The organism is Corallococcus sp. bb12-1 (assembly GCF_026626765.1).
Lineage (GTDB): Bacteria > Myxococcota > Myxococcia > Myxococcales > Myxococcaceae > Corallococcus > Corallococcus terminator.
The window spans coordinates 57,672-114,385 of sequence record NZ_JAPNJZ010000001.1 but is presented as its reverse complement, the minus strand read 5'-3'; the positions used below and the strand labels follow the sequence as shown (position 1 = coordinate 114,385).

General features: G+C 68.2%; 49 protein-coding genes, 1 tRNA gene and 1 pseudogene (2 of these 51 cut by a window edge). 26 read left to right on the top strand and 25 right to left on the bottom strand.

All coding sequences use genetic code 11. The features are described from left to right. From OV208_RS00470 to OV208_RS00460, 3 genes are all read left to right on the top strand, one after another. Positions 1-848, top strand: partial view of an amidohydrolase family protein gene (locus OV208_RS00470; protein WP_267572782.1) — the 3' portion only. The gene continues 430 nt to the left of window position 1, outside the view; only the last 848 of its 1,278 coding nucleotides appear in the window; the start codon falls outside the window, past its left edge; it ends in the stop codon at positions 846-848. A 57-nt stretch (positions 849-905) separates the two neighbouring features. Continuing rightward, positions 906-1,466 (top strand): peroxiredoxin, encoded by a 561-nt coding sequence (locus OV208_RS00465; protein ID WP_267571803.1) that lies wholly within the window; start codon positions 906-908, stop codon positions 1,464-1,466. Positions 1,467-1,694: 228 nt separating this feature from the next. After that, positions 1,695-2,786 carry a CgeB family protein gene (locus tag OV208_RS00460; protein WP_267571802.1) on the top strand — a complete coding sequence of 364 codons (1,092 nt, stop codon included), beginning with the start codon at positions 1,695-1,697 and terminating at the stop codon, positions 2,784-2,786. Positions 2,787-2,835: 49 nt separating this feature from the next. On the opposite strand, the gene OV208_RS00455 is transcribed toward OV208_RS00460, so the two are convergent. Both OV208_RS00455 and OV208_RS00450 read right to left on the bottom strand, forming a co-directional pair. Continuing rightward, on the bottom strand, positions 2,836-6,393 hold the full coding sequence (locus OV208_RS00455) for a hypothetical protein (protein ID WP_267571801.1): 3,558 nt from the start codon (positions 6,391-6,393) through the stop codon (positions 2,836-2,838). A gap of 70 nt (positions 6,394-6,463) precedes the next feature. Beyond that, positions 6,464-8,569 (bottom strand): chloride channel protein, encoded by a 2,106-nt coding sequence (locus tag OV208_RS00450; RefSeq protein ID WP_267571800.1) that lies wholly within the window; start codon positions 8,567-8,569, stop codon positions 6,464-6,466. A 175-nt stretch (positions 8,570-8,744) separates the two neighbouring features. On the opposite strand from OV208_RS00450, the gene OV208_RS00445 reads away from it, so the two are divergent. Further along, entirely contained in the window at positions 8,745-9,185 is a 441-nt protein-coding gene (locus OV208_RS00445; protein WP_120542695.1) for a peroxiredoxin, read from the top strand. Between the two features lie 30 nt (positions 9,186-9,215). Here OV208_RS00445 and OV208_RS00440 read toward each other — a convergent pair whose 3' ends face one another. The 3 genes from OV208_RS00440 to OV208_RS00430 are packed head-to-tail and all read right to left on the bottom strand — an operon-like array spanning position 9,216 to position 12,103. Beyond that, complete coding sequence (locus OV208_RS00440; protein WP_267571799.1) at positions 9,216-10,010, bottom strand: DUF1109 domain-containing protein; 795 nt, start codon at positions 10,008-10,010, stop codon at positions 9,216-9,218. Then, the gene (locus OV208_RS00435) at positions 10,007-10,636 is read right to left on the bottom strand and encodes an RNA polymerase sigma factor (protein ID WP_267571798.1); all 630 of its coding nucleotides are present in this window, start codon (positions 10,634-10,636) and stop codon (positions 10,007-10,009) included. The genes OV208_RS00440 and OV208_RS00435 overlap by 4 nt, the downstream gene beginning before the upstream one ends. 39 nt (positions 10,637-10,675) lie before the next feature. Further along, positions 10,676-12,103 (bottom strand): site-2 protease family protein, encoded by a 1,428-nt coding sequence (locus OV208_RS00430; protein ID WP_267571797.1) that lies wholly within the window; start codon positions 12,101-12,103, stop codon positions 10,676-10,678. Positions 12,104-12,213: 110 nt separating this feature from the next. Here OV208_RS00430 and dusB point away from each other — a divergent pair, with 110 nt between their 5' ends. Next, positions 12,214-13,227 (top strand): tRNA dihydrouridine synthase DusB, encoded by a 1,014-nt coding sequence (dusB, locus tag OV208_RS00425; protein WP_120542698.1) that lies wholly within the window; start codon positions 12,214-12,216, stop codon positions 13,225-13,227. Here the strand turns inward: dusB and OV208_RS00420 are convergent. Then, positions 13,206-14,546 (bottom strand): glycoside hydrolase family 1 protein, encoded by a 1,341-nt coding sequence (locus OV208_RS00420; RefSeq protein ID WP_267571796.1) that lies wholly within the window; start codon positions 14,544-14,546, stop codon positions 13,206-13,208. The two genes, dusB and OV208_RS00420, sit on opposite strands and share 22 nt — an antisense overlap. A 346-nt stretch (positions 14,547-14,892) precedes the next feature. On the opposite strand from OV208_RS00420, the gene OV208_RS00415 reads away from it, so the two are divergent. The 4 genes from OV208_RS00415 to pyk all read left to right on the top strand — a co-directional run bounded on the left by OV208_RS00415 (position 14,893) and on the right by pyk (position 19,237). Then, positions 14,893-15,117 carry a hypothetical protein gene (locus tag OV208_RS00415; protein WP_267571795.1) on the top strand — a complete coding sequence of 75 codons (225 nt, stop codon included), beginning with the start codon at positions 14,893-14,895 and terminating at the stop codon, positions 15,115-15,117. Positions 15,118-15,232: 115 nt separating this feature from the next. Next, positions 15,233-16,693 (top strand): NFACT RNA binding domain-containing protein, encoded by a 1,461-nt coding sequence (locus tag OV208_RS00410; RefSeq protein WP_267571794.1) that lies wholly within the window; start codon positions 15,233-15,235, stop codon positions 16,691-16,693. Positions 16,694-16,888: 195 nt separating this feature from the next. Next, positions 16,889-17,707 carry a hypothetical protein gene (locus OV208_RS00405; RefSeq protein WP_267572781.1) on the top strand — a complete coding sequence of 273 codons (819 nt, stop codon included), beginning with the start codon at positions 16,889-16,891 and terminating at the stop codon, positions 17,705-17,707. Positions 17,708-17,806: 99 nt separating this feature from the next. Beyond that, positions 17,807-19,237 (top strand): pyruvate kinase, encoded by a 1,431-nt coding sequence (pyk, locus tag OV208_RS00400; protein WP_267571793.1) that lies wholly within the window; start codon positions 17,807-17,809, stop codon positions 19,235-19,237. Positions 19,238-19,246: 9 nt separating this feature from the next. Here the strand turns inward: pyk and OV208_RS00395 are convergent, their stop codons facing one another. After that, positions 19,247-20,761: an HD family phosphohydrolase gene (locus OV208_RS00395; RefSeq protein WP_267571792.1), complete on the bottom strand. Its 1,515-nt coding sequence runs from the start codon at positions 20,759-20,761 to the stop codon at positions 19,247-19,249. 174 nt (positions 20,762-20,935) lie between these two features. On the opposite strand from OV208_RS00395, the gene rpe reads away from it, so the two are divergent. Next, positions 20,936-21,589 (top strand): ribulose-phosphate 3-epimerase, encoded by a 654-nt coding sequence (rpe, locus tag OV208_RS00390; RefSeq protein ID WP_267571791.1) that lies wholly within the window; start codon positions 20,936-20,938, stop codon positions 21,587-21,589. A 13-nt stretch (positions 21,590-21,602) separates the two neighbouring features. On the opposite strand, the gene OV208_RS00385 is transcribed toward rpe, so the two are convergent. Beyond that, a complete protein-coding gene (locus tag OV208_RS00385) occupies positions 21,603-21,989 on the bottom strand; it encodes a response regulator (RefSeq protein WP_267571790.1) in 387 nt (128 codons plus the stop codon). 253 nt (positions 21,990-22,242) lie between these two features. On the opposite strand from OV208_RS00385, the gene OV208_RS00380 reads away from it, so the two are divergent. Beyond that, positions 22,243-22,319, top strand: a tRNA-Pro gene (locus tag OV208_RS00380). On the opposite strand, the gene OV208_RS00375 is transcribed toward OV208_RS00380, so the two are convergent. The 6 genes from OV208_RS00375 to OV208_RS00350 all read right to left on the bottom strand — a co-directional run bounded on the left by OV208_RS00375 (position 22,298) and on the right by OV208_RS00350 (position 30,603). Next, on the bottom strand, positions 22,298-22,705 hold the full coding sequence (locus OV208_RS00375; RefSeq protein WP_267571789.1) for a tyrosine-type recombinase/integrase: 408 nt from the start codon (positions 22,703-22,705) through the stop codon (positions 22,298-22,300). The genes OV208_RS00380 and OV208_RS00375 overlap by 22 nt on opposite strands. A 391-nt stretch (positions 22,706-23,096) precedes the next feature. Then, complete coding sequence (locus OV208_RS00370; protein ID WP_267571788.1) at positions 23,097-26,456, bottom strand: metallophosphoesterase; 3,360 nt, start codon at positions 26,454-26,456, stop codon at positions 23,097-23,099. 725 nt (positions 26,457-27,181) lie between these two features. Continuing rightward, complete coding sequence (gene istB / locus OV208_RS00365) at positions 27,182-27,964, bottom strand: IS21-like element helper ATPase IstB (protein WP_267571787.1); 783 nt, start codon at positions 27,962-27,964, stop codon at positions 27,182-27,184. Positions 27,965-28,016: 52 nt separating this feature from the next. Further along, complete coding sequence (istA, locus tag OV208_RS00360) at positions 28,017-29,606, bottom strand: IS21 family transposase (RefSeq protein ID WP_267571786.1); 1,590 nt, start codon at positions 29,604-29,606, stop codon at positions 28,017-28,019. A gap of 95 nt (positions 29,607-29,701) precedes the next feature. Next, entirely contained in the window at positions 29,702-29,968 is a 267-nt protein-coding gene (locus OV208_RS00355) for a formylglycine-generating enzyme family protein (protein WP_267571785.1), read from the bottom strand. A 146-nt stretch (positions 29,969-30,114) separates the two neighbouring features. Beyond that, positions 30,115-30,603, bottom strand: a complete 489-nt coding sequence (locus OV208_RS00350; RefSeq protein ID WP_267571784.1) for a hypothetical protein — start codon at positions 30,601-30,603, stop codon at positions 30,115-30,117. A 204-nt stretch (positions 30,604-30,807) separates the two neighbouring features. On the opposite strand from OV208_RS00350, the gene OV208_RS00345 reads away from it, so the two are divergent. Together OV208_RS00345 and OV208_RS00340 are read left to right on the top strand one after the other, a co-directional pair. Next, positions 30,808-32,013: a DUF1624 domain-containing protein gene (locus OV208_RS00345; protein WP_267571783.1), complete on the top strand. Its 1,206-nt coding sequence runs from the start codon at positions 30,808-30,810 to the stop codon at positions 32,011-32,013. Positions 32,014-32,116: 103 nt separating this feature from the next. After that, entirely contained in the window at positions 32,117-32,944 is an 828-nt protein-coding gene (locus OV208_RS00340) for a crotonase/enoyl-CoA hydratase family protein (protein WP_267571782.1), read from the top strand. Between the two features lie 86 nt (positions 32,945-33,030). On the opposite strand, the gene OV208_RS00335 is transcribed toward OV208_RS00340, so the two are convergent. Both OV208_RS00335 and OV208_RS00330 read right to left on the bottom strand, forming a co-directional pair. Then, complete coding sequence (locus OV208_RS00335) at positions 33,031-33,849, bottom strand: SDR family NAD(P)-dependent oxidoreductase (RefSeq protein ID WP_267571781.1); 819 nt, start codon at positions 33,847-33,849, stop codon at positions 33,031-33,033. Positions 33,850-33,903: 54 nt separating this feature from the next. Continuing rightward, a complete protein-coding gene (locus OV208_RS00330) occupies positions 33,904-34,290 on the bottom strand; it encodes a hypothetical protein (protein ID WP_267571780.1) in 387 nt (128 codons plus the stop codon). A 121-nt stretch (positions 34,291-34,411) separates the two neighbouring features. Here OV208_RS00330 and OV208_RS00325 point away from each other — a divergent pair, with 121 nt between their 5' ends. The 3 genes and pseudogenes from OV208_RS00325 (at position 34,412) to OV208_RS41310 (ending at position 38,385) form a co-directional block, all read left to right on the top strand. After that, complete coding sequence (locus tag OV208_RS00325; protein WP_267571779.1) at positions 34,412-35,212, top strand: helix-turn-helix domain-containing protein; 801 nt, start codon at positions 34,412-34,414, stop codon at positions 35,210-35,212. A gap of 150 nt (positions 35,213-35,362) precedes the next feature. Next, positions 35,363-35,503 (top strand): annotated as a pseudogene (locus OV208_RS00320) (IS5/IS1182 family transposase); the annotation flags it as partial. 146 nt (positions 35,504-35,649) lie between these two features. Beyond that, entirely contained in the window at positions 35,650-38,385 is a 2,736-nt protein-coding gene (locus OV208_RS41310; RefSeq protein ID WP_420714937.1) for a KAP family P-loop NTPase fold protein, read from the top strand. 106 nt (positions 38,386-38,491) lie between these two features. Here OV208_RS41310 and OV208_RS00305 read toward each other — a convergent pair whose 3' ends face one another. The 4 genes from OV208_RS00305 to OV208_RS00290 form a co-directional block, all read right to left on the bottom strand. Next, a complete protein-coding gene (locus OV208_RS00305; RefSeq protein ID WP_267571778.1) occupies positions 38,492-39,010 on the bottom strand; it encodes a hypothetical protein in 519 nt (172 codons plus the stop codon). A gap of 136 nt (positions 39,011-39,146) precedes the next feature. Then, a complete protein-coding gene (locus tag OV208_RS00300; RefSeq protein WP_267571777.1) occupies positions 39,147-39,623 on the bottom strand; it encodes a hypothetical protein in 477 nt (158 codons plus the stop codon). 49 nt (positions 39,624-39,672) lie between these two features. After that, positions 39,673-40,119 carry a hypothetical protein gene (locus tag OV208_RS00295; RefSeq protein WP_267571776.1) on the bottom strand — a complete coding sequence of 149 codons (447 nt, stop codon included), beginning with the start codon at positions 40,117-40,119 and terminating at the stop codon, positions 39,673-39,675. A gap of 118 nt (positions 40,120-40,237) precedes the next feature. Continuing rightward, the gene (locus tag OV208_RS00290; RefSeq protein WP_267571775.1) at positions 40,238-41,272 is read right to left on the bottom strand and encodes a hypothetical protein; all 1,035 of its coding nucleotides are present in this window, start codon (positions 41,270-41,272) and stop codon (positions 40,238-40,240) included. A 134-nt stretch (positions 41,273-41,406) separates the two neighbouring features. Here OV208_RS00290 and OV208_RS00285 point away from each other — a divergent pair, with 134 nt between their 5' ends. Then, positions 41,407-41,799 carry a RidA family protein gene (locus OV208_RS00285; protein WP_267571774.1) on the top strand — a complete coding sequence of 131 codons (393 nt, stop codon included), beginning with the start codon at positions 41,407-41,409 and terminating at the stop codon, positions 41,797-41,799. Between the two features lie 79 nt (positions 41,800-41,878). Here OV208_RS00285 and OV208_RS00280 read toward each other — a convergent pair whose 3' ends face one another. Then, complete coding sequence (locus tag OV208_RS00280) at positions 41,879-42,049, bottom strand: hypothetical protein (protein WP_267571773.1); 171 nt, start codon at positions 42,047-42,049, stop codon at positions 41,879-41,881. A 249-nt stretch (positions 42,050-42,298) separates the two neighbouring features. Here OV208_RS00280 and OV208_RS00275 point away from each other — a divergent pair, with 249 nt between their 5' ends. From OV208_RS00275 to OV208_RS00265, 3 genes are read left to right on the top strand one after another with little or no spacing between them, the layout of a single operon-like run. Next, positions 42,299-44,173 carry a hypothetical protein gene (locus OV208_RS00275; RefSeq protein WP_267571772.1) on the top strand — a complete coding sequence of 625 codons (1,875 nt, stop codon included), beginning with the start codon at positions 42,299-42,301 and terminating at the stop codon, positions 44,171-44,173. Position 44,174: 1 nt separating this feature from the next. After that, a complete protein-coding gene (locus OV208_RS00270) occupies positions 44,175-45,176 on the top strand; it encodes a hypothetical protein (protein ID WP_267571771.1) in 1,002 nt (333 codons plus the stop codon). A 9-nt stretch (positions 45,177-45,185) separates the two neighbouring features. Then, complete coding sequence (locus OV208_RS00265; protein WP_267571770.1) at positions 45,186-46,778, top strand: DUF1501 domain-containing protein; 1,593 nt, start codon at positions 45,186-45,188, stop codon at positions 46,776-46,778. A gap of 33 nt (positions 46,779-46,811) precedes the next feature. Here OV208_RS00265 and OV208_RS00260 read toward each other — a convergent pair whose 3' ends face one another. Then, positions 46,812-47,600, bottom strand: coding sequence for a hypothetical protein (locus OV208_RS00260; protein WP_267571769.1), 789 nt, complete (start codon positions 47,598-47,600; stop codon positions 46,812-46,814). A gap of 333 nt (positions 47,601-47,933) precedes the next feature. Here OV208_RS00260 and OV208_RS00255 point away from each other — a divergent pair, with 333 nt between their 5' ends. From OV208_RS00255 to OV208_RS00245, 3 genes are all read left to right on the top strand, one after another. Further along, positions 47,934-48,155, top strand: coding sequence for a hypothetical protein (locus OV208_RS00255; RefSeq protein WP_267571768.1), 222 nt, complete (start codon positions 47,934-47,936; stop codon positions 48,153-48,155). Positions 48,156-48,187: 32 nt separating this feature from the next. Beyond that, positions 48,188-48,565, top strand: a complete 378-nt coding sequence (locus OV208_RS00250) for a hypothetical protein (RefSeq protein WP_267571767.1) — start codon at positions 48,188-48,190, stop codon at positions 48,563-48,565. 61 nt (positions 48,566-48,626) lie between these two features. Continuing rightward, a complete protein-coding gene (locus tag OV208_RS00245; RefSeq protein ID WP_267571766.1) occupies positions 48,627-49,589 on the top strand; it encodes a prolipoprotein diacylglyceryl transferase family protein in 963 nt (320 codons plus the stop codon). A gap of 81 nt (positions 49,590-49,670) precedes the next feature. Here OV208_RS00245 and OV208_RS00240 read toward each other — a convergent pair whose 3' ends face one another. After that, positions 49,671-50,540 (bottom strand): hypothetical protein, encoded by an 870-nt coding sequence (locus OV208_RS00240; RefSeq protein ID WP_267571765.1) that lies wholly within the window; start codon positions 50,538-50,540, stop codon positions 49,671-49,673. A gap of 166 nt (positions 50,541-50,706) precedes the next feature. On the opposite strand from OV208_RS00240, the gene OV208_RS00235 reads away from it, so the two are divergent. After that, a complete protein-coding gene (locus OV208_RS00235; RefSeq protein WP_267571764.1) occupies positions 50,707-51,144 on the top strand; it encodes a hypothetical protein in 438 nt (145 codons plus the stop codon). A gap of 54 nt (positions 51,145-51,198) precedes the next feature. Here OV208_RS00235 and OV208_RS00230 read toward each other — a convergent pair whose 3' ends face one another. Further along, positions 51,199-52,074, bottom strand: coding sequence for a hypothetical protein (locus OV208_RS00230; protein WP_267571763.1), 876 nt, complete (start codon positions 52,072-52,074; stop codon positions 51,199-51,201). Between the two features lie 143 nt (positions 52,075-52,217). Further along, entirely contained in the window at positions 52,218-52,598 is a 381-nt protein-coding gene (locus tag OV208_RS00225) for a VOC family protein (RefSeq protein WP_267571762.1), read from the bottom strand. 150 nt (positions 52,599-52,748) lie between these two features. On the opposite strand from OV208_RS00225, the gene OV208_RS00220 reads away from it, so the two are divergent. After that, positions 52,749-55,505, top strand: a complete 2,757-nt coding sequence (locus OV208_RS00220; RefSeq protein WP_267571761.1) for a right-handed parallel beta-helix repeat-containing protein — start codon at positions 52,749-52,751, stop codon at positions 55,503-55,505. Then, positions 55,502-56,714 carry the 5' portion of a hypothetical protein gene (locus OV208_RS00215; RefSeq protein WP_267571760.1) on the top strand. Its footprint extends 908 nt past the window's final position, so 1,213 of the gene's 2,121 nt are visible here — the first part of the coding sequence; its start codon is at positions 55,502-55,504; its stop codon lies beyond the right edge, outside the window. The genes OV208_RS00220 and OV208_RS00215 overlap by 4 nt, the downstream gene beginning before the upstream one ends.

The following is a 56,714-nucleotide window of genomic DNA, read 5'->3' as shown; positions in this document are numbered from 1 at the left end:
GCGTGCGCGGCGTGCTGTCCTATGCGGTGACGGACCGCATGGGCGCGGTGGGGCGCGAGGAGGGGCTGGAGGAGACGGTCAGCTTCGCGCGCAAGGCCCGGGGCCGCTTCCGGGGACAGGTGGGCGCGGGGCCCATGTTCACCCTGGGCGACGACGCGCTCCAGGGCCTGGGCGAGGCGCTCAACACCACCAACACCGGGCTGCACTTCCCGCTCGCGGAGGATCCGCTGGACGAACGGCTGTCCACCGAGCGCCACGGCAACCCGCCGGTGACGCGCCTGCTCAACGGAAACCTTCTGTCGCCCCGAGCGATGGCGGCGCACGCGGGCCACCTGGAGTGGGCGGACCTGGCGCAGGTGCTGGCCACGGGGACGTGGCTGGTGCACACGCCGCGCTCCAACCAGGGGCTCGAAGTGGGCTACGCGCCGGCGCTGAAGTTCGGGGCCCGCGCGTCGCTGGGCACGGACGGCACGTCGCCGGACCTGTTCGCGGAGGCGCAGGCGGCGTTCCTGCGCTCGCGCGAGGCGGGGCAGCCCATCGACGTGCTGCGCTATCTGGCCAACGGGCACCGGCTGGCGTCGCAGGTGTTCGAGGCGGCCATTGGCCCCATGCGCGAGGGCGCGCTCGCGGACCTGCTGGTGATGGACTACCTGTCGCCCACGCCGCTGACGGCGGAGACGCTGGCATGGCACGTGGTCCACGGGCTGGGCAGCCGGCACGTGGAGGCGGTGATGGTGGACGGCGTGTGGCGCGTCTGGGCGCGCCGGCCCCTGTCGGTGAACCCCTCCGTGGTGGCCGAGCAGTCGCGCGAGGCCGCGGCGGCCGTCTGGGCCCGGCTGACGACGTAGCGGGGGCGGACTTGTTCCTGGCTTGTCCCAATGTCCGGGGCCCGTTAAGTCCCGGCCATGCTCATTCCCCTGCTCGTGGTCGGACTGGTCAGCGCAGCGATTCCCCAGGTGGGCGACACCGCCCCGGACTTCACGGTGAAGGACACCGGGGGCACGTCGTACACGCTGTCGGAGATGGTGAAGAAGGGGCCCGTCATCGTGGCCTTCTTCCCCAAGGCGTTCACCGGGGGCTGCACGAAGGAGCTGACCGCGTACCGCGACCGCTACAAGGACATCGAGAAGGTACAGGGCCAGGTGCTGGCCTTCTCCACGGACGACGCGGAGACGTTGACGCGCTTCAGGACGGAGCTCAAGGCGCCCTTCGCGTTCATCCCGGATCCGGACGGCAAGGTCGTCACCGCGTACGACGTGAAGATGCCGGTGGTGACGGTGTCCAAGCGCTACACGTTCGTCGTGGGCGAGGACCGCAAGGTGCTCAAGGTGGACGAGGGCAAGGACGCCATCGACCCCACGGGCGCCATCGTCGCGTGCCCGCTGCGCAAGGCCAGCGCGGCGAAGCCCTCGGAGGCGCCCGCTGGGAACACGCCCCCCATCAAGGCCGAACCGCCGACGAAGTAGCCACGGTGTCGTGACGCAGGGGCTCCTCGCCTTGGAGGGAGGGGCCACGGTCCACTCGCGGACGTCCGGCCTGTCCGCGTGGGCCGGAGAGGTGCCCGGCCGTTGAGGAGTTCACGAGGACCCAGGGCCGCCGCCTTGTTCGTGGGCTGCCGGAAGCGATAGCCCTGGAGTCGCCGCGCGGGCGTCCACCGTCCGTTGGGGTCGGGGGCGTGAAGGAGGCCCGTTGGGATGGACATCGTCTTCCTGGGTCCGCCGTGCGGGGCGTCCGCTGAGGGCGCGCGGGGCACGGCTTCAAGATTGCTCGCGCAGGCGTTGAGGCACAGGGGGCACGCGGTCCTCCTGTTGGAGCAGGCGCTGTCCGGTGGAGCGTGGCTGGAGGGGGAGCCTTTCTTCGCGCCGTACTTGAACGTGGCGGACCTGCACGCGCGCTTCCGCTCCCGGGTGCGCCGGGCGGACCTGGTGCTGGTGGACGCGGACGTGCCCCGGGTCGCGGAGGTGGGCCGCTGGGCGACGGACACCGCGCGCGGGCTCACCGTCTGCTGGGACCGCGACACACCCCGGACGCTGCGACAGCGCCACCCGGAAGACGCATCCCGGATGACGCCCGAACAGCTCGCGGCCTACCACCTCTGCCTGTGCTCCTGCGGAGGCCCCGTGCCCGTGCGCCTGGAGCGCGAGTGGGGCGTGGCCCGGGCCCGCGCGTTCCCGCCCGGCGTGCACCCGGAGCACTTCGCGCCGCGACCACAGCAGGGAATGCGCTGGGACCTGGGGCACCTGGGGCCGCTGTCGCCGGAGCGCCGGGCGCTGCTGGGGCCGTTGCTGCTCGGGGCCGCGCGCGACTGGCCCGAAGGGCGGTTCGTCCTCGCCGGAGGCATGTCCGTCGTGGATGCGGCGTGGGCCTCCAATGTGACGCGGCAGGCGGCCCCTGCGTCGCGTGAGCGCCCGGACTTCCATGCGGCGCAGCGCTTCACGCTGGCGCTCTCCCGCGCGGAGCACTCGCCGGGCCCGCATCTGTTCGAGGCCGCCGCGTGTGGCGCGGCCCTCATCTGCGACCCCTGGCCAGGATTGGAGGACCTCTTCTCCCTGGGCGAGGAGGTGGTCGTGGCGCGCACGGCGAAGGACGTGCTGCTGTACCTGCGCGAGATGCCGGAAGCGGACCGGCTCCAACTGGGAGCACGCGCCCGCGAACGGGTGCTGGCCGAGCACACCGTGGCCCATCGGGCCCTGGCGCTGGAGCGGTACGCGCACGAGGCCGTGCGGGGCGCCTCGGCGGGTGCGCCGGTCCGGGTCCCGAATCCACTGGAGCGTTCGCTCAACTGAAGGTGCGGGGTGCCGGGAGGAGTCACCTCCCGGCAGGGGACGCGACACCCTACGCGCGCGGAGTCTTCAGCAGTTCCCTGGGAGGGAACACGAACTGCGCGGCGCCGGCCACGAGCGGCGAAGCATCCCGCTGAAGGGTGGCGAGCGTCTCCAGCCGCTCCGGCGTCCAGCCCCGTCCCTCCTGAGCGTCGCGCACCACGCACTGCACGGCCAGTCGCCGCACCTCCGGACTGGGGCTCTTTCCCAGACGCTCGCCCACCGCCTCCATCGACTCCAGCGGCAGTTGGGCCACCGCCACCTGGGCCGCCATCAGTGCATCCGCGTGCAGCCAGCCCGCATGACCCAGGGCATCCAGGTGGCTCGCGAACACCAAAGGCTCCAGGGCGATGGCCGCGCAGCGCACGCGATGCACCGCCAGGCGCGGGTCCTTCGTGAGGACGACCTCGGCCAGCAGTTGCGTCGTACGCAGGGGCACGGGGCGCATCCGCTCCCGGGGCTGGAGCAGTGAATCCAGCGCCACGCTCAGCGCCTGCCGGTCGCCCACCACCGCCTCCAGCATCCGCGCCATCAACGGCAGGTCCTGTTCGTCGGCGCGGCGGACCAGTGCCCCCATCGCCGCGCGCACCTCGTCATCGAAGGGCGACACCAACCGCGCGCCGCACGCGGCAAGGAACACCCGCTCCCGGTCCTTCACCTGGAGGAACGCCGCGCGCCGCAGCAGGTCGATGCGCGCGTCGGGCTCCGGCCGGGCCAGCACCTTCGCGAGCAGCGCGGACAGCCGCGCGTCCAGGGCCTCCGTGAGCCGGTCCGCGGGGATGTCCCCCACGCGCGAGGCCATGATGGCGTCGTCGCCCGTGACGGCCCGCTCGAACACCGCCCACGTGGGCTCGCGGTCCAGGTGGTCCCACAGCCCGCGCAGGAGCGCGATGCGCACGTCGCGGTGCAGGGGCAGGGCGTCCAGCTCCAACAGCCGTCCGTAGGCCGCGTCCGAACGCAGCTCGCCCAGCAGCCGCACCACCTCCTTGGCGACGGTGACCTTCGCGAGCGGCACGTCCGCGAGCAGCGCCAGCACCCGCGCGGGAGGCATGCCGTTGAACGCCCGGCGCAGGCCGTAGATGGCGATGCGCGCGCGCGAATCCCCCAGGCACTCAATCAGCGTGGGCACGCCCTGGCCCTGGTCGCACCGGGCCAGCACCCGCAGGGCCCGCTCCTGCACCGCGGGCCGCTTGTCGTCCGCCATCGCCTGGAGCGAGTCCATGGGCGCCCAGTCCAGCGCGGCCAGCCGCGTCACCGCCGCCAGCAGCGTGGGCGTGTCCCGCTCCGGGTCCTCGCACAGCTTGGACAGCGCGCGCGAATACATCCGGTTCTGCTCCGCCGTCCACCGGTAGAAGCCCGAGTCGAAGGGGAGGATCCAATGCGTCGCGCCCGTAGCGAACTGGCCGGTGATGGCCGGAGCGCCCAGGTACGGGCCCAGCAGGTCCTGCCGCCGCCGGTGCAGGTACTCGCGCACCACGGGGATGGCGATGGCGCTCTCGTCACGCTTGAGCAGCGTGGGCAGCATCCGGTCGAAGTCCTTGCACGCGCGGTAGCGCAGGACCCACAGCGCGTTCGCGGACGGCTTGCCCAGCCGCAGCGCTACCCGCTCCAGCTCCGATACCAGCTCCGGGTGCAGGGGCACGTCGCGCTTCTCGTGGAGCGCCAGCGTGACCACCTCGTCGTCCCAGCCCCGGTCCCTCCAGCGCCGCAGCGCGCCCGCGAGCGTCGCCTCGAAGCGGGGCCGGTCCTCCTTCGACAGCCACTGGCTGAGCGCCACCGCCAGCCGCCCATCCGGCGTCACGTCCCGCACGGAGACCAGCCACTCCGACAGGCCGGGCACCAGCGCCGCGCGCTTGCCCAGGCTCTGCGCGAGCTGGAGCAGGGGCCCGCCGCGCTCACGCTCCGCCCAGACCTTCGCCAGGGACAGCAGGAAGGGAGCGGCCCGGCGCACCTCGTCGTCGGTCAGCCGGTGCCCCAGCCCCGCGTCCCGCAGGCTGCCCCGCTCCTTGAGGAACGTGCCCAGCCACGGCGCACCCCACGCGGGGTCCGCGCCGAAGGCCCGCACGAGCAGCACCTCCGCCGCCATGGCCGTCGTCGGCGACAGGTCCGCCGCGTCCAGGGCGTCGCGCAGGATGCGGCCCAGGGCCTCGGTGTGCTCGGCGCGCCACATCCGCCGGGGCCACCCGTTCAGGGCCTGCAACATGGCCCCGCGCACCGGGTCCTGTTCGTTCTTCCGGGCCAGCACCAGCGCCAGCGCGGGTGCCACCCAGGCGGGCTCGTCCGGACGCAGACCGGGCAGGGCCAGCACCGCGCCCAGCGCCAGGCCGCGCATGCCCGCGTCGGGATGCCCCATCGAGCCCCGGAGCACGCCCAGCGCCTCGTCCCAGGGCAGCAGCCGCGCGTAGACGATGCGAGACTCGGCCCGGGTGCCCAGCGCCACCACCTCGTGCAGGTGCCGCCGCGCCTCGCGCTCGCGCAGGTCCACGGGCAGGCGCTCCAGGTAGCCCACCGGAATGACGCCGTCGCGGTTGCGCATCGCCGCGCTCCAGCGCTGGAAGACGTGTTCGCGCACACCCGCGTCCTGGATGAGGGCCATCAACTCCGTGCCCCAGTGGGGCGAACCATCCACCGCCGCGCACCAGGTCTCCGTGACGGTCCGGTGCAGGGGCTCGGCCACCTTCTTCAGCACGTCCTTCGAGGTGCCCAGCAGGTTCGGGTCGCGCTGGAGGATCCACGTCAGGGCCTCCGCATCCAGCGAGCCCACGGCCTTCGCGAACAGCAGGTGCGGAAGGGCGATGTTGGGGTATTGGCGCAGGAGGGCCAGCGTGCGCGCGGGGCGAAGCCGCACCAGCCACCGCAGCGCGCCCTCGTAGGGAGGAATGCCGCGCGCGAGCATCAACTCCAGCAGCGCTTCCGCCGCGTCGGGCACCTGCTCCGCCAGGCGCACCAGCCCCCAGTCCACGTGCATCCGCGTCACCGGATCCGCCTCGCCCGTCACCGCGCGCATCCGTTCGATGAGCACCTCGCCCAGCACCTCCGGGGCGAACCGCGCGAGCCGAGCCCAGAACCGGTGGCTGGGCCGCTCCAGCGCGCGCGCCAGGTGCCGACGCAGGCCCTGCGCCGAGGCCAGGGGCACCGCGTCCGCGAACGTGGCGCTGTCGCCCTTCTCCGCCAGTCCGTCCAGGTACGCGTCGATGACCGCGTGCCGCTTGCGAATCACCAACAGCCGCAGCAGGGACTGCTCCCGGCGCATGCCGTGCGCCATGCGCAGCGCCTCCAGGGCCTGGGCATCATCACAGGCGAGCGGCACCAGCTCGAACGCCAGCGCGCGCACCCTGAAGGAGTCGTCCGCCGTGGCCTTGAGCACCGCCACGCCATCGCGCCGGGTGAACTGTGCCGCCAGGGCCAGGCGCCTCTCGGACGCGTCCCCCCGGGCCAGGGCGTCCAGCAGCGCCTGGGCTTGCGGCTCCGTTCGGGCCCTCCGTCCCAGGTCCACCATCCGGCGCACCCGGGCGTCATGGAAGGTGGACGTCAGCTCGGCGCGCAGGGTGGACAGGGCGGGGTCGGACATGGCGCCCAAGGATGCCCGCTCCCCCGGTTTCCTGACAGACCCCGCGCCTCCTCCAGGGAGGCCGTCCGCTTCAGTGCGTCACCTCGGTCGGGGCGACGGCGTGGTCGCCGTTCGTGCGCGTGTGCTGCGCGAAGAGGAAGCGGCGCACCGACGAGCGGGTGAGGAGCCCGCAGGGGGCCAGCCCCAGCACGGGCGCCACCGGCAGCGCGTCCACGTCCTCCTGGTCCATCATCAGGAGCGCATGGGCCAGGTCCGTGTCCGGGGCCAGCGCGGGCAGCTTGCGCGCCAGGTCGCTGGCGACGAGCAGCGGGTACATGGATTCGTCCCGCCACACCTCGCGCAGTTGCTCCACCTGCACGGTGCCGTAGAGGTTGCCCAGCGTGTCCAGCACCGGCAGCGTGCCTACCTCCGACGTGAGCAGTTGGTCCGTCAGCGCGCGCAGCGGCATGCCCGCCGGCACCGCCGCCACCTGCGTCATCAGGGTCCGCACCTGGGTGCCTGTCAGCAGGTCCTCGTCGCTCACCACCTTGGTGGAGGTGCGCTCGATGAGGTAGTGGCACAGCGCGGACGCGATGGTGCACGTCACCATCAGCGGCAGGATGATGTCGTGGCTGCCGCTCAGCTCGTACAGCATCATCATGCCGGTGAGCGGTCCGCGCGTGAGCGCCGCCACCGCGCCGCCCATGCCCACGATGGCGTACGCGCCGCTGGGCCCGGTGGCCAGGGGGAAGAAGTAGTGCACCAGCGTGCCGAACGCGCCGCCCGCCATGGCGCCGATGACGGCCGCCGGGAAGAACGTGCCGCCGGAGCCGCCCGAACCAATCGTGATGGACGTGGCCAGCAGCTTCAGCACGCACGCCGTCACCAGGAAGATGAAGGGCAGTTGGCCCGCCGCCGCCAGGTTGATGAAGTCGTGACCGCTGCCCCACACCGTGGGGCTCAGGAACACGAGCACGCCCGTGCACAGGCCGCCCAGCGCCGCGCGCACCGGCAGGGGCTTCCTGCCCAGCCACGGGGAGAGCCGGCCGCCCCCGCGTCCCTGGAAGAAGTGCTCCACGCCGTGCAGCATCTTCACGAACGCGAACGCCAGCAGGCCGCATCCGATGCCCAGCGCCGCGTAGGCGAACACCTCCGCGCCGCTGACCAGCTCGTAGTTGACCCGGTTGAGCATGGGCGCTTCGTCCAGCACGCCCCGGCTCACCAGCGTGCCCGCCACGCTCGCCAGGATGATGGGGGAGAAGACGCGCAGCTCGAACTCGCGAAGGATGATCTCCATCGCGAACACCGCGCCCGCGATGGGGGCGTTGAAGGACGCGGAGATGCCCGCGCCCGCGCCACACGCCAGCAGGATGGACAGCTCCCGCCGGCTGAAGCCCAGCACGCGTCCCACGCTGGAAGCGAACGCAGCGCCGCCATAGACGATGGGGCCTTCGCGGCCCGCGGACCCGCCGCTGCCAATGGTGATGGCGGACGCGATGAGCTTGAGCAGCCCCCGGTCCGCCGGCACCACGTTGGCGCCGCTCTTCACCGCGCGCACCACCTCCGGCAGGCCGTGGCCGTGCGTCTCCGGCCGGTCGCGCAAGAGCCGTCCCACCGCGAGCCCGCCCAGCGTGGGCGCCAGCAGCACCAGCCACCAGGGCAGGTGCGGCAGCGCCGCGGGCAGGTTGTGCGCGTGGCCGAACACCGCGTTGATGGCCGCCAGCCCCACCAGCGGGTAGTAGAGCGAAAGGCCGCCCAGCGTCAGCAGCGCGAGCAGCCGCAGGCGCCGCTTCACCTCGTCGCGCGGTCCGCCCGGTTCGATGACGCGCGCGAGCAGCAGCGCGCCCAGCGCCAGGGGCACGCCCACCAGCGCGTATTCCAGGTGCCAGCGCGCGGAGGCCAGCGACTCCATCAGCGTGCGCAGGCGCTGCGGCTTGAGCGTCGCCGCCAGCTCCGCGGCGCTGAACGTGATGCCGCTCATCACGCCGATGAGGTTGGAGAAGATGCCGGCGGCCAGGCCGCTGTAGAGCCCCACCACCGCGCCCGCGATGGGCAGCACGGACGGCGTCGGCAGGCGGATGCGGTTGGACGCACCCAGCAGGAAGTAGATGAGGCGGGAAAGATTCTGCTTCGCCCACGCGCGAAGCGCGGACACGCGCTGCCCTTGGGCAGGCGGAGGTTCGTCACTGTTGTTCATTTGGAGCCCCTACTAAAGGGAGGAGCGGGGTGGGTTTCAAGCTTCTTGATGACGGCGCCCGGAGGGGGCCGCCCGGCTGCACTCCACTCCACACATCGTCCGAGCGGTGCCCGGCTGCCTGTCCCCACGGCGTGCTAGGACGGCGCCGTTCCCCCACCTCAAGGAGGCATCGCACATGCTCAAGCAGGGAGACGTGGCGCCGGAGTTCACCGTGAAGGACCATACGGGGAAGACGCACAGCCTGTCGGACTACCGGGGCAAGAACGTGGTGCTCTGGTTCTACCCGAAGGCGGACACGCCGGGCTGCACCGCGGAGGGCTGCTCCTTTCGTGACCACAAGGCCCAGTACGAACAGAAGGGCACGGTCATCCTGGGCATCAGCTTCGACACGCCGGAGGAGAACCAGGCCTTCGCGAAGAAGTTCGACTTCAACTTCCCCCTGCTGTGCGACGTGGATCGCAAGGTGGGGCTGGCCTACGGGGCCGCGGATGACGCCTCGGCCGCCAACGCGCGCCGGGTGGGCGTCGTCATCGGGCCGGACGGCAAGGTGAAGGAATGGCATGCGAAGGTGGACGCGCGCGCCTTCCCCCAGGAAGCGCTGTCGCGGCTCCAGTAGTGGGCAGGCCCGCCCTCGCGCACCGGTGAATCAGGGCGCGAAGGTGCGGGACGGCAGGCGTGAGCGGATGAACACCGCCACGCCGGCCAGCGCCACCCACGGCAGCAGGTGGCCCAGCATCAGGTGGTCCGCGGCGCCGTCGGGGCAGTGCACGTGCAGCACCAGCATGCCCACGCCCGCCGAGGACAGCCCCGCCGCCAGCGCCCGGACGGGCTGGTAGGCGGAGCGGCACAGCAGCACCAGCGCCAGGGCCAGCGGCACCACCGACAGCACCACCTCCGTGCCCAGGCACCCCAGGGTGCCTGTGAGCAGGGGCCGCGCCTCGACGCCGGAGCGCCCCGCCAACTGCGCCAGCGCCACGCCCCCCGCGCCCAGCGCCACCACGCCCAGGGGCCAGCGCCTCCGGCCCGGCGCCAGTCCCAGCAGGGCCCCGCCCCCCACGCCCGCGACGATGAGCAGCGCCACGCCCGCCACCACATAAGAAGGTGCGGAGTTGAGCAGCATCCCGTGCCGGCCCACCACGGCGAGGCCCACCGCGCCCACGACCAGATAGGTGACCAGCAGCACCAGCACGTCCCGCCACCACGGGGTGGGCAGGGGCGCCGCGGCGAGCTCCGTCAGCGACTTGCGCCGCGTCTCCTCCAGCTTCGCTTCATTGAAGGGACCCGCGAAGGGCTTGGGGGCGGGCCCGGTGTCGGGCGGCGCCAGCGCGTGGAAGCCCTCCAGCAGCGCGCGGCAGTCCTCGCAGCCGGCCGCGTGGGCGGCCAGGTCCGGAGGCAGCGGGCCGTCCAGGCAGTCCATGACGCGTTCGCACTCGGGCGTCATTCCGCTGTCTCCTGATGAAGGGGGGCGAGCAGCTCGCGCAGCCGCGCGTACCCCCTGTGGGCGCGGACCTTCACCGCGCTCTCGGTGAGGCCCAGGGCCTCGGCGATCTCCGCGAAGCCCAGGCCCTCGAAGCGATGCATGAGGATGGGCACGCGCTGTCCCTCCGGAAGCTGCTCCAGGGCGCGGTGCACGGCGCGCTCCAGGCCCGCGTCCCGGGGCTCCGGGGTGTCGGCCACGGCGGTGAGGGGCAGCTCACCTTCGGGCGTGAGGTCCTCCGGCCGGCGGTGGCGGCGCGCATGGTCCCGCGCGGCGTTGGTGGCGATGGCGTACAGCCACGGACGCACGCGAGCCCCCTCCTGGAAGCGGCCACGGGCGCGCACCAGGGACAGGAATGTGAGCTGGGTCAGGTCCTCGGCGGTGGCGGGGCTGCCCGTCAGGCGCGACAGGTAGCCCTGGATGGGGCGTGCGTAGCGCTGGAAGAGCGCATCGAACGCGGGCGCATCCCCCTGGCAGAACCGCTCCATCAACACCTCGTCCGAGTCCCCGGCACCCTCCGACAATGCCGGCATGGCACCGGTACGCACGGGCGCGTCGGGAGGTTTCACGGACGGGGAGGGCGGCTTCACGGGAGGGCGTGGACTCTACCTCCGGAGGCGCGTCCCCGCTCAGGTCGAAGCGGAGGGGCGCAGCAGGGACAGCCACGCCTCGAACGCGGGCTGCCCGTGCAGGGGCGCCAGGTCCTCGTCGGAGGCGGCATAGTCCGCGTCCTTGAATCCCAGGGCCTGGGCGCGCTGGAGCAGGCGCACCGCGTCCCCCATGTTGCCCGCTCGGGCGAAGGCGCACGCCGCGTCGTAGGCGATGCCCGGGTCCTTCGCGTGCTGCAGCGCGGCCTCGCCCACCGCCGCGGCCTCCGAATAGGCGCCCCGGATGAAGAGCGCCCGCTCCGCGCACCGGAACGCGGCCGCCGGGTCCACGCCGGGCAGCCGCAGCGCCTCCTGCACCTGACCCAGGCGGATGAGCGCGCCCGCGTACTCGTGCATCACGGTCCGGTCCTGCGACTCGCCCCACGCCTGCTTCCAGTAGCCCACCGCCCGGGCGTCGTCGCCCACCAGCGAGAAGGCCGCCGCCACCGCGTGCATCTCCACCGGCTGGCCCTGCACCTGGGAGAAGTGGTCCAGCGCGGGCCGGCCCTGGCCCTGCTTCAGCGCCACCCAGCCCAACAGGTAGTGCGTCCGGCTGGTGAGGCTCGCGGACAGCCCCTCACCCTCCAGTAGCCGCTGGCCCAGCCGCCACGCGTCGTCCAGCCGGTCCTCGCGCAGGGCCTGCTGGGCCTCGCGCAGCCCCTGGGCCTTCGGACCTTCGGCCTCCTTGTCCTCGCTGCGCGCGCGCATCACGTCCGCCAGCACGCGGAACGACTGGAAGCCGAACATGGCGAAGAGGACGCCCAGGAACAGGGCCCCGCTCTTGATGCTGAGCAGCACCACCCCCACGCACAGGCCCAGGGCCAGCACGTGGGACACGATGAAGCCCCTCCGGCCGAACATCCGCGTGGCGAGCGCCGTGCTGATGTGGCCGCCGTCCAACGGGGGCACGGGCAGCAGGTTCAGCACCGCCCACACCATGTTGGCGAAGAAGAAGTTGCCCAGGAAGAAGTCCGCCACCTCCCAACGGCCACGCACCTGCAGCAGCACCGCCCAGCAGAGGACGCCCAGCGTCAGCCCGGCCAGCGGGCCCGCGAAGCTGCTGACCACGTCCTTGTGCCAGGGCAGGGGGGCGTCCGTGTTGGGGCGGGTGACGCCGCCCATGAAGACCAGGTCCACGCTCGGCTGGTAGCCGAAGTAGCGGAAGGCCACCGCGTGCCCCAGCTCATGCACGAGCACGGACACGAAGACGATGAACATCCACGACAGGACGTAGGTCGCCACCGCACCCGCATAGCCCGCCGAGTCGGGGTCGGTCAGCCGGTCCCCCAGCCACCCGGCGCTCGAACTCCTGCCCGGCACCGGCAGGGAGTTGTAGGCGAGCACCGCCGAGAACAGCAGGTGACTCATGTGGACGTGGACGGGGACGCTCCCGAGCCTGAAACGGAACATGGGAAGGGACCTTAATCGTTGACCCCCACCCGCGCAGGGCCGTTGTGCCCCTCGGGCGAGCTTCTGTTCCCGCCCCGTCAGGGTCCAAAGGTCTATAGGGTGTCGCCGCCATGCTGAAGCTGGGTCCCTACACGCTCCCCAATCCCTACATCCTCGCGCCCATGGCGGGCGTGAGCGAGCGCCCCTTCCGCGTCATCGCGTTCCGGCTGGGCGCCGCCCTGTGCCCCACGGAGCTCGTGAGCGCCCAGGGCCTGATGCGCCAGAACCAGCGCACGCTCAAGTACCTGCGCTACGACGCCCAGGTGGAGAAGCCCTATTCGCTCCAGATTTTCGGCGGCGAACCGGAGGCCATGGCGCTGGCGGCCCAGGTGGGCAGGGACGCGGGCGCGCAGATCATCGACATCAACATGGGCTGCCCGGTGAAGAAGGTGGTGCGCAACGGCGCCGGCAGCGGCCTCTTGTGCGACGTGCCCCGAGCCGCCGCCGTCGTCCGGGCCATCCGCGACGCCACCGGCCTGCCCGTCACCTGCAAAATCCGCTCGGGCTGGGACGCCCAGAGCCTCAACTACCTCCAGATGGCGGAGTCGCTTCAGGAAGCGGGCTGCGCCGGGCTCGCCATCCACGCGCGCACCCGGGCCCAGGGCTACTCGGGCCAGGCGGACTGGTCCCACATCGCGTCCCTGAAGCGCCACTTCCCGGAGCTGCCCATCATGGGCAACGGGGACGTGAAGACGGTGGCGGACGCCCACCGGATGCTGGACGCCACCGGCTGCGACTTCGTGATGATTGGCCGGGGCGCCCTGGGCAACCCGTGGCTCTTCCGGGAGCTGACCGGCGGACCTCCGGCGACGCCCGAGGAGCGCTGCGAGCTGGTGCTGGAGCACGCCCAGGCGCACGCGGAGTTCTTCGGGGACCCCGTGGGCGCGGTGCGCTCCTTCCGCCGGCATCTGGCGTGGTACGCGCACGGCCTCAAGGGCGCGGCGCACTTCCGCTCGGAGGTGAACCAGCTCGACTCGCCCCAGGCGGTGGAGGACAGCGTCCGGCGCTTCTTCGCGGGCGCGGACACCGACCCTTCGGCTCCTCTAGAGGAGCCGGAAGTGGACTACCGGGCCGCGCTGGGCTGAGCGCCTCCAGAGCCTGAAGCGTCGGAGGCAGCCCCGGGCGGCGGCACCAGCACGCGCCCGGTGGCCACGGCGCGGAAGTAGTCGCAGGCCGGGGTGGGGCGGCGCTCCAGCGTGTCGAAGTCGACGTGGTACAGGCCGAAGCGCGGGCCCCAGCCCTCCAGCCACTCGAAGTTGTCCAGCAGGCTCCAATAGAGGTAGCCCTGGATGTCCACCCCGGAGGCGCGCGCCTCCAGCACCTGCTTCAGGTGCGCGTGGAGATATTCCGGCCGGACGGTGCCCTTCCTGTCGTCGATGCCGTTCTCCGTCACCCACACCGGCTTGCCGTAGCGCTTCACCTCCTGGAGCAACTGGCCGAAGCCCTCCGGGCGCTGCTCCCAGCCAATGTCGGTGAGCCCGCGCTGGTCCGGGTCCCGGTACTTGAAGTCGATGAAGGGCGGGCGCGGCATGAAGCGCAGGTGGGCGCGCGTGTAGTAGTTGACCCCCACGAACTCCACCGAGTCGCGCGCCTCCGGGATGCGCACGTCCGTGGACGCGACGCCGGGCATGAAGACGCGCAGGTGGCCGGACGACAGCGCCTCGTGGAACGCGTGGTTGTAGGCCGGGGCCGCCAGCCTCACCAGCGAGCGGTCCAGCGGATGCCACCAGCGGTCCGGCGCGAACGACAGCATGTTCTGGGAGATGCCCAGCTCCACCCGGCCCAGGCGCTGACCCAGCTCCTCCCGCGCGATGGCGTGCGCGCGCACCAGGTTCTCCAGCGCCGCCATCGTCTTCGCCCCGTCGGTGATGCCCGGGGGCATCAGGCCCTGGAGGTAGCCGCCCAACAAAAGCACCATCGGTTCGTTGAAGGAGATGACGAGCGCGTCCAACCCCTCCAACAAGGGCGCGCATCGGCGCACGTACTGGCGGAAGGCCTCCAGGCTCTCCGGGAGGTGCCAGGGCGTGGCCGCGTGGAACCACGTGGGGTGGGTGAAGTGATGGAGCGTCACCACCGGCCGCAGGCCATGCGCGCGAAGCCGCAGGAGCCGCTCGCGGTACGCCTCCAGCGCCTGACCGTCGAACCGGCCGCGCTCGGGCTCGATGCGCGCCCACTCCAGCGACAGGCGGAACGCGGTGGCCCCCACCGCCTTGGCCAGGGCGTAGTCCTCCTCGTACCGGTGCCAGTGGTCCACCGCCCGGCCGCAGCGGACGTGGGGCTCCTTCAACTTCCCCTCCCGTTCCCACTGGGACCAGTCGTTCTCGATGCCGCCCTCCACCTGGTACGCGGACGTGGCGACGCCGAAGGTGAAGGACGCGGGGAAGCTCAGTGGGGCGGTGCGCATGCGGGCGCGCACCGTAGGCCGACGCTTCAACGACGGGAAGCGACGCGAGGACCGCGCGCGGATGCGCGGCAGCGGACACTCAGGTCAGGAGTTCGGACCCTCGAAATGCGTCCGGAGCCGGAAATTGGCCTCCGCGCACGACGCGCTCCACCCCCCGAAGTGACCGCCACGAACGGTTGGAAGCGCCCGACGCCTAGAAATCGGCCTCGCCGCGCACTGCAATACATCACCATGCGTTGACACACTGGCATGTCGCCCGTACCATTCATTTCAAGCACTCACGTTCAGTCCAAAGTGGGTGCAGGGCTCGCGTCACCGCGGGCCTCAACCTGAACGGAGGATTCCGATGGCCGCGAAGAAGAAGACCGCGAAGAAGGCGCCCGCGAAGAAGGCGACGGCGAAGAAGACCGCGACGAAGAAGACGGCCCGCAAGACGGCCGCTGCTCCTCGCAAGGCGGCCAAGAAGGCCCCCGCGAAGAAGACCACCGCGAAGAAGGCGGTCAAGCGGGCTCCCGCGAAGCGCAAGAGCGCCAAGGCGGCGGCTCCCGCTCCCGAGGCCCCGCAGTCCTGAAGTTTCGTGTCATGACGGACGTCGGTTGACGTCCAATGAGCGGCTCGGCGAAACCCGCCGGGCCGTTTTTCTTTTTGCGGGCTGGGGTTCCCCCTCCGCCCCTTGGGGAGGGGCCATGTCGCTGCGTCCGGTGGAGTTCGAAGAGGTCGTGGCGGAGGTGGCGTCCCGGCTGGTGGGCGCGGTGGCCCAGAAGGCGTGGTGCCCGCTGCCCCGCCTGGCCTACGTGGAGCTGCGCGTTCCGGGCCGCTCGGTGGTCCTGTGCCTGTGCTCGGAAGGGGAGCTGTCGCGCCTGTCCGTCGCGGAGGACCGCTTCCCCACGCCGGGCGAACCCGCCCCCTTCCAGCGCTGGCTGCGCCAGGAACTCACCGGCTTCAAGCTCCAGGGCGCGCGCTACCTGGAGCCGAACCGCACGGTGGTGCTGGAGTTTGATCGCGAGGGCGTGCGCCGCCGACTGGTGCTGGAGCTGGGCTCCCCGGGGGGGCTGCTCCTCCTGAGCGACAACAACCGGGTGCTGATGCTCTCCGGAGAAGGCTTCGGCTCCCGGCGCAACCTCTATGCGGGCGCCGCCTGGACGCCGCCGGAGCCCGTGTCCGACGAGGCGCTGACGAAGGGCCGCGCGCAGCCCTCGCGCTTGGAGCCGCAAGAGGGGGACCTCCTTCCGAAGTTGCAGGCCGCGGAACGGGTGCTCGGGCAGAAGGACCGCACCAGCCGCGCGGACACCATCCGCCGTCGGCTCGCGCAGCCGTACCGCGCCCGGCTGAAGCGCTCCTCCCGGACGCTGGAGAAGGTGCGCGCGGAGGCGGCCCGAGGCCCGGAGGCGGAGAAGCACCGCGAGGTGGGCGAACTGCTCGCGCAGAACCTGCACCGGCTCAAGCGGGGCGCTTCCGAGGTGACGCTCACCTCCTATACGGAGTCCGGCGTGGAGGAGGTCCAGGTGACGCTGGACCCGAAGCGCACCCCCAAGGAGGAGACGGACTGGCGCTTCCACCAGTACCGGCGCCTGCTGCGTGGCGTGGAGACGGCGCGCCACCGCGAGGCGGAGCTGTCGCGGGAGGTGGCGCACGCGCAGGTGGCGCTCCAGCAGATTGAGGCGATGGACGGCGCCGCGCTGCTCGCGCAGGTGGAGGTCCTCCAGGTGACCCAGGGGGAGGAGGGCCCGAAGGAGGGGTTGCCCTTCAAGGAGTACGTGGGCCACGGCGGCGCGCGCATCTGGGTGGGGCGGGGCGCGGAGGACAACGACACGCTCACCTTCAAGGTGGCGAGGCCCTGGCACATCTGGCTGCACGCCCGGGGGCTGCCGGGCAGCCACGTGGTGGTGCCGCAGGAGAAGAAGGGGGAGGTGGCGCAGGAGGTGCTGCTGGACGCGGCGCACCTGGCGCTGCACCACTCGGGGGCGAAGGGCGAACCGCGCGGCGAGGTCAGCTACATGCCGGTGAAGTTCGTGCGCAAGCTGAAGGGCGCCGCCCCCGGGCAGGTGACGTACGCGAGGGAGAAGACCTTCGTGGTGCGCATGGAGCCGGAGCGGCTGGAGCGCCTGCTCAAGTCACGCCACGGTGAACAGCCCCCGCTGCCCTGAAGGGCGGGCCCCGCGTCTCCGAGCTTACGAAGCCCAAGGAAGCACGCGGGGCGCGCAGGGGTGGCTTCGACCCGAGGTGTCATGCGCTGCGTGTGGGCGTGGTCGACGGGCAGACGGGCGTCCAACCCCCGGCCTTGAGTCCGGGGAAGTGCCGGGTACGATGCCTTCCGCGTGACGCCCGAAGCCTTCCGCCAGATGTCCCTGTTCCCGCGTGGCTCGACCGCGGAGCGCGCCGCCGTTCCCGCCTCACGTGTGCCCGAAGGTCCCGCGCCCCTGCCGCCGCGCAACCGCGTCGCGGAAGAGGCGCCGCGCGTCCTGACCTCGACGACGCGCGAGGAGCTGTGGTCGCGCGCGGAGTCGCTCGCGTGGCGCCTGAGCGCCAATCTGGGCATGCCGGTGCGGCTCGCGGTGACGGACAACCGCTCCACCATGGTGTCCTTCCGCCGGGGCTCGCAGGTGCTCCAGTTGCGGCTGCACCACATGTTCCTGGAGGCGCCGGAGTCGGTGGTGCGCGCGGTGGCGGACTACGCGGGCCGGGGACACCGCAACGCGGGCCAGCTCCTGGACGAGTACATCCGGGGTCAGCAGCCGCTCATCCGCCAGCTCCGCCGGGAATCCGACGCGGAGCTCAATCCGCTCGGTCGCTGCTTCGACCTGCGGGCGCTCTACAACGGCGTCAATGAGATCTACTTCCAGAACGGCATCCAGGCGCGCATCGGCTGGGGGCGCATGCCTCCGCGTCGCCGGCGCAAGTCCATCCGCCTGGGCGTCTACGACCACCAGACGCGCGAGATTCGCATCCACCCCGCGCTGGACAGGCCGGAGGTGCCCGCCTTCTTCGTGGAGTTCATCGTCTTCCACGAGATGCTCCACCAGCTCTTCCCCAGCAGCGGCCGGATGGGCAGGCGCGTGCACCATCCGCGAGCCTTCCGCGAGCGTGAGCGGACGTACCCGCACTACGGCGCCGCGCTGCGTTGGGAGCGCGAAAATCTGGGCACGCTGCTGCGCGGTTGAACTCCCGCCGAGCGGCCTGGACATTTACTGGTTTACCTGACCGAGCACGTCTTGTGCGTGCTTGACCGAAACGCGGTGGGGCCGGATGTTCGCGCACCTATGCGACGAGCAAAGATTGTCTGCACCCTCGGTCCCGCCAGTCAGACCCCGGAGATGTTGGAGGCGCTGCTGGAGTCCGGCATGGACGTGGCCCGGCTCAACTTCTCCCACGGCAGCCACGAGCAGCATCAGGCGAACATCGACATGCTGCGCGCGGCCTCGCTGAAGGTCCGCAAGGCGGTGGGCATCCTCGGCGACCTGCAGGGTCCGAAGATCCGCACCGGCCGCTTCGTCACCGGCAGCACGGAGCTGAAGCACGGCGCCACCTTCCACATCACCACCGACGAGACGGTGAAGGGCACGGATGAAATCGTGTCCACCACGTACCCGCACCTGGCGGCGGACGTGAACCCGGGCGACCGCATCCTCCTGGACGACGGCCTCCTGGAGCTGCGCGTCGTGGAGACGGACAAGAAGCAGCTCATCAAGACGGAAGTCATCCACGGCGGCATCCTGAAGAACAACAAGGGCATCAACCTGCCCGGCGTGGCGGTGCGCGCGGACGCGCTCACTGCGAAGGACCGCGAGGACCTCATCTTCGGCCTCAAGGCGGGCGTGGACTACATCGCGCTGTCCTTCGTGCGCCAGCCGTCGGACCTGGACGCGGCCCGGCAGGCGATGGCGGAGGTGGGCCGCACGGTGCCCATCATCTCCAAGCTGGAGAAGCCGGAGGCCATCGCGCGCCTGGACGCCATCCTCGACAAGACGGACGGCGTGATGGTGGCCCGAGGCGACCTGGGCGTGGAGATTCCCCCGGAAGAAGTGCCGGCCGTCCAGAAGGACATCATCCGGCGCTCCAACCTGCGCGGCCTGCCCGTCATCGTGGCCACGCAGATGCTCAACTCGATGATCGACAACCCGCGTCCCACGCGCGCGGAGGCCAGCGACGTGGCCAACGCCGTGTACGACGGCGCGGACGCGCTGATGCTGTCGGGTGAGACGGCGAGCGGCAAGTTCCCCGTGGACTCCGTGCAGATGATGGAGCGCATCATCCTGGCGGCCGAGTCCTCCGTGCGCGCGCAGTACCTGCCGCGCAGCATCGAAGCGCCGCTGGGCCTGCCCCTGCACTTCCCGGACGTCATCGCGCGCGTGGCGTGCGAGGCGGCGAAGTCGAGCGGTGCCACGCTCATCGCGGCCTTCACCCTGTCGGGCGTGACGGCGCGGTTGCTCGCGCACTACCGGCCGACGGTGCCCATTGTCGCCTTCAGCCCGAACCAGGAAGTGCGCCGCCGCCTGTCGCTGCTCTGGGGCGTGGTGCCGCGCGTGCTGGAGCCCATCCAGGAGACGGAGACCATGCTCCGCCGCGTGGAGGAGGAGCTGGTGTCCCGCGGTCTCGCGCGCCGGGGCGACCGCATCGTGGTGGTGTTCGGAGCGCCGGTGGGACAGCCCGGGAAGATCAACAGCCTCCGGCTGCACACCATCAGCGCCTGAGTCTGGCTTCTACGCCGGGCGCTTCTTGAGCGCCCGGCTGGGAATCTCCGCCCCGACGAAGATGGAGAACAGCTCCGCGTCCAGCTGACCGGAGCCCGCCTCCTTCTTGAGGATGTCGAGCGCGAGCGTGTGCGGCACGGCCTTCTTGTAGGGCCGGTCGCTCGCGGTGAGCGCGTCGTAGATGTCGCAGATGGACATCATCCGGGACTGCACGGGGATGGTCGTGTCCGGGATGGCGCGCGGGTAGCCGGTGCCGTCCAGCTTCTCATGGTGCGCGTAGGCAATCTCTGGCACGCGGCGCAGGGCGCGCGTCCAGGGAATCTGCGACAGGAAGCGGTACGTGTGGTCGACGTGGCTCTCGATTTCGCGGCGCTCCTCCGGTGAGAGGGTGCCGCGGGTGATGGAGAGGGATTGGATTTCACTGGGCAACAGCAGTGCCTGCCCATGGTCATGCGCGTCGGTGAACGTGAGCTTGCCCAGCTCCAGCAGGCGCTCGAAGTTGCCCTGCGCGAGCACCGTGGGCTTGTTGCAGGTGAGCAGGAATCCCATCACCTCATCCAACTGGGCCAGCTCGGTGGCGAGCCGCGCGTCCTCTTCCTGATGGATGGTGGGCAGGGCGTTCAGCCCGCGTGCTTCCACGGAGGCGAGCCGGCGGCGGGAGCTCTGGAGCTGCAAGTCCTTGCGAGCGAGCTGGAAGCGGGCGCGCAGGCTGTCCAGCTCATGCGGGTAGAGCTTCTCCGCCTTGACGAGCACGTTCTCGCGCACGCCCACCTTGCCGAAGTCGTGCAGGAGCGAGGCGTAACGCAGCTCCTGAAGCTCCACGGGGGAGAAGCGCACCTGGGCATAGGGGCCGGTGGTGTGGTGCTCCAGCGCCTGCGCCAATGACACGGTGAGGTCGGCGACGCGGCCGGAGTGGCCCGCGGTGGTGGGGTCGCGCGCTTCGATGGCGACGACGGACGCGGAGACGAAGCCCTCGAAGAGGCGGTTGATCTCCTCGTGGAGGAGGGCGTTCTCAATCGCGCCGGCGGCCTGGGCGCCCAGGGCGAGCAGCAGCTCCTCGTCCTCGGCGTCGAAGACAATCCCGCCGCGCTTGTTGAGGGCCTGGATGACGCCGGTGACGTCCCCGTTGGCGTCGCGCATGGGGACGCAGAGGATGGTGTGCGTGCGGTAGCCGCTGGAGATGTCGAAGCTGCTGTTGAAGCGTGAATCGGCGTAGGCGTCCGGGATGTTGATGACGGCGCCCGTCTGCGCGACCTGGCCGGCGATGCCGCTGCCCATGGGCAGGCGGATTTCGTTCTTGGAGCCCTGGGCGACCTTGCTCCACAGCTCCTCGCGCTCGCGGTCCAGGATGAAGAGCGAGCAGCGGTCCGACTCCACGACCTTGGTGGCCTCATAGAGGATGAGAGGCAGGAGCAGGTCGAGGTCCCGCTCGGCGCTCATCGCCTTGGCGACATCCAGGATGGAGGTCAGCTTGGCGAGCCGGCGAGACAGGTTGGGGGAGGCGGGCACGGACTGGGGAAGCACCGAGGCGGGCTCCGTGGGATGCGGCGGACCGCCGCGTTGCGCCCCAGGTTGTAGCACGCACGGTGTGGTGGCCGCCCGGCCCCCCCACCCATCAGGTCCACCTGTGTCCGCCAGCCTTCTGTCCAGCCGGGCGGAAGTACCGTGGCCGGGCGGAAGCGACTATGAAGCGCGGCCATGAGCCGCCCTGTCCGCATCTCTCCTTCGCTGTTGTCCTGTGATTTCAGCCGTCTGGCCGAAGAGGTCCGCGCCATCGAGGCCGCCGGAGCGGACTTGATTCACGTGGATGTCATGGATGGCAGGTTCGTCCCCAACATCACGCTGGGCCCGGTGATTGTGGAGGCGATCAAACGGGTGGCGACGAAGCCGTTGGACGTCCACCTGATGATCGTGGAGCCGGAGAGGTACGTGGAGGCGTTCGCGAAGGCGGGTGCGGACGTGCTGACGGTGCACCGGGAGGCGAGTCCGCACCTGCACCGCACGCTTCAGCAGATCCGCGATGCGGGGGCGAAGCCGGCGGTGGTGTTGAACCCGGGCACGCCGCTGGTGGCGATCGAAGAGGTGCTGGGCGACGTGGACATGGTGCTGCTCATGAGCGTGAACCCGGGCTTCGGGGGCCAGTCGTTCATCGAGTCCACGGTGGAGAAGGTCCGCCGGCTGCGCGCGATGCTGGACGCGCGGGGGCTGGACGTGGACATCGAGGTGGACGGCGGCATCAACGCCGAGACGGCGAAGCGCGTGGTGGATGCGGGGGCGACGGTGCTGGTCGCGGGCAGCTACGTGTTCGGAGCGAAGGACTACGCGAAGGCCATCCAGTCGCTGCGGCCCTGAGGAGGGGCCGGCGTCAGGCGGCGCGGGTGTGCGCGACGGCGGCGGCGAGCCGGGCGATGCGGGTCATGAAGGTGGGGTCGCACGGCTTCACTTCGTAGTCGTCCGCGCCCAGCTCGAAGCACACGTGGCGGGTGAACTGGTCCTCCACGCCGCTCAGGATGATGACCTTGCAGTCGCGGGTGGTGGGGTCCTTCTTGAGCTGGGCGAGCAGGTCCCGGCCGTCCTGGTGCTGGTTCAGATCCAGGATGATGACGGCGGGCTGATGGAGACGGGCCAGCTCCAGCACGCGCTCGGAGGTCGTGTCGGAGATGCACACGAGGCCGGAGCGCCTGGCCTCCCGCACGAGGGCGGAGACCAGGAGGGGTTCATCATCCGAGATGAGGACGGTAGGGGGCGTCATGGTCCTCTGTGGGGGAACAGGGGCAGAGCAACGTGTTACTCCTTGGAAGTACAGGAAGGCCTGGATCTTGTGAAGCGGGTGAACAATGTCCCGTCCTGAAGGGTAGGTAGGACAACAGTCGAGGGGGCGGCGGGGAAGGGACCGAGGGGGAAGGGACGGATGAAAGAGGCCGTTGACTCAGGAAAGCGGCTCGGATAGATCCGCCTCCGCTTCGCCGGGCCCGAAGGGCAGTTCCTGGCGCAGCACCGGATATCGGGGAGTGGCTCAGCCTGGTAGAGCACTTGGTTCGGGACCAAGGGGTCGCAGGTTCAAATCCTGTCTCCCCGACCATCAGTGAAGCGGGCTGGAGATCTCAAGGTCTCCAGCCCGTTTTCATTTGGGGCTTCCTGTTTCGGTGCCTTCAGCATCGGGAGGAGCGCTGATTTGGCCGCCGGGCTCAAGTGCATGTACCACTGGGTGGTGGAGAGGTTCTGGTGCCCGGCCAGTTCTTGGATAGCCTTCGCCAGGGCTCCTGCCATTGCCAGCCGCGAGCAGAAGGTGTGGCGGAGGATGTGGATGCCTCCCGTCACCTTCAGACCGGCCAACCGCTGGATGCGGCTCATCCACTTGTTCAGCAGCACCTGGGTCACCTTCGGGTGGCTGTCGGCCCGCCAGAGGACGCGCTCACCCCGGAGGTACCGCTGCTTGCGGAGTGTGTCCGCCAGCCGGGCGGTCATGTTCACCTGGGAGTAGCCCGGTTCCGTGGCTCTCCCGCACTTTGTGTGGAGCCCGGACTTGGAATGGACACGCCAGAAACGGAGTCCAGGAGGGCGCCCTGCTGGCTGCTGCTCACCAGAACCTGTCCGACAGTGGGACAGGTTCGCGTCATCCGCCTCCCTCGGGGGCATCCTCCGGGGAGGTCACGCGGAACGTCGAGTGCATGGGAGCGGGCTGCTCGCTGTGAGGCAGTGGGACCGAAACGAGGGAAAGGGCTCCTCATCCACCAATACCTCCTTGCGGCAAATCCACACGAAGTGCGGGAGAGCCACGAAACCCGGGCAAGCTCATCGCCCCCCGCCCCCCACCCGGCCGCTCCGAGGTCTGCAGTCTTCTCGGCGGTCCTCGTGCTCAGTTCTCTCGCAAGGGGTGCTCCGCGTGATCCTTCCCACTAGGGACGTTGTCCACGTCGACTCGGAAGTCCTTGTTTTTCTCTGACCACCGTCGGGGCCAAACTTTGAGGCACAGCCGCCCGGTACTGTCCTGCAGGATGGATGCGGCGTTGTACCCATGAGCAATGGGCGGCCCGTGGGGAGTATTTTCAGCATGCACCGCACCAGCGACGATTTGGATCAAGTCGCCTCCGCTGCCGCGCCGCAGCTTCTCGGAGTTGGCGCTGTGAACATGCCCTGAGAGGTGAATGTCTGCGTACTTACTTATCCAACCGCGAGCATCTTCCTCATCCTTGAGCCAACCGTCTTGGAATGGATGGTGACCCAGTGCGATGATTATCGAGCCGTCCTTCCGTCTGGCAGTCGCTACCTGCCCCCACTGCTGCCTACCTAGTTGTAGGTGCCCGCGATCTAGGTCATTGGCTGCGAGGAGGACAGTATTGAGTCCAACTAGCACGATCCTCTTCCCGTGGTGGGCTTCCAGTTCCGTCTGCCAGAAGAGGTTTCTGCACGACTCCGCGAAATGCTCGGTCAGGCCAAGGTAGTTCGCTTGACGGCGTCTCAGCTGCGCGCGATCTCCAGCATGTTCAAGAGCCGCGTCTAATTTCTCGTTGGTTCTCAACGCGGCAATGAGCCGATTGACGTCACGATCCTTGTCCACCCCTCGGTCTACGTCGTGGTTGCCAGGGATGAGGTAGACGTCACGCGCCAAGAGATTGACTGCCGCAGCGGCACTGACAAGCCACTCCTTCGCTTGGGAGTACTCGCTGTTCGGAGTCCCGTCCTCGCGCGGCTTTCCACCCCCACTGAACGCGATATCACCAGTCACCAGTAAGACATCGGGCTTTGGAACCCCACGGCTGATAAGGTTGGAGAGATCGTCGACCAAATCCTCAAGCACGAGGTTTTGGTCCCATCGGTGAGCCGCATCACCATGACCGACGTGAATGTCGGACAGCTGGACCCAAGTAAAAATCGGGGTCAACGTCGCCTCCTTGAACTGGCTCTTGATGACCATCTGCGTTACGGCAGCATGCCACGCTACATCAGTTTTTCCGGGCTCCTCGCCGGGCAAGCCGCCGCGCGGGAGCGTCGCCTTCAGATTGGCAGGCAGCACGGGCTCGCCATGTTGGGCCCGCACGACGTCGTGGTCATAGCCGGTAATCACCTTCGGGAGCACAGGGAAGTGTAACGCCGGCATCGCCTCGCCCATCACCGAGACGCGCTCGTCCCACTCGCGCAGCAAGGCTGCTCTTAATGCTTCTGGTTCTGTTGGCGCCGGGAATCCAAGGTAGACGGAGAGTGCCTTCCGGGCTTGGTTGATACTTCCGTTCTGCAGCGCGACCAGGGCCGCAAGCCATGTGCCGCCCTCTCGTATGTTGAGCCACAGACTTTGAGGAAGACCCTTCAATGCGATCTCAGCCTGTGTAGGCTCTCCTGCCCCAAGCCAGGACAGCGCCTCGATCATGGCAAGGTGCACGTAGTTTCGATGCTTTGCCCCTTCACGCCGGGCTAGCTCGGCGGCATCGCGCCACTTACCACCTTGCTGCAATTGGAGGGCGCGACCTAGGGCTGCTTGCGGTTGGAGTTCAATATCTTGCTCCACGCGCTGTAGCAGACCGTCGAGCAGCCTCAAATCAGAAGCTGCAGCAGCGGCCCACACGGCCTGCTCAACGAGCCGGTGTCGATTCGCCGACGTGTCTTGCTGGTATCCCTTCCACAACGCCTCCACCGCGTCGTCGGCCTTGCCTGCATGAGTGAGACAGGCACCCAGCACTTGATAAACGGCGTAAAGGTTCTTGCCCGGCTTAACGGCTTGGCTCGCCAAGCGCGCTGAGGCTGCGCCGGCCTCATAACCGTTCACTTCTGCCTCCAGCTTGGCCCAGAGCACCCAGGGGTCAGCGTGCATCTGCCCACTCGTTGCACGCTTGGCGTGAACCACAGCGCGCTCAAGATCTCCCTTCTCCTGTCTGCGGGCGAGCAGTTGGGCAAGGTGCTGCTCAGTTCCCGGTACGCCTGGCTCCTTCAGGAAGATATCAAGGAATTCGATGCGGGCACTGAGTTCAGCGCTGGATTCCGGGTAGGGAGTTGTGGTGTTGAATCGCCGTACTATGTAGTCCCCGAGCCCCTGAAGCAGGGTCTGTAGTGCGTTCTCCGCTCCAGCTGCGTGGAGATGGTAGCGAGCCTCCTCCAAGCGGTGCCCAAGTCCCGTGGTTTGTTTCACAGCGGAGCCGGTGCCGGAGAGCTTACGGAGGGGCCCCGCGTACCACTCTCCCGCTCGCAGATGCGCAGACCTGTACGCCTCGGGATTCTGGTAAAGGCGGCGCAATTCCACTTCCCGTACCACTGGATGGACGTGATAGCGGCGATCACGCAGCTCGATGAGATAGCGGTCACGGAGCGGACGGCTGAGTTTCGCCCAAGCCTTGCTGCTCCCGGCAAGCGTCGCCGCCAACGCATCGTCGGCGTCCATCCGTAGGACCGCCAGATCATCAAGAAGACGGTGCTCAGCACTCGCCAAGCCGCGAGCCGCCTTCTCAACCAGCCTCTCTTCCAGCCGCTTGACAAGCAGCAGGTCGGGCGGACCCTGCGGGGCAAGGTCGGGTTCATCGCCGAGAAGTTCCTTCTGGGTATAGCGATGGAGAAGAATGCCGAGCAATGTCAGCGCACGTGGGTTCGCGCCAAGCCTACGGACGGCATCTGCGGCGTCCTCCGCAGACGGTTGAAACTCGGCCGAGTTCACCGCACGTCGGAGAACCCTCTCGGCTTCTGCCGGTTCTGGTGCCAGCAGCCACTCGCGGTGGCATCGTTCGATCCACTCACCTTCGACCTCACGGTTGCTGACCAGCACCAAGACTCCTGGCAATCCCACGTGCTCGGCGATCTTTGTGATCGTCTTGATGAGGTGCTCGGGCGGAGTTCCCTCTGCAGTCAGTACCTCCTGAAATTCGTCGATGATGACGAGTGCACCACTCAGCAAAACTTCCCGTAGCGCAACGGCGAAGCCGCTCGCAGCCTGTGCGCGCTTCGCATCAACTGCGTTGCCGTTCAATTCGAGTTCCTGCACAAGGAGGCCATGGAGCACAGCGTCGAGATCGGCCGTACCGCCAGATGGGACACTGAGACGTACGGCGACCTTGCCCTCCTCGACTGCACGTCCACGTAGGGCGTCCGATAACGTCGTCTTTCCGACCCCTGTGAACCCGGTGACGATGGCGACCCGCTCCCTCCGGTCGCGCCACGCCGCCCACAACGAGCCCGCCACCGCCTGTCGTTTGGTGCCGTTCAGTTTCTCGGTCCACCATGCGTCGCCACGCATACCGTTCTCTCTTTCCCATCCACCGCAGTAGGCATGCCTGCTCAGGCGAATCCGCGCTGGACTTTATACCGAGGTGGGAGATGTACTGCCTACCTTCTTCTAGGTTCCACCTTGGCCACCGGAAGGGCTGGTGCCTCGCTGACTCCGTTTTGCGGCATGGTGAGTACGACCCTGGTCTCGTCTCCAGAATGTCTCCAAGACTGGAAGGGACTCCGGGTGACAGATGGGACTGCCAAGGACTCACCCGTGGACTCAAAGTGCCCGGATTCACTCACGATTCAGCGAAAGGCGTGTGCCGTCGCGGGTTTGGGGCACCCCGTGTCCACGGGTTCAAATCCTGTCTCCCGACCATCAGTGAAGCGGGCTGGAGATCTCAAGGTCTCCAGCCCGTTTCCATTTCCGGGGCTTCCGGTGCTCGTTCCGGGTGGAAGCGGGCTATTTCTTGGCCACCGTGCGCACCGGCCTGAAGCCATAACCGGTGTCACCGGAGCTCGTCAGATACTGGTGCCGGTGCGCCGCACGCACACCGAACCGGTTCTCTCGGTAGTCGCCCGCGCGGACGACGCGGCTCTGTCCCTGCTCTTCCATCTCCAGTGTCAAGGCTCGGCTAATCAGGTCGCGGTTCGGTCCGGCCAATGAGGTCCTGACGTGAGGAGCCCGGGAGGCGCGACGGCGTGGACCGCGCGGGTTCGGCCAAACCGGTCCGGCAGGGGCTCCGCCAGGCGTCAGCGTGCGGCAGTCTCGACCAGGGCCGCGCGAGGTGCGCGGGTGCGCTTGGCGAGCGGTGGGTTGCGGTAGCTGTCACCCTCGATGGTGAGGACATGGGAGTGGTGCAGCAGCCGGTCCATGGCGGCGCTGGCCAGCAGCGCGTCACCAAATAGCGGAGGCCACTCCTCCAGGGCGCGATTGGAGGTGATGCAAGTGGCCGCGCGCTCGTAGCGACGGCGGACAATTTCGTACAAGTCGATGCCCTCCTCCCCCGTGAGAGGCCGCAGCCCCAGGTCGTCGACGATGAGCAGGGCTGGCGTGGTGAAGCGCAGGAGGCGACGCTCGTAGCTGTTGTCGGCGCGTGAGGCGCGCAGCTGCGTGAGCATGTCGTGGGCGCTGACGTAGAGGACGGCGTGGCCGGCGCGACAGGCTCGCTGGCCCAGCGCCTGGGCGAGGTGACTCTTGCCGACGCCCGCCGGGCCTACTACCAGCACGTTCTCGTGCCGCTCGACAAAGGTGCAGGTGCCCAGCTCCAGCACCTTGGTGCGCGGGACGGAGGTGTTGAAGGAGAAGTCGAAGTCCTCCAGGGTGCTGGGCCGCTCGAAGGCCGCTCGGCGCATGCGCACGTCCAACTGCTTGCCGTCGCGCCGCTCCACCTCGTCGGCGAGCAGTCGGTAGAGGAATTCCGTCAGCGACAAGTTGGCGTCGGCCGCCTCGCGGCAGCGCACCTCGAGGGACTGCAGCAGCCCGGACAGGCGCAGCTTCTTCAGGACGGGGACGAGCTCGTCATAGGTACTCATGCAGGGGGACACTCCTTGAGCGGGGTGGGACGGCGGGGACAGCCAGGGGGCGCTAACGCAGCAGCGTGCGCACGTCGCGCGCGTAGCGGGGAGCCGGCGGCGTAGCAGTGGCGGCGGGCGTGGCGATGGCCAGGTGCCCGTCCTGGGGCAACAGCTGCAAGTCCAGGCCGCGGCGCAAGATGTCCTTGAGGCCCTGGTAGCGCAGGTTGCCGAAGTGCAGCGCCCGGCGGCACGCGGCCTCGGCTCGCTCGCGCGGGAAGCCCTCCAGGTGCATCACCATGGCCTGCACGCAGCGCAGCTGGCTGAGGACGTCATCCGCGTCGAAGACGGCGCGCACGTACGCCTCGGTGTGTGGGCCCACCCGGGCCGCCCGCGTCTCCCAGTGATTGCGGCTGCGGTGGCGCAGGGCCGCGCGCGCCTCGGGCAGGTGCGCCTCCACGGTGCTGCGGTGGCCCTCGCCGCGCAAGGGGTGGGTGGCCACGCGCTCGTCCTGGGCGTACACGCGCACGTCGTGGGCCGTGACGCACAGCCAGACGCACTGGCCGATGAGCCGCCACGGCACCGAGTACAGCCGTCGGCCGTACATGACGTGGGCATCTCGGTGCACGCGGGCTTCGTGCCACACCTCGGGTGCCCACGCGGCCGCCGGCAGCGCGCGCAGCGCCGTGGCTTCGGCCTGCTGGAAGAGGAGGCGAGGCTGGCGCCCCGTCGTGCCGTGCACGCGTACCGACGCCACGTCCCGCAGCCAGCGCTGCAGGTCGGCCTCGCACGCGCGCGCGTCCTCTCCGGCCCTCCCGGCGAAGAAGTTGCCCTTCACGTAGCGCACGCCCGCCTCCACCTTGCCCTTCTTCTCGGGAGCACGGGGTGGAGCCGGGTCGACGATGAAGCCGTAGTGGCGCGCCAGCGCGCGGTAGCTGCGCTGCAAGGCCCTCTCTGCGTCCACCCCGAAGGCCGCGCGCACCACCGCCGCTTTGAGGTTGTCAGGCACCTGGCAATGAGGCACGCCACCGAAGTACGCGAAGGCGGCCTCGTGACAGCGCAGCCACGTCTCCACGCGCTGGTCGAACACCAGCGTGGCGAAGAGGTGGCGGCTGTAGCCGAGCACCATGACGAACACCCAGGCGCGCCGCAGCGCCCCCGCGTCCGCGTCGTACAGCCGGCCCACTTCACCGAAGTCCACCTGCGCAACTTCGCCTGGGGCCGTCTCCACGGGAATCGCGACGTCTTCTTCACTCACGCCCTGGGCCCGACGCACGCGGCCCACCAGGCGTTTGACCGCCGAGAGGCTGCCTGCCGGCACCCCTGTCTCCATCTGCAGCCGGGTGAAGATGGCCTGCGGCTGCAGGCCCTTGGCCACCCACGCTTCCACCTGGGCGCGGTGCGCTTCCAGGCTGGACGTCTGCTGGGGCACTGGCGGGGCTGCGGGCCGCGCTGCCAGCACCGCGGCCTTGAGCACCTCTATCTCAGGGAGCTCCTGCGCGTCGCCCTGCAGCAGCCCCGCCGCCTCCAGCACGTGCCGGTAGCTGCGCTCCACGTCCACGCCCATGCGCAGCACCCGGGCCACTTGCCTCGCGGGTGTGCCCAGGCGGTGCAACCGCACCAATTCCTGCAGCCGGTCCATCTCCACTCTCCGGTTACTCACGCCACTTCCCTTTCCAAGGGAAGGCAGCGTGGCCTGTCGGCGGGATACCGAGTGGACCGGTTTGGCCGAACCGGTGCGGACCGGTTTGGCCGAACTCACCCCGACCGGGTTCGCCGAACTCCGGAGGACCTGTTACGCCGAGCTACGACATCCAGCCTGCCGGTGAAGGGATCGTTCATCTCCCCGTCGAAGAGCTTGGAGTTGTATTCGTCGGCGTCCCAGGTCCACTCCCAGACGTTCCCGAGCATGTCGTGGAGCCCGTAGGCGTTCGGCTTCTTCTTGCCGACGGGATGAACCGTTGCGTCGCTGTTGTCGTAGTACCAGGCCTCCTGTGTCAGCGAAGTGGTCGCCTCGGCCGCCACACCATGAGAAGCCTCTTGCCGTCCCTTGGCGTGACTTCCCTCACCCTTCGGCGACTTCCCTGAAAGGGATGGACTGGAGCCTGAGCGGGTCGCGGGAGCCATTGATCGCCGCGCGAGTAGAGGTCGGTGAGGAGGGGGCCTCTTCTTCATTCTCCGGCTGCGGCGCGGAGCTGGGCGGTGATGTCCGCCGCTCGGGCATGGTCCATCAATCGTGAGTTCATGTGGACCGAGTGGGATTTTGTGTGGGCCGAGAACCGGCTCTGCTCGCGGACGATTTCGGCGGGGGCGAGCACGGCACGGACCACGCAGTAGTCGGTGTCCCGCAGCAGGACCAGGGCGGCCAGCTCGAAGTCCCACGACCTGAAGGCGGAGGTCTGCAACTGCCCGTGCTTCGGTGGCTCGGATACGACCCGAGCCTTCACCTGGAGGCGCTCACCCGCAGGGAGCGTGAGGTCGTACGACTTGACCGAGTTGTCCTCGGCAAGTGCTCCACCAAGGGCACGAGCAACGAGCCACTCCGCGTAATCCCCCGCCGGGGCGTTGTTGGTGCGCACCACCCTGCGGCGTCGAAGTTCCGCGAGCACTTGCGCATACCCGGCGAGAAGCTCGCCGACACTCTGGTTCTGAATACTCATGATCGCTCGCAGCCAGCAGGCGGTTAGCCTATCAGTCTGGCATGCCCTCCGCTTTCAATCGGCCTTCTTTGATTCCTGAAGGGCCTTGGCGGGCGTGTGCCACGGCCGGGCCCACTGGAGGCCTCGCCTCATGGGAACACGGCGCGGAGAAGGGTGTTGAGCCCTACGCCGTACCTCACGATGTAGCTGGCAAGGAGATTTCAGGTGCCCGCAGGCACGCTCTCGATACCCCAGGGAGTCGATTCGGCGACATGTGGTCAGGCTGGGAAGCAGGCGACCGCAGGGCGCATCGTCGCCATCGATGCCCTGCGCGGCTTCGTCATGCTGCTGATGCTCGTCGACCACGCGCGTGAGTTCTTCTACATGCACGCGCAGGTCAGCGATCCGGTGACTCTGGCCACCACGCCCCCGGGCCTCTTCTTCACGCGGCTCGCGGCGCACCTGTGTGCGCCGGTGTTCGTCGCGCTGACGGGGCTCTCGGCGTGGCTCTACGGCCAGCGGCGGGGCGGAAGGCGCGCGGCGTCCGAGTTCCTGTTGAAGCGGGGAGCATTCCTCGTCCTGCTGGAGCTGACGCTGGTCAACTTCGCCTGGACGTTCTCGCTGGCGCCCCCCACCTACTTCCTCCAGGTCATCTGGGCGATTGGCTGGTCGATGATCGCCCTCGCCGGGCTCTTGTGGCTGCCGAAACCCGCGCTGCTCGCCGTAGGCCTGGCCATCGTCTTCGGGCACAACCTGCTCGACCCTATCGCCTTCGCTCCTGGGGAAGCTGGCTCCGCGCTCTGGGCGATCCTCCACGACAGGGGATTCATCGAGCTGCCCTGGGACGCCCGTGCGCGGACGTCCTATCCCCTGGCTCCGTGGATTGGCGTGATTGCCCTGGGCCACGTCATCGGTCCCTGGTTCGCGTCACAGGTCGACGTGGGGACGCGGCGGCGCAGGCTGCGTTTCGCCGGGGCGGCCGCGTTGACGCTCTTCATGCTTCTGCGTGGGTTGAATGGGTATGGGGAGCCCGTGCCCTGGGTGGTGGGGGCCACGCCGCTCCAGACGGTGATCTCCTTCCTGAACCTCACCAAGTATCCCCCGTCGCTCGACTTCCTGCTGCTGACGTTGGGGGTGGGCGCGCTGCTGCTCGCGCTGTTGGAGCGGATGCCCGCGCGTGGACTGGCGCTGCTCACGACCTTTGGAGCGGCGCCGCTGTTCTTCTACTTGGCCCATCTCTATCTGCTGCACGGGCTCAACAGCGTGGCGCTCCTCGCGTGGGGACCCAACCAGGGCGTGTTCTTCAGCGTTCCGAACATCGCGGCGCTCTGGGGGCTGGCCGCGATGCTGTTGTTGCCGCTGGGGTTCGCGTGCCGCTGGTTCGTGAGGCTCAAGGCGCGAACGAACAGCGCGTGGATGAGCTACTTGTAAGCAGCCGAGCCGTTCGGTAGCGCAGCGTCCACGGCACATTCTTGGACGCCACCGCGCTGCATCTGCTCAAGTGCCGCCAGCGAACTTCCCTGGGAGTGAATGGATGGACGGCACGTACAAGTCATTGCGCATCGAGAAGGGCGAGGGCGTCGCCGAGCTGGTGCTCACCGGCCCGGGCAAGGGCAACGCCATGGGCCCCGACTTCTGGCGGGAGATGCCCGAGGCGCTCCGCGACCTGGACGCCGACGATGCTGTGCGCGTGGTGTTGGTGCGCGGCGAAGGCAACCACTTCACCTACGGCCTGGACCTGATGGGGATGATGGAGACCCTCGGGCCGCTGCTCACCGGCGAGAGCAACCTGGCGCTGGAGCGCAGCCGGCTGCTCAAGCTGATTGGTGAGATGCAGCAGGGCACGGAAGGGGTGGCGCGGTGCAAGAAGCCCGTCATCGCCGCAGTGCATGGCTGGTGCATTGGCGGGGGCATGGACCTCATCGCCGCGTGTGATTTCCGGTACTGCTCGCAGGACGCGAAGTTCTCCCTGCGCGAGGTGAAGGTCGGCATCGTCGCGGACCTGGGCGCGCTCCAGCGGCTGCCTCGCATCATCGGCGAGGGGAACACGCGCGAGCTGGCCTACACCGGCGGCGACGTGGACGCGGCGCGCGCGTTGCGCATGGGCCTGGTCAATGAGGTCTTCCCCACGCCCGAGGCGCTGCTCACGGAGGCGCGCGCGACGGCGCGGCGCATCGCCGACAACCCGCCGCTCGTCATCCAGGGCGCCAAGCAGGTGATGGAGTACTGCGCGGACAAGTCCATCGCGGATGGGCTGCGTTACGTGGCGGTGTGGAATTCGGCATTCCTCCAGTCGCATGACCTGACGGAGGCCTTCTCCGCCTTCGCCGAGCGCCGGCCGCCCCGCTTCCAGGGACGCTGACGCGCTGGGCCTCTGCCGTCGCCTGCCTCTTTCTTCAGAACCCGGGGAGGCTTAACCCCCCCCGGGGACCGCAAGTGACGGACGGCTCAGCCTTCCACGGGACGTGTGAGGCCCAGCGTGTCCGAGTAGCTGTGCAGCCCGCGAATGTGATTGCCACCGTCGACGGCGAGGGTGTCACCGGTGATCCATGACGCGAGGTCGCTGCAGAGGAACGACACCACCTTCGCCACGTCCTCCGGCTCGCCACACGGCTTTCCGAGCGGCGTGTGGGCGAGGAACTCCCGCCCCATGGCTCCCGTCAGGAGGCCGGCACCCTCGGCGAGGGGTGTGCGGATGGCTCCCGGGGCCACGACATTCACACGGATGCCGTACCGCCCCAGCTCCGAAGCCGCGACCTTCGAGAAGTTCGCGAGCCCTGCCTTGGAGGCGCAGTAGTGGGCGAGCCCGTCCGTCACGGATGTCTGATTCAACGAGGAGATGTTGACGATGGAGCCCGGCTGCTTCGCGGCGACGAGCGCCTTCGCGAGTGCCTGGGTGAAGAGGAAGGGCCCCTTGAGATTGATGGCCAGGACCTGGTCGAACTCCTCCGCCGGCAACTCGAGGAGCGGGCGGAGGGTGGCCGACCCCGCGTTGTTCACCAGGATCCCCGGGAGGCCGAACTCCCGCGTGGCAACCTCGATGGCCCGCGCCACGTCCTCCGCGCTGACCACGTCTCCCGCGAAGGGCACGGCCCGCGTGCGCCCCTCCATCACCCGGTTGAGCTCTCCGGCCGCTGCCTCCACCTTCTCCCGGGTCCGACCGAAGAGGAGGACGTTGGCTCCATCCCGCATGAGGCGCGCGGCGATCCCCAGCCCGATGCCCTGACCTGCTCCCGTCACGATGGCACTGCCCGATATCAGCTTCATGGTGGCTCCTGTGTGCTTCGCGGAAGGATGCGAATCTACTTCACCGCGCCTGGATCACCCGCGCACGACACGGAGGCGAGCGACACCCGCGAGCTTGAGCGCGAAGACGCCGAGAACGGAGACGGTCTGTCCCGCGACGATCGCGACGCCGACGCCCGACATCCCAGGTGTGTACGCCACGAGGAGCGCTCCGCTGCCGAGTACCCACGAGGCGTCCACCGCGAGGTGTACCCACGCCGCGCGCAATGGGACTGCCGGCTGGGTGGATGTCCACGCATTGAATCCGGCCCAGGGCACCAGGAACAGCCCCACGCAGAACAGGAAGGACGGGGGCAGCGGCCAGCCGGCGAGCGTGGTGAGAGGCGTGGCCCAGACCAGCAACACGGTGCCCATGAAGATGGCGGCGAAGGCATCGAAGCGGTAGACGAAGCGGTCATTCATGAGGGGCACTTCCGGTGTCAGGATGAGCCCCGAAGACTCCAGGGACCCGGGGCACCCCGCAATGACCTGGGAGGGAAGTGCCGCGTCGTTCATCATCGGGCACCGCGTGGGGAGGACTGCTGTGCGTGATGTCGAGGACAAGGGCGCCAGGCGCGCCACGGTGCGACGGAGGGGCGTCGCGGGTGTCGTCAGTGAACTGGGTGCGTTGTTGAAGGAATGGCGCGCGTTGCGTGGCAAGAGCCAGCTCACCCTGGCGCTCGACGCCGAGGTCTCGCCCCGCCACCTGGCCTTCATTGAGTCGGGCCGGACGGCGCCCAGCCAGGACATGGTGCTGCGGCTGGCCGACGCGCTGCTGCTCGGGTTGCGAGAGCGCAACGTCCTGCTCGTGGCGGCCGGCTACGCACCGCAGTTCGGCGAAGGCGCCTGGGACAGCGAAGAGATGAAGGAACTGCGTCAGGCGGCGGCGATGATTCTCGAAGCGCACGACCCTCACCCCGCCCTGGTGCTCAATGCGGCATCCACGGTGCTCGACGCGAACGTCGGCGCGCTCACGCTGATGGGGGAGGGGCGAGAAGCGCTCGGGCGAATCAACCTGATGGACCTGGTCTTCTCTCCCGGGCGGGTCCGTTCGGCCATCGGGAACTGGCAGGAGGTGGCGGGCTTCCTGCTCTACCGGCTGCGGGAGAACGCCCGGCTGCGCGGCCCCCATTCCGAGGTCGCGCGCGTGCTGGCGCGCGTGCTCACCTTCCCCGACGCGCGTCACCTCCCGCCAATGCCCGGAGGCTCTGGGGCCGTGCTGGTGCCGTTGACCTTCACCTTCAATGGCGTCACCTCGCACTGGTTCACCACGGTCACCACCTTCGGGGCGCCCCTTCATGCGCTGGCCGAGGAGATCACCATCGAGCAGTTTCATCCTCGCTGAGCCGTCAGACGCTCTGCGTCGACTTGGGATACGCCTTCAGGCCCGTGCGCGAGCTGGCCCAGGAGTATGGCTTCACGCTCCGGGTCCCGAGACGACGCAACCAGCAACCTTCGAATGCTTCACGGCGTCGACGCCCCTCTCCCCCGATGAATCGTCGAGCGAGTTCACTACTGGCTCAACCGCTTTCGGCGCTTGCTGGTGTGCTGGGCGAAGTATGAGGACATCTACGTGGCAATACTGCACTTTGCATTGGGCATCATCACGTGGTTCCACTCGCTCCTACCGAAATAGGCTTTTTGCGCCAGTACGTTCATGCTGCTGCAACTTGGCAGATACGACGGATTCTTCCGGGCCGTGAATAAGGTAATTCTGCGTCAACCTCATGGTGGGAATCCTCCCTACGCGGTCGGCGAATCTCCGGAAAGGGCTTAAGAACCATGAAGCGGCGCAAGAAGACCCCGGGCGCATCTCAGTCGCCTTCAGTACAAGACCCGACCTCGAGCGGGTTGCCTCCGGCGCATGTCGACCCTCCAGAGCCCATTGAGGACAAGGCGCAGATCCTCATTCAGGAGGGAATCAAGCGCGCCAGCATCAGCGACACGCCTGCCTCCGAGGACGAGATTGGCTTCCAGCCCTATGTCGATGCCGTTGCCGCGTTCCTCCTCGACGAACGGACTCAAGCGCCGCTGACCCTCTCGATTGAAGGCGAGTGGGGCGCAGGGAAGTCCTCTTTCATGACCCAGCTCGAGCAATCACTCAGCCGCAAGCATGCGAGAAGGACCGTCAAGTTCAATGCCTGGAGGCACGACAAGGACGAGGCGCTCTGGGCGTCATTCGCTATCGAGTTTGCCCGGCAGATAGCGCCCCGGGGGCGCATTGCACAGTTCTGGAAGAGGCTGCTGGTCGTCAAGCGCACCTTCAATCTGCGCGAAGGATTCCCGGCTCTGATCCGCCTGCTTGCTGGAGTTCCCCTGCTGGCCATTGTCGCGGTTCTTCTGGTGCGCTGGCTGCTCAATATGGATCAACCTCCCGAGTGGCTTCGCTGGTTTACGGACGCATCGCTGGCGTTGAAAACAACAGTCCTGGCCCTGATAGGAGCTCTTTCGACTTCGCCCCTGTTAAAAAAGCTCGTCGAGTTCGTTGGGAATCCGCTCCAGCTAGATCTCAGCAAGCTCGTCACGGCGCCTGACTATCAGGGACGCCGCCCATTTTTGGAGCAGTTCCATGAGGATTTTCGGACTGTCCTCGATGTCTACGTAGGACCGGAGATCGACAAAGCCTTCGTCTTCATCGACGACCTGGATCGCTGTGAGGTTCCGAGGGCAGCCGAGCTGATCCAGGCGCTGCATCTGATGATTCCCGACAACACAAAGCTCATCTTCGTGCTGGGAATGGACCGCGACATCGTGGCTGCGGGCATTGCGCAGAGGCAGTCCGATATACTGCCGTTACTCACTGCGCGAGCTCTTGGTGGGGACCGCGCGGACGCGGCATCGCCCTATCGGGCCCTGGAGTTCGGTCATGCATTTTTGGACCGGTTCATCCAGATCCCCTTTCGGATCCCCCGTATGGAGGGAGCCAGCCTTCAGTCGTTCTGTGAGTCCCTCATGCTGGATCCCATCCTGCTGGAGGAGAAGAAGAAGGATGGTAAGCGGGACACGTTTTTCGACTTCGACTGGTCTCTCTTCGAGTTTGGAAAGCCGCAGCCGCGCACCGTCATGATGATCGAGTCAGCGGATGCTGACTCCCCCACAATGCGGCAGGTCGTTGCCTTGGTCGCACCTGCCCTTGACTTCAATCCGCGACGGCTGAAACAGTTCATTAATGCATTGCGGCTAAATGCATTTCTTCATGGCGAGCTTGGCAGTTTCGATGTGATGCCGGGCCAGCCAGAGTCGACCCGTCTCAATCTTGTCAAGCTGTCGAAGCTCGTGGCTCTGGAGCTTTGGTGGCCCAGGTTGCTCGATGATGCGGAGCGAGACCCCATGCTCATCCGCAGCCTGGAGTTGAATCTTCGCTCTCCGCAGAGTCCAGGCAGTACAATGGGCTCCTCTCGGGCGACAGAGTGGCGCTCTCAGGATGCGCCGATGCGGATTCTCTCCATCGGGCTGGATGATGGGAATGAACTCTACGGGATTGATTTTCGAAAGCTCCGACGCGTCGCACCGCTAGCAAAGCGAGCGGGAATCGTGGCGAACTGGCGGAGGCGGAGTTCTGCGCCCTGGAGGCCCACCTCCCGGTTTCCTCCCAAACTCTTTCTGCAGTGGACAGCTCACTCGCATGAGTCGGAGGCGAAGACGAACCTGAAGGCGCTCTATACGGCCCAGAAGGCGTACTTTGGAGAGAAGGACCGCTACGAAGCCGACTTCCAGAAAGTCGGCTTTGACCCCGCCCCAAGGACCGACGGCATCCAGCTTTCTCTGCCAGATTCACGATGGGTCGCCGGGGGACGGTTCATCTATTGGGTCGAACTTCAGGGGACGGCGTTCTACGGCTATGCGTTAGGGGTGTATGGCAGTGTCACGAATGTCGAATACGAAATTCGCTCGGATGGAGATTGGGAGAGCCGACCTCGCAGAATCGCGCCCGCAGCCGTCGATGCCCCAAGCTACAAGCCCCTGATCGCAAGCCATGAAGGGTTGTACTTCAGGTTTAAGTATCCCTCGACCTTCAAGCAGGCATTGCTTCACCGACGAGGAGAGCCGCCTCCAGAGCCTACACTCCTCTCTCAGTCATTCGCGGGAGTTCCCAGCCCAGTCTCGACAATGGCCGCCACGGCCTACCCCTCAACACCGTCCACACCAATTGGGGGCGTTGCTATCGAAAGCTTGCTCCTCGCCAGTGACAAGAGCGCCCACCTTCGGGTTCGGGTCTACGATGGGCTCGAGTGGAATCGAATTCGAGAGGAGGCGCGCAACCCTTCGCCGTCAAGCGGCAAGCAGGTGGTGAATCGAGCCCATAGGTCGGGATTCTTCTCTTCGTCTGGCTATGTGTCCGGATGGGCTTTCACTCACGCAGTCATCTTTAAGAACAAGGTTGTCGTCGAGTTTGAGCTGCGTTGTGAGGTGCAAGCGAAAACCGGTTACGCTCGTGTCATGCGAAAGATCATCGATTCTGTCCTGACGGCCCGTGAGGGCCATTGGAGTGCGGCGTTCTTTTGGCGCCGCGCGTAGTGTGGGCCCTATAAAGCACCTGCGTCGCTGGTGGCGGGGGGAGCCTGATTCATCGGCCGGTTGGAGATGAACTGTAAGTGTTCGCCGTGCCCCGTCGTGACGGGGTTCAGCCTCTCGTGAGACCTCCATTGGCCATACGCCAGGAGGTGGCCTGTGGCGAAGGAGTTGGCGCAGTTCCGTCAGGCGGCGCAAAGGGGTTGCCGAGCAGCAGGTCCTTGATGCCCAGGGACGCGCGGCCGAGCACGGGCGTGTTGCCCGGGAAGTAGAACGTGGCCTCCTCGATGGTGATGCCATGCCAGGAGGCACTCTGTCCGCGGGCCAGCACGGCGTCGGGAGTGACGGCGGTAGAACTGTTGATGACGACCTTGCGGACCATGGAGCCGACGTTCCCCATGACGAAGTGGGGTGGCTCGAACCAGCACTGGAAGGCGGCGCCGGCAGGCGCGTCCGGGGCGAAGGGGTCGGGGCAGTCCACGAACCCGGTGTCGAACCCACCGTCGGGGCGCAGTTCGAAGCGGAAGACGCCGCTGGCGACCAGCCGGACCTTGCGGCCGTTCACGTCCTTGACGAGGTGGGAAGGGTGGACGCCCTCCGCTGGCACCAACCGAGCAGCGGTGAAGGGCATGGGCACCGACACCCGGTTCAGCAGCAGGTCGAGCGTGAAGCCCGTGATCCCCCAGGGGCCGGCATGGTGAAGTCCTCAGCGTTCCACTGCCACGCCCCCACGGTGTGGCGTCAGTGTCGAGGACATCGCTTCAGGGCTACCAGTTGTCCTTCTTCCTCGGGAACTTGTTCTTGTCCGCGATGCGGTGCAGTAGCGCGAAGTCCGTGAGCCGCCCGGCGGCCAGGGACTCCTTCTTCGCGTCGTAGAAGTTCTGCTCACCGCAGCCGAAGCACACCACCACGTCCACCCAGGTGTCGCCGCGCCAGAAGCGCAGGGCCATGTCCGGGTTGAAGGCGCACATCATCCGCCCCTTCTTGGGCGTGTTCTCCGGAGAGGTCCAACTGGCGGCCAGCTCCTTGCGCTCCTCCGGCGTCAGGTCTTGCCCTTTCTGGGTGAAGACGGCCATGCCCACCCGGGGACGCGTGTCCTCCTTGGGAGGGTTGTCTGGGGCGTGGTCCATCTGGGCCCGATACACCTCCACCCGGTCTGGCTTCTGGAAGAAGTCGGCCAACGTCGGCGGTTTCGCACACGCCAGGAACGCCAGCGAGAACAGCGGAATGAGGAGCTTCACCATGGTTCAAGCCTGACAGCGATTGCCTGGACCTGACAACCCCCTCCGCCGCTCAGCTCCAGGCCGCCCCTTGCAGCATCGCCTTCAGCCGCGGGTAGTGGTGCTCGACCTGTAACGCCTGACACCACTGCTGGAAGTATTCCGTCAGCCTGACGCGATGGATGTGGGTCCGCGCGTGGTGCAGCTCGAAGTCCTTGCGATTCTGGACCTTGTCGCCCACCAGCATGGCGTTGACCTCCACCAGGGGCGACAGCCGGATGCCCTCTGGCGGCAGCGTGGCACGGGAGAGATAGGCATTGGCCACCGAACGGTACTCCATCGCGAGCCCCAGCACGAAGGCCCCCTCGGGGACAGGTTCCACGGCCTGGGCGACCCGTGCGTAGTGGTCCCTCAAGTCCTCGTCGCCCTGGACGAGGGGATGCAGGCAGAACGCCCGCATGGCCTGCGGCGATGCCTGGGTGCGCAGCATGACGGCCAGGCCTTCATGGATGTGACTCATGAAGGGGACCTGACTGCGCCTGGCGCGTTGCTGGCTGTAGAAGCCCTGGATGAGCCCGTGTTCAACGCTTTGAAGCACACCGGAGGCTTCAAGGGCGGCCCAGGTCGAGGGATGCAGGTCAGGAGGCGGTTGGGTTGGCATACGCGCGAGCCCTCCTCCATGTCCGGAACGCCACCCATGCGGCACAGCAGAGCGTCGCGAGCGTTCCGGAGATGCAGGCGAGGATCCCCAATGCCAGGGCAAACATCCGAAGGTCCGGCTCGTAGACGTCCCTCCAGCTCACGCTTTGGCCCGGCGCCCTCACCTCCGTGATCGTATGGCGGCCACGCTCGATGGAGGCCAACGCCTCGTCCTGTTCCGTGAACGAGATGCCCTGCAGTTGGTAGCTCAGGCTCAGTGAGGTGACGCCCTTCCAGGGCAATGGCACCGTCCGGCATTCACCTGGCAGCAGCCGCCCGAGCTGGGCTGGAGGCCTCTCCGGCGATTCGGGCAGCAGCCGTGCTTCCACCTGCTCGAGCGGCTCCGAGGCCACACGGTTGCAGACGGTGGCCTCACTGCTCAACGGGAGTCGAGGCGCGAGGTTCCAAAACAGCACGGCCATCGCAAGGAGTCCGCCCGATGCGAAAAGCCAGGCAACAGGTGACCGCGTCCAGGCCGTGGCGTGCCGGCCACCCGCGGTGTGTTCCTGGGGAGAAAGGACCCTGCGCAGCCACCGCCACGGCCCCCAGGCGATCGCACCCGTGGCGAGCATGAGCGCCGCCAGGAGGCCGACGAGCATTCCGTAGCCGACGAGCGGAGCGGTCATCGAGCACTGTCCAGCACCCAATCTCCCGTCGTCGGTCCTCCTCGTCACGAGGAGATAGGTCCAGCCCGTCTGGAGATGGGCGCCACAGTCGCCCGAGCCATCGACAGAGCCGGCCCAGAGTTCCACGGGACGCTCAGGCCACGAGCCCCGCAGGAAGAGGAAGGGGCGAACCCCTAGCAGTCGATCCTGGGTGAAGAAGTACTTACTCTTGTCGGCCCCGTCCAACGCGTCAACGGCTCCGATGAAGATGAGGGTCTGCGCATCGGCGAGGTTCAACTCCAGGATGTTCCGCGTGGGTTCGCAACTGCACGCAGCCGCCGTCGCGGGGACGAGGAACACCAGAAGCACCGAGAGAAGAGCCCATCGCATTGTCACGAACATAGCCTGACGCGAAGAGGGGGGCGCTGGCCTGCCCGGACACCGCCGCCGGACCGTATCCGGTAGGGTCCCGTGTAGACCCGAGCAACCCAATGGAGAAACCCATGACGTCAGCGAAGCACCAGCCCATCGTCGCGCCTGGACTTCCCAAGCCCGCGGGCCCGTACTCTCCCGGCATGCAACTGGACCGGCTGCTCTTCATCTCCGGACAGGCCGCCCGGGACCCTTCCACCGGCGTGCAGGCCGAGGGAATCGAAGCGCAGACGGAGCAGGTGTTGCGCAACCTGGAGCGCATCCTCGTGGCGGGCGGCTCCAGCCTCCAGCACGTCCTGCGCTGCGGCGTCTTCCTGGTGGACATGCAGGAGTTCGCCCGGATGAACGTCGTCTACGAGCGTGTCTTCGCCGGCCATCGGCCCGCGCGCACCACCGTGCAGGTGTCCGCGCTTCCCGACGTCGGCCTGCGCGTGGAGATTGATTGCATCGCCTACGTGCCCTGAGCCTCCTGGCACGGGGCGCACCCTGGAGCTCCGCGCCCACCGTCCAGCGCGGAGCTCCCAGCATTGAAGCGAAGGCGCCTTAGACCGGCGGCGGGTAGGGGCAGATCAGCGCGCCGGTGATGGGATGCCGATAGCAGCCCGACGGCAGCTCCGCGGCCTGAGCCGTGCCCGGAACCAGGGTGAGCCCCGCCACGCCAACGCCAACGATCGCGGAGAGAAGGGCAACGATGCGAAGGGTCTTCTTGGACATTTACGCGCTCCTGAAAATGAGTCGGTACAGCGAGGCAATCCTACCGCTCGCGGCCACTGCCCGGCACCCTGGGGACATCACCAGGAGCGGGCTGAAGCCGAAGGGAAGGGGGGGCCACGCCCCACAGTTTGGGGGGTGGAGCCATCGCAATCGCTGACGGCCCAAGCCCCCGCGCGTTCACCCCCGAGTGGAAGTCCGTGCACCGCCGTCACCCAAGGCCCTGGCACATGCATTGCCTTGGGGCCGCGAATGAACCCGCGCATCTCGGCCGCGCCTGACGCGCCCCCGGAGCCTCCCTCGCCTCGTCGAGGACCCGCACGCCTGTCACGCTCCGTCTGCTGTGCCCTCACACTCATCGTGTGGACGGGCTGTACCGGCGTGGTGGGCGGAACGCCTGACGATCCCTCGGGCTCGACGGACGCGGGCTGTGTGGAGCCCACGCCTTCGGGGGGCACCGACGCGGGGGAGAAGAGCGACGTGCTCGCCCCCAGCCGGCTGCTGCGGCGAACGTCGCTCGCGCTGCGAGGCACGCCCCCCACCGACGAGGAGTTCGCCGCGCTCGAAGCCGCGGGCGATGACACCGCGCAGCAGGCCTTCGTGGATGCCTTCGTCGACCAGACACTCGGGCAGCCCACCTTCTACCGGACGATGTTCGAGCACGCGCGCGACTGGTTCAACATCCCGCTCACCCCGCTCACCGCCGACGCTCCGGAGTACGGGGTGCAGCAGCAGCGCGCCATCCAGCGGTGCCCGGCGGGCACGGCGAAGGCCGGCGCCTGGAAATACTTCCGCGGGGACAACACCGCCTGTGACGGCGTGAAGACGGATGGCTCGCCCGTCGAGGAGACCGCCCTGGAGCCGTGGTGGGCCCCCGGGACGACGGTCACGCTGGTGGGCGCCGCGGCCAATACCTCCACCGAGGGCTCCATCAACGTCAACGGCAGCCCCGTGCCCGTCACCTGCGCCGCCGCCGGCCCGGAAGGCACCTGCGGGTGTGGCCCGAACGCCGTGCGCTGCCACGCCGACTTCCAGCAGTACGCCGGCTTCGAGAACTTCCTGCACTACAACGAGCACGGCCAGCGGCGGCTCGTCTCCGAGGAGCCCGCCCGCCTCTTCGCCCACCTCGCGTGGCACGACCGGCCGATGACGGACCTCATCCTCGGCGCCTACTCCGTCGCGCCCACCAACCTCCAGGCCGCGTATGTGATGCAGGGGCTCGCGGGCGGCGCGACAGGCCTCCTTGCGGATGACTCCTGGTGGCGGCCTTCGCGCTTCGCCGGCGCGGCGGTGGACCCGGACCACGCGCCGTCGGATCCGCTGGCCTGGCGCGAGTACCCGGTCCCCGCGCGCAATCCCTTCCTCCTCGCCGAGCGCGACTACCGCTACGACCCGCGCACCCAGGCCGGCCCGTCGCGGGGCGTTCCCGCCGCGGGCATGCTCACCAGCATGGGCTTCCTCACGGGTTACCCGCGCGAGCGCGTGCGCGGTGCCCGGGCGCTGGAGACGCTGGCGTGCGAGGTCCTCTCCCCGCCCCTGGGCCAGAAGTTCAACGAGTACCGCCGCGACCCGGGCACCGAGGGGCCCTGCCAGCACTGCCACAGCCGGCTCGACCCCGCGGCCATCCACTTCAAGCGCTTCGCGAAGGCAGGCTCCGCGTTCGAAGGCTATGGCGCGAAGTACCCGATGCCGGGTGTGGGCACGGAGTGGCACTGGCCCGCGCAGTGGCGCACGGGGGCCTATCCCTACGGCGGCGACCCGTTCAGCCACTGGAACCGGTGGTACGCGCCCGACACGAAGCTCACGCCCGTCACCGAGGCCCAGGCGCAGTTGAACCCCGAGGCCATCTTCCTCGACTTCCTCCCCCCGGAGCAGACGCTGCTCGGACAGCAGGGAGACGGGACGGTGGGCCCGCTCGGCTTCGCCAAGCTCATCGTCGCGGCGGGGGCCTTCGACCGCTGTGTCGTGCGGCACCTGCATGCGCAGGTGCTGGGCCGCGACATCGACCCGGCCCGGGAGGCGGGCTACCTGGATGAACAGGTGGCGCGCTTCCTCGCGGGAGGCCGCAAGGTGCGCCCGTTCGTCAAATCACTCACCCAGTCCAGCCTGTTCCGGCGGGGGCGCTGACATGAAGCACCTCTCACTCCTCCTGCTCGTGCTTCCCGTGACGCTCGCGTGCGGCAGGGACGGCACCGCGTCCCCCCGGGCCCAGGAACAGTCCGCCTGCGGCACGCCGGCCAGCTCCGAAACCGTGCGCGTCATGGAAGGACTCAAGCCGCACTGCGAGGGCTGCCACGCCCAGGGCGCGCGCGGGTACTTCGCCTCCGTGGACGCGTTCCAGAGCCTGATGGTGTCCGACGCCCGGCTGGTGAAGGCCGGCAGCCCCGACGACAGCGAGCTGGTGCGGCTGTTGGAAGGCCGGGGCAGCGCCGCGTTCAAGCAGATGCCCATCGGGGAGAAGTCCTACGCGCAGCTCGTCTCCGAAGGCACGGCGACGCTGCCCGTGGCGGACGTGCGCGCGTGGATCCAGGGGCTCACGGCGCAGCAGCGCGACGCGCGCCCCGACCCTGAAGCGCCGCGCATCACCCGCCTGAGCGCGACCCAGGCGCAGCGGGCGCTGTACCAACAGCTGGGCCTGGCCCATGAGGACTTCTTCATCTCCGCGAACGAATTCGGCATCCCCATGGCGGAGGCTCGCAATGACGACCTCTACCCGCTCCAGCCGCCGGACGCCGTACCCGCTCCCCGACAGGGCACCACCTCCGAGCGCTTCTACGGGCTGGGCGGAGGCTCCGTGATGAATCAGACCTCGTCGGACCGCGGCCCGTCCCCCACGTTCGCGCTCACGCTGACGCAGGTCTCCCAGCGGTGGTGCCGCCTGGGCCTGGCCAAGGTGGGCAACGTGGCGCTCTTCCCCGCGGGCACGCGGCGCACCGCCGACCCCACGGACGTGAAGGCCACGCTGCGCCGCTGGTCGCTGCACTTCCTGGGGGAGCGCTTCTCCGACGCGCAGGTGGAGGCGCTCTACGCGGACGTCTTCGTTCCGCTCTCGACACCGACGGACACCGAGCCCGCCTACGTGGGCGTGTGCTCGTACTTCATCCGTCACCCGCATTGGATCTTCTACTGAAGGGGCACCATGAAGCTCTCTCGTCGAAAGCTGTTCGGGTTGGCCCTCGGGGCCACCCAACTGGGACTCATGGCGCGCTACGGACTGTCCACGGCTTCGGCCGCGCCAGTGCCGGGGCGGCCCACGAAGCTGCTGGGCATCTGGCTGGATGGAGGCCTCCACTGGGAGAGCTTCTTCGCCCCGCTGTCGCGCGCGGGCATCAACAAGTTCATCCCCCCGGCGCAGGGCGGCGTCATCCCCTTTGGCTACCTGCCGGACCAGGTGGAGAACTTCGACCGCTCCCCGGCGGACCTGGAGGCGCCCGGGCCGGTGCGCAAGCTTCGCGGGCCCATCTACTGGAACTGGGCGAACCCGGCCGACGCGCGGGGCGCGAACCCCGTCGTGAACAACCAGCAGCTCTTCCGCCCCTGGGGCTATGCGTGGGCGGACCCCACGTACAAGCTCTTCGAGAAGGCCTCGCTGCTCGTGGGGGCGGACCAGAACACCGCCGCGCACGCGAGCGGCATCGTCGCGAGCATGTGCGGCGTCGCGGGCGCGAGCTTCCGGGCCCCGGCGGTGCAGGCCGTCATCGCCAACGCCATGGCCAGCCGCTTCCCCGACCGGCCCATCCCCAACGTCAGCCTGGGAGGCACGCTCCCGACCGCGCTCGGGCTGCCCGCGCTGGCGAACCCGACGGTGCTGCGCTCCGCGTCCTCGGTGGAGCCCACGCTGTCCGACAGGCGCGACAGCGCCTGGAAGGGCCTCCGCGCGCGCACCGACGTGCCCGACCTCGCCTTCGATGGCTCGCCCCGCGAGGGCACGGTGCCGGCCACGGCGGTGGACGCCGCGCTCCTCAAGGCCCTGCGCGCCGAACGGGGCGTGTCCACGAGCGGCACCGACGCGCTGCTCGAACAGCTCTACGAAACCTACAAGGGCGAGAGCAGGACCATCCGCCGCGACATCCTCTCCGTGCTCGGCAACACCCCGGCGTGGGAGCACCTCAAGCAGGACTCGCGCTACCCGGTGGACTGGACGGCGTGCATTGGCTACGCGGACTCGTGCGGCACGGGCGCGTCGATGGGCTCCTATGACTTCGCGCTGCGGCTGCTGAAGTCCGACCTGGTGACGTCGGTGAACCTGCGGGCGTCGAGCTTCGGCAACTTCGCCTTCGACACCCACAGCGCCAATGGCGTCCAGATGCACACCAACCACCTGCGCATCGCGCTGGAGATGGTGGGCCAGTTGTGCATCGAAATGAGCCTCACCCCCAGCAAGTCAGACCCGGCCCGGTCGCTGCTGGATGAGACGCTCGTGTATGTCTACAGCGACTTCGGGCGGACGTTCCCGAAGCAGGGCAGCGACCACCACCCGGCGACGTGCGCCCTCCTGGTGGGCGGCGGCATCCAGGGCAACCAGATGCTCGGCGGCTACGATGAGACGATGAGCGGCTCGCCCATGGGGTCGCCCGTGGCGCTGGTGGAGGAGGACGGGCAGCGGACGCTGCGCGCCCCGCGCTCGCAGGACATCGCGGCGACGGTGATGAAAGCCTTCGGGCTGGTGCCCGGGAAGGACTTCTTCATTCCCGGGGGCTACGGCGTCTACGACGGCGTCGTGAAGGGCTGAACGCGAGCCGCGCGTCGTCCGGCGCGGCAGGGCTCAGTCGGGTCGCGATGCCAGCGAGCGGCCCGGCAGCCCGATGAGGTAGGTGATGACCATTCCCGGCGCGCGATGAACGCCGCTGCCCCAGCGGTATCCGTCGGTGTCCAGTCCCGTGGTCAGCTTCTCGAGCTCCTCCGGCGTATAGGTCCGCAGCGACGACACCACGCCATCCCAGAGGATGAGCAGCGGAATGATGGGCACCAGGTAGGTGAGGACCAGGCGCCACCCGCGCACCGGGCGGATGAGCAGGGTGAAGATCCACACGAGGGGCACGACGAGCAGCAACTGCACGAGGAGGTACGGCAGCGTGCGTTGGGTGAGTTCGTAGGCGGCGAAGGGGGCCCCACGCGCGGCGGCGTCCGCGAGGAGCGCGCGCGCCTGCTCCGGGGGGAAGTGGTGCAGCCCCTCGAAGAGGGTCCGCACTCCCGTCAGCTCCTCGGGGATGCGGGTGGCGTCAACCGGGGTGTCGCGGTAGTGCGCGCCGGGAGGCAGCTCCTGCACCGGGGTAGGATGAAGGTCGGTGAGCACCACCTCGGCCCCGCTGTGCACCGCGCGGAGTGCTGGAAGCAGGGTGCGCCACGGGCCCCCCGTGCCGGAGCAGAGGTCGACGATGCGATTCGTGCCCGCCGAGCGCAGCAGCTCCGCCAGGTGCGGCACCACGCTGTCGTAGGGCCGCACGCGGTCGAGCACGACGCGGAGATAATCGACCTCGCCCCGACGCAACGGTCCGGGCAGCCACGGTTGGTCGAGGAATTCGAAGAGCTGCAGGCGGGGGAGCAGGGGCATCAAGGAGAAGATAGGGCCAGATCGCGACGCCAGTCTCCTGAATCCTGGGGATGCCGTGGACGCTGACTCCACACTCTCCTGGGCCCTGGCCGGGGCTCGGCGTGTCTGGCTTTCGCTCCGCGCGGATGCGCTGACACGGCGGTACGCGCTGGACCTCTACTCCGGCCTCAAGGCCCGCCAGCGTTCCGTTGTCCGGGTATCAACAACAAGCGGGATGCTGGGGTGATTGTGAATGTGACGCCACACAGGAACAGTGCGCGTGGGCCCGTCGTGGTGGTTTCGCGTGGTTGATGGGGCCCGTGAATCCCTTCAGTTCAGAAAGGAATCGTTCCCATGAAGAGCTGGGTGACGCTGTGCCTTGTCTGTGTCGCGTCTGGCGCGTTCGCCGCGGACAAGACCCCACCGGCCAAGACGCCTCCTCCCACCACGAAGCCGGCGACCGCGCCGGAGCCCAGGACGCTCACCATCCAGGAGGACACGGCCGCGAAGCAGGAGCCGAAGAACAAGAAGGTGGACACGAAGGCTTCCGAGACCGCCAGCAAGCCGCTGCTGTAGCCCTGACTCGAAACCCACGGAGGGCGAACCCCATGAAGAAGATGATGGCGGGACTGTGTCTGGTCTGGTTGTGTCTGTCTCAGGGAACGGCTCAGGGCGCCGAGGACTGCATCAAGACCATCAATCAGGGCGCCAGCACGGTGAAGCTCGGATTGTATGAGCAGGGCTGCATGAGCATGGGCTGGAGCGGAGGGGTGATTACGTCGGACGTCAAATACAACTGCTGTGGCCCCAGTGCGACCATTCGCATCAACGCGCTGGACTGGGAGCGGTTGCGCACCGGAGGCAAGCTGGATGGCTTCCGCTACCAGAAGGTTGATATCGGCGACAACGGCTCCTACACGCTCTACTTCCGGAAGGTCGTCGGGACGGACATCACGAACATCCCTCCCGAGGACTTCTTCAAGTAGCGGACGTGTGCCCACGGGTGGGGCGGCACGCCCTCCCGTGGGACTTCCAAAGCGAGGCGTCGTGGACACCCACTTCCTGCACGGCTTCAGTCCCTTCCTGTTCCGCTTCTCGGAGACGCTCTCCCTGCGCTGGACGGGGGCGGCGTATCTCGTCGGCTTCCTGCTCGTGTTCGCGATGCTCCGGCGTCAGGCCGCGCGAGGCGAAGGGCCCTTCCAGAGACAGGAGGTGTCCGGGTTCGTGCTCAACACGGGCCTGCTGGGGGTGATGCTGGGTGGACGGCTGGGGTTCGTATTCCTGCATCAGTGGGAGGACTTCTCCCGCGACGGCTCCGTCTTCTTCCAGTTCCGACAGGGTGGCGCGTCGGCGCTGGGAGCCGTGCTGGGGGTCCTGGCCTTCTCGGTGTACTTCGCGCGCCAGCAGCGACGCCCATGGCTCCAGGTGACGGACTCGCTGGCGGTGCTCGCGCCGCTGGGGTTCTTGCTGGGAGCGCTCGCGGTGTTCATGGAAGGGGCGCCGCTGGGGCAGGTGACCTCAGTGCCCTGGGCCGTGCGCTTTCCCGCCGAGGTGGGGCTGCCGGGCTTCCTGCCCATCGTGACGCCGTCGTTCGACGTGTCCACCCTGGCCTATGCGCCGGGGCATGAGGTGGCGGCGCTGGCTCGCGCGGATGCGACCTTCCTCGCGGAGCTGCACCGCATCCTCCCCGCGCGGCACCCCGTGTTGCTCTATCAGGCCGCGCTGGAGGGGCTGCTGTTGGGCGGTGTCCTCCTGACGGTGCGTGCGCTGTGGCGCTCGAGGCCCGTGGGGCTGCTGAGCGGGCTGTTCTTCGCGCTGCATGGGGCCCTGGCCCTGGCGTGTCTCCCGTTCCGCGAGGCCCAGCCGAACCTGTCCTTCGCCGCTCAGCTCGAGCAGGGTGTGCTCCCGCCCGTGCTGATGATGGCGGTGGGCGCGGCCTTCCTCCTGAGTGTGCTGGGCCAGCGTCCGGACGCGGTGGGTGTGCCCGCGTCCGTGAAGCTGGAGGGGTGAGGGCTCACGCGGGACAGGGCGCATCGCTTTGAGCTGCGCGTCTGCACGCCGCAGTCCGGCAATGCGGTGCTCACCCGAAGCTCAATGCCCCAGCTCCGTCAGGTCGAATCGGGCGGCGTCCCTGCTCACGCCCGACAGCGTGTAGAAATCCACGAGGTTCTTGTGGAAGTCGCGCGGGTCGAGCCGGAACAGCATGAAGTCCTGCCCCTGGACCGTATAGTCCACGCCTCCCATCTTGAGCGTCCGCTGCTTGTCGCCCAGCGGGTCGTTGTACTTCCCGCCCGCGAAGGTCCGCACCGTCGACGTGTCCAGCAGGGTGAATGTCTGGAATATCCATTCCCGCTGAGACAGACCGATGAATGAGCGGATCTCTCGGAGCCTGTCGATGTGGTCGCAGGGATTGCCACGCTTGCGCGAGCGAGGGGATGCCAGCCATTCGTTCAAGGTCAGGAACGGCATCGCCTCGTTACAGTTGTTCTGGTAGTGGTGGTAGACGTAGTTCCCGTCCATCTTCCCGGGAGGCAGGTAGAGGACGTAGGAATGGCCGAGCGGCTTCGAGTCCACCCGTAGCAGGTAGTGGTGTTGCTCGGACCGGCTCTGCAGACGGAACTTCACGAGCTCGAAGTCCGACATGATGGAGGATGGGGCCTTCTTCCTCTGCTCCGACAGGTCTGTTTCAAAGGACTTGAGCAGCATGCCGCACAGCCAGTTCGCGAGCTGGCCACACGTCTGCGGCAGGTAGATGGGTGGAAACGGGAGGGGATGCTCAAAGTCGGGGCAACTGTAAGGCCACATCTCATCGAGTTCCTGGCGTGGGTCCTCGGGCGCGCCGTCCGCGGTGGCGCGCGCTGGCGGCAGGCCGATGGCGTACCAGGCATTGAGCTTCTTGAACCGGGGCTCCCTGCTGCTGCAGTCCGCCACGAGTTGCCGTATCCATGCATCCAGATCCATGACGAACCTCCCGTGAGGCGAAAATCCCTCACGTCAGCCGGTCGTGTCCATGGCGCTCTGCCCGGAATCTCCTCAAGGCGCTGATGGACCCTTCGCGTCCGAAAACCTGCGGCATTGGGCCCTGGCCACGAAGGCCCACCCTGAAATCCGGCAGACGCGGGACGGCATGAACCGGCTCTCCGACAAGGACCTGGTGGATCGCATGGAGATCCTCGCCCAGATGGTGGAGAAGTTGGGGGTGAAGGACTGCGCCGCGTTCGGCCGTGGCGGCATCAATCCGGAGGTGCTCGGCCGGATGTTCAATCTCATGGACGACGCGTCCCTCCAGCGCTTCAGCGGCATCGTGGTCAATGCGATGGCGGCCGACCTGCGGCAATTCCCCCCGGCCCGGAAGGCCCTCCAGGAAGACGTGGAGCAGGCCTTCATGGAGATGGGGACCCACCTCACGAAGGAGGATGCCCAGCGGATGGCGGACAACCTCCAGGACACGGCCTCACTCCCGGACGACGAGGCCTGCTGGACGGCCCGGATCCTCTACCGCGAGGGCAGCGAGCTGAAGGGCCGCAACCGTCGCAACCTGGCGCTGGCGCTCATCAACGGCTGAGCCGCCCCGCCCGCGGGTCGCTCAACGCAGGTGCGGCCCGCAGGCTCATGGTCCTCAGGCAGCTCGGGAGAGCCCCCGGCGCTCCACGAAGGTTTGCAGTTCGGGCCACCGGGCCAGCAGGAGCTCAAAGTCGCCGGGGCGCACGGGCTGCAGGGAGGCCAGCGCGGCATCGATAGCGGCCGCGTGGGTGGTCGGGTCCAGGGCATCCAGGGCGAAGGCCCTGAGGAGCTTGAGGCGGCGGGCGTCCCGTCCCACCAGCGCATCCGCCTCGCCCGGCCGCGCATCCAGCGCCGCCATCGCGGCGGTGGGGTTGCCTTCGCGGCAGAGGAGCGCCACCTCCGGAAGCAGCGCGTAGATGGGAGGCAGGTCGCCGTCCCGCTTGCGGCCCTCCTCCAGCCAGGCGCGCGCGGAGGCCAGGTCTCCCTGGGCGAAGTGCGCCGCGGCAATCAGGTTGGGCATCCACCGATGCATCGCCGGCACGGAGCCCCGCAGCTTGCGGGAGCGCTCCGCCGAGCCGAAGAGCTCCAGCGCGCGCGTTGCGTCTCCCAGCGCGAGCTGGCACTGACCCACCATGGCGACCGACACCGCCCGCTGCGCCCCCTGCGTGCTGCGGCGGGCGGCCTCCTCGAAGCGGCGGGTGGCTTCCTGTTCGTCACCCGCGCTGAAGAAGGAGACCCCCTGGTTGTAGGCCGCCGACCAACGGCGGAGTCGCCAGAAGAAGAAGGCGAACAGCACCAGGAACACGGTGACAACGAGGGGGATGAAAAGCCGCGGCCCCAGGGACTCGCTAAGCCCACCTCCGCCACGGCTGGCGTGGTTGTAGGCGACGAGGAAGACGACGACGGCACCCAGCCAGGTGAGGATCCGTTGCCCCGAGAAGACTGGGAAGGGTTTGAGGTGGGGCTCTTTCGGCAGGGGAAGTTCGTTCATCTGGGAGTCCATGGCGTGGCGTGCAAGGCCTTTCGTAGCCTGGATGGCGCTTCACGTGGAAGGGAATGCTGCGTTCCCAGATTCGCGCCGCACTTCGGGAGGGAGAGCCATTGCCCGGGAGCGCCCCCTGGCATCAAGCCAGCTCAGCCGCGGAAGACCGCTTCCATGTTGTTGCCGTCTGGATCGAGCACGAAGGCCGCGTAGTAGCCCTGCGGGTAGCCGGTGGCGGGGGAGCGAAGCCCGGGCGCTCCATTGTCGGTCCCGCCCGCCGCCAGCGCGGCCGCGTGGAAGGCGTCGACCTCCGCACGGCTGCGGGCCGCGAAGGCCGTGTGTTGCTTCACGCTGTGCGGATGGAAGCGATCGATCCAGAAGATGGGATGGTCGCGACCGTACCCGATGCCATCGGTTCCAAGGTCCTCGGGAAGCTGCATGACCCGGCGGAGGCCCAGCGCCCCCAGTGCCGCGTCGTAGAAGACAGCGGAACGGGCGACATCCGCGACGCCAATGCCAGTGTGGTCGAGCATGGGCAGGCACGTACCAGAGAACCCACTCGGTCGTGAAGCAGGAGCCTCGGGCCCTTCGGGACGTGTCATGGGGCGGGCCTTCCGAGCGCGGGCCGGTTCTCCTATGCTGGCCCGCTTGGGGGGTACATATCGATGGGATGGAGAAAGCCCGTGAGGCTCGCGTCATCGCTGAGCCCGTTGGCCGTCCTGGCCTTGCTGTGTCTGGCCTTTCCTGCGCATGCGCGTGACTGGTTCGTTCGCGCGGGCGCTGTGGGAGGGGACGGTTCGCGTGAGAAGCCCTTCGCCGATCCCTGGATGGCGCTGGAGCGCGTCGAAGCGAACGACAAGGTGCACGTCGCCGCCGGTCGCTACTTCGGCAAGCTGGAGAATGGGAACTGGGTGCTCCAGTTCCCTGGCGTCGAACTGCTTGGCGGCTACGACGCGACCTTTCGGGAGCGCAACCCCTGGAAGAACCCGGCTGAGCTCACCTGGCGCAAGGGCGCCGCGAACCGGCCGGACGTCTCGCTCGCGCGGATCAGCACCAGCACGGAGCGCGACACCCCCGGCGCCGCCATCGATGGCTTCCTCATCGATATGCAGGACTACTACGACCATGCGGGCGAGGGCGGGAACTTCGACCCCAAGGCGCTCCAACGCAACGGCGCGGTCGACCTCGCGAAGGGCGGCATCCTGCGCAACTGCTTGATCGTCAATGCGGTCAACGCCGTGAGGACATCACCGGGGGCGGTGGTGGAGAACAACGTCATCGTGAATTCCATCTTCGCGGCGGTGACGTCCAAGGGTGGCGGCGACCATGACCTGCCCGTCACGATTCGCGACAACACGATTGCCTTCGTGTGGGCGACCCAGGCCATCGCCGAGGGCGGTCCGGAGGGCGCTGGCATCGACGTGACGAACAAGGCGCTCGTGGAGAACAACCTCATCGTCCACTCCGACAACCACGGCGTGCAGGTGACGGTGCCCGCGAAGGTCACCTTCCAGGGCAATGCCTTCTGGCGCAACCTCTACTCGAACGTCACCTTCTACTCTCAGGGCAAGAAGTCCTCGCTCGACGACTCGGACATTGGCGAGGCCGAGGACGCAGGCTTCGCCAGGGCGGGTGGCAACATCGCGGTCGATCCGAAACTCCCGTTCGACTCCGCCTGGTACGAGAAGTTCACCCGCCGCGCCGTGCCCGGGAAGAAGTTCGACGCGAAGGCCTGGGAGCAGACGCGGACGGGCGCGGGCTTCCCCGCGACGGGCGAGAAGGTCGAACTCTTCGCCCCGGCCTACCCGCCACAAGCGGTCGCCGCGCTCATCGCACCGAAGAACCCCTCATTGAAGCAGGGCGCACGCGCGAAGGCGCTCCCGGCGAGCTTCTCCGCGGTCGCGGTGACGACGGCATCGAAGACCTACGCGAAGGTCGGCCTCGACAGCCTCGCCGCGAACCCGAAGGGCTACGACGGCAAGGACATCCAACTGGTCGTCGGCGTGCAGGGCGTGGCCCATCCGTACAACGGTCCCTCCGGCACCTCGCGCGAGACGCACAAGGCCGTCTTCCTCATCGACGCGAAGAACGAATCGCGCACCACCGGCTTCTTCAAGAAGGGCACGGCGGTCGAGCGCGGCATCGACGCCATCCCGAACTACGGCTCGGGCCCGCCGCGTGACCTCTTCGTCGTGCGCGGCACCGCGCGCACCCGTGAGCAGGGCTATCCGAAGCACGCCATCGTCATCGACGCCATCGAACCGTTCGAACAGGAGGTCGTCGCGTCCGAACGTCCAAAGGGGCGGGACTGGTTCGTGCGCGCGGGGGAGAGCGGGGGCGATGGCTCCCGCGAGAAGCCATTCCGTGACCCCTTCCAGGCCATTGACCAGGCGGGCAGGGGCGACCGCATCCTCGTCGCCGCGGGGGAGTACGGCGGCAAGCTGAAGAGCGGCAAGTGGGTCGTCGACGGGAAGCAGTACCTGGCGCTGCTCGGGGGCTGGGACCGGGACTTCAAGAAACGCGACCCCTGGAACACGCCGAGCCTCCTGTCCTGGCCCGCGGACTCGAAGACCTCTCCGCAGGGCTACCTCTTCGAAGGCAATGGCGACCACACCGGGCTCATCGTGGACGGCTTCGTCTTCGACCGGCGCACGTTGAACCGCTACGACCCGGATGGCTTCATCGACCTGAATGGTTCGCCTGACGACGCGCACCTCTGGGTGTCGTCGCCGGAGTCCGTGATTCGCAACTGCACCTTCGTCAATGGCGCGGGCTCGGCGGTGCGGATGAGCAACGCTGTCACCTTCGAGAACAACATCGTGGTGAACGTCTTCACCGAGGCCATCCGCGTCACGGGAGGCTTCGGCACCCGGCCAGCCCAGGTCCGTGACAACACCGTCCTGTTCGTCTGGAACCGGAGCCGCCCGCACGATGGCTCGACCTCGACGGGCAGTGGGCTCGCGCTGACGGGCAACGCCCCGGCGGTGGTGGAGGGGAACGTGTTCCAATACATTGACAACTTCGCGGTGCGGGCCGACTCCCGGCTGAATGAGGTCGTGCTCACGAACAACGCGTTCTTCCGAAACTGGGCGGCGTTCCGTTCGACGCAGGGCATGCCGCCGCCGACGGTGGACGAGAAGTCCATGCAACTGCTCGCGGACCTTCCCTTCAAGAAGGCGGATGGGAACGTGGTGGCGGACGGCGGCTTTGACATCGATCCCGCCTTCTATGCGAGCTGGTTCGCACGGACCTCGCAGTTGACCAGCCTGTTCACCCCCGAGGACTGGAGCCAGGTCGCGCCCCGACAAACGGGCGGGGAGCCGGCGAAGCCGGGCGTGGGTCGCGCGCTCGACTGGAAGGCGGCAGCGAAGCTGTTTCCGAAGAACGCCCGTGTGAGGGGCGCGCGTCCGAAGCCACTGGAGACCGGGAGCGACCGATGAAGAAGACCCTGACCCTGGCGATGCTTTCGCTCCTCGTCGCCGCGCCCGCGTGGGCGGATGAAATCGACGACCGGGTGCGTGCGATTGAAGACAACCTGTCCCGCATCAAGGACAAGCTCGACGGCATCGTCTCCGATTCGAGCTCCAGCGACATCGACTCCGCCCTGGATTATCTGAACACGGTCAAGAGCGAGGTGGACCGGCTCAAGTCGCTCGACCCGCAGAGCGACCCAGGCAAGTCGATGGTCTATTACTACCCGGACTGGATTCCGAAGTTCCGGGAGTCGGCGCAGGCCTTGAAACGGATGAAGGACTTCCAGGTGAAGGCCGACGAGTCCCGCCTGTCCGAACGCTGCTCGGAAGCGGACCGGAACCTGAAGGCGTTCATGCAGAACTTCGTCGAACGCAAGGACCCGAACGGGGTCTCGAAGGTCTCCGAGGAGGCCGACAAGGTCGGGCGCCAGTACTCCGACGAGTACAAGCGCATGCAGGAGGTCCACGGTGAGATGGACCGCGCACGGGGGACCGCGAGGTACTTCTCCGAATCCCAGGGCCGCTGGTCGGACGTGAAGGGCGAGCTCCACGACGGCGTGAGCGATATCTGGGACCGTTGGACGCGCCGGATGGAGGAGACGAAGGCGAAATGCCAGGAGCTGGCACGGGGACGCGAATCCGACGCCGTGAAGGATGCGCTCGCGAAGCTCGGCGACAGCAGCCGGGTGCGTCGGGAAATCACCGAGAGGATCAACCAGTCCCTCGACCAGGCCGCAGGTGCCCTTTGGGGCGCTGGCGCTCGCACCGGCACGTCGGAGCTCGACTCGGCGCTCGGTTCCAGCACCGACATCGCGGCCCAGCTTGAACAGCTCAAGAGCGCGCGTGGTGAGGACGACACCGCGAAGCGGATGACCGACGTCTGGCCGGACCGGAACAAGGAGTTCCGCCGCTCGGTGGAGCTGCTGAAGCAGGTGAAGCCGCAGCAGTTCTCGTTCGATTCGATTCAAGTGACGTGCAAGACGACCGAGGATCAGCTCATGGGCACGGTGCGCGCCTACCTGGGCGCCCTGGATGATGCCGACGAGGGCGTCAAGGTCGTCACCGAACGCGCGGAGAAATTCTCCACGGAGACGCGCCAGCAGCTTGAAGCCGCGGAGCGGAGGTTCAGCGAGCAGGAGCGGCTCCTGGAGGAGGCGAAGCGCTTCTCGTTCGACG

Bases quoted from the DNA above. Each gene is read 5' to 3' on its own strand.
- OV208_RS00235 (WP_267571764.1), top strand. From the start codon at position 50,707: ATGAACCGGCTCTCCGACAAGGACCTGGTGGATCGCATGGAGATCCTC.
- OV208_RS00415 (WP_267571795.1), top strand. From the start codon at position 14,893: ATGGCCGCGAAGAAGAAGACCGCGAAGAAGGCGCCCGCGAAGAAGGCG.
- OV208_RS00330 (WP_267571780.1), bottom strand. From the start codon at position 34,290: ATGAATGACCGCTTCGTCTACCGCTTCGATGCCTTCGCCGCCATCTTC.
- OV208_RS00255 (WP_267571768.1), top strand. From the start codon at position 47,934: ATGAAGAGCTGGGTGACGCTGTGCCTTGTCTGTGTCGCGTCTGGCGCG.
- rpe (WP_267571791.1), top strand. From the start codon at position 20,936: ATGAGCCGCCCTGTCCGCATCTCTCCTTCGCTGTTGTCCTGTGATTTC.
- OV208_RS00465 (WP_267571803.1), top strand. From the start codon at position 906: ATGCTCATTCCCCTGCTCGTGGTCGGACTGGTCAGCGCAGCGATTCCC.
- OV208_RS00275 (WP_267571772.1), top strand. From the start codon at position 42,299: ATGAACCCGCGCATCTCGGCCGCGCCTGACGCGCCCCCGGAGCCTCCC.
- OV208_RS41310 (WP_420714937.1), top strand. From the start codon at position 35,650: ATGAAGCGGCGCAAGAAGACCCCGGGCGCATCTCAGTCGCCTTCAGTA.
- OV208_RS00410 (WP_267571794.1), top strand. From the start codon at position 15,233: ATGTCGCTGCGTCCGGTGGAGTTCGAAGAGGTCGTGGCGGAGGTGGCG.
- OV208_RS00445 (WP_120542695.1), top strand. From the start codon at position 8,745: ATGCTCAAGCAGGGAGACGTGGCGCCGGAGTTCACCGTGAAGGACCAT.
- OV208_RS00335 (WP_267571781.1), bottom strand. From the start codon at position 33,849: ATGAAGCTGATATCGGGCAGTGCCATCGTGACGGGAGCAGGTCAGGGC.
- OV208_RS00250 (WP_267571767.1), top strand. From the start codon at position 48,188: ATGAAGAAGATGATGGCGGGACTGTGTCTGGTCTGGTTGTGTCTGTCT.
- OV208_RS00270 (WP_267571771.1), top strand. From the start codon at position 44,175: ATGAAGCACCTCTCACTCCTCCTGCTCGTGCTTCCCGTGACGCTCGCG.
- OV208_RS00340 (WP_267571782.1), top strand. From the start codon at position 32,117: ATGGACGGCACGTACAAGTCATTGCGCATCGAGAAGGGCGAGGGCGTC.
- istB (WP_267571787.1), bottom strand. From the start codon at position 27,964: ATGAGTACCTATGACGAGCTCGTCCCCGTCCTGAAGAAGCTGCGCCTG.
- OV208_RS00225 (WP_267571762.1), bottom strand. From the start codon at position 52,598: ATGCTCGACCACACTGGCATTGGCGTCGCGGATGTCGCCCGTTCCGCT.
- OV208_RS00285 (WP_267571774.1), top strand. From the start codon at position 41,407: ATGACGTCAGCGAAGCACCAGCCCATCGTCGCGCCTGGACTTCCCAAG.
- OV208_RS00450 (WP_267571800.1), bottom strand. From the start codon at position 8,569: ATGAACAACAGTGACGAACCTCCGCCTGCCCAAGGGCAGCGCGTGTCC.
- OV208_RS00240 (WP_267571765.1), bottom strand. From the start codon at position 50,540: ATGGATCTGGATGCATGGATACGGCAACTCGTGGCGGACTGCAGCAGC.
- OV208_RS00305 (WP_267571778.1), bottom strand. From the start codon at position 39,010: ATGCCCTTCACCGCTGCTCGGTTGGTGCCAGCGGAGGGCGTCCACCCT.
- OV208_RS00460 (WP_267571802.1), top strand. From the start codon at position 1,695: ATGGACATCGTCTTCCTGGGTCCGCCGTGCGGGGCGTCCGCTGAGGGC.
- OV208_RS00370 (WP_267571788.1), bottom strand. From the start codon at position 26,456: ATGCGTGGCGACGCATGGTGGACCGAGAAACTGAACGGCACCAAACGA.
- OV208_RS00405 (WP_267572781.1), top strand. From the start codon at position 16,889: ATGTCCCTGTTCCCGCGTGGCTCGACCGCGGAGCGCGCCGCCGTTCCC.
- OV208_RS00300 (WP_267571777.1), bottom strand. From the start codon at position 39,623: ATGGTGAAGCTCCTCATTCCGCTGTTCTCGCTGGCGTTCCTGGCGTGT.
- OV208_RS00440 (WP_267571799.1), bottom strand. From the start codon at position 10,010: ATGACGCCCGAGTGCGAACGCGTCATGGACTGCCTGGACGGCCCGCTG.
- OV208_RS00375 (WP_267571789.1), bottom strand. From the start codon at position 22,705: ATGACCGCCCGGCTGGCGGACACACTCCGCAAGCAGCGGTACCTCCGG.
- pyk (WP_267571793.1), top strand. From the start codon at position 17,807: ATGCGACGAGCAAAGATTGTCTGCACCCTCGGTCCCGCCAGTCAGACC.
- OV208_RS00260 (WP_267571769.1), bottom strand. From the start codon at position 47,600: ATGCCCCTGCTCCCCCGCCTGCAGCTCTTCGAATTCCTCGACCAACCG.
- OV208_RS00295 (WP_267571776.1), bottom strand. From the start codon at position 40,119: ATGAGTCACATCCATGAAGGCCTGGCCGTCATGCTGCGCACCCAGGCA.
- OV208_RS00430 (WP_267571797.1), bottom strand. From the start codon at position 12,103: ATGTTCCGTTTCAGGCTCGGGAGCGTCCCCGTCCACGTCCACATGAGT.
- OV208_RS00385 (WP_267571790.1), bottom strand. From the start codon at position 21,989: ATGACGCCCCCTACCGTCCTCATCTCGGATGATGAACCCCTCCTGGTC.
- OV208_RS00420 (WP_267571796.1), bottom strand. From the start codon at position 14,546: ATGCGCACCGCCCCACTGAGCTTCCCCGCGTCCTTCACCTTCGGCGTC.
- OV208_RS00265 (WP_267571770.1), top strand. From the start codon at position 45,186: ATGAAGCTCTCTCGTCGAAAGCTGTTCGGGTTGGCCCTCGGGGCCACC.
- dusB (WP_120542698.1), top strand. From the start codon at position 12,214: ATGCTGAAGCTGGGTCCCTACACGCTCCCCAATCCCTACATCCTCGCG.
- OV208_RS00280 (WP_267571773.1), bottom strand. From the start codon at position 42,049: ATGTCCAAGAAGACCCTTCGCATCGTTGCCCTTCTCTCCGCGATCGTT.
- OV208_RS00350 (WP_267571784.1), bottom strand. From the start codon at position 30,603: ATGAGTATTCAGAACCAGAGTGTCGGCGAGCTTCTCGCCGGGTATGCG.
- OV208_RS00230 (WP_267571763.1), bottom strand. From the start codon at position 52,074: ATGAACGAACTTCCCCTGCCGAAAGAGCCCCACCTCAAACCCTTCCCA.
- OV208_RS00455 (WP_267571801.1), bottom strand. From the start codon at position 6,393: ATGTCCGACCCCGCCCTGTCCACCCTGCGCGCCGAGCTGACGTCCACC.